Genomic DNA, 57,671 nt, shown 5'->3' on the forward strand with positions numbered 1-57,671 from the left:
ATCAAGTCCTGCTTTTGTCGCATGATACAAATAAACAGAGTTAAGCACCTCGCGCCCAGCATCCGGAAGCCCAAAGGAAATATTGCTGAGCCCCAAGATCGTTTTGGCTAGCGGGAATTTCTCTTTGATCATGCGAATGCCTTCTAGCGTTTCCACGGCTGAGCCGATATACTGCGGATCTCCTGATCCGACAGGGAACATGTTCGGATCAAAGATGATATCCTCGGCGTTCATTTTATATTTCTCGGTTAAAAGCTTATAAGAACGCTCAGCTACCTCCATCTTCGCTTCACGGGTTACTGCTTGACCGCGTTCATCGATGAGAATCATAACGACAGCTGCTCCATAACGGTGAATCAGCGGAAGGATTTGTTCGAACTTAGATTCGCCGTCCTCTAAGTTAATCGAGTTAATAATCGCTTTTCCTTGCGAATACTTCAGACCGAGCTCAATAATATGATCATAGGTCGAATCGAGCATTAATGGTGCCTTGATCTTCTTAACAACCTGCGGCAAAAACTGATGAACCGCATAGGCTTCGTCAATGTCCGTATCCTGCAAGTTGATATCGATCACATGCGCGCCGCCCTTAACCTGCGCTCTCGCAATTTCGGAAGCTTCATCAAACTTTTCTTCCTTCAGCAGTCGTTTAAACTTCCGTGATCCGGAAATATTCGTACGTTCTCCAATCATGATTGGACGGTTCTCTGGTTCAATGAAGACCGTCTCGATACCGGAAACCGCGTTCGGATGCGTACCCATTTTGGTACGCGGTGCATATTTGGCCATCGTCTCGCCCATCACGCGTATGTGGTCAGGCGTCGTTCCGCAGCAGCCGCCGGCGATGTTCAACCAGCCTTGCTCGGCAAACGCAGACATCTTTTTCGCAAGCGATTCGGGCGATTCATGGTAATGACCGTTCTCATCCGGCAAGCCCGCATTCGGATAACAGCTGATTGCGGAATTGGCAATCTCGCTCAACGTGCGCAGATGGTCACGCATAAATTCCGGCCCTGTCGCACAGTTAAGACCGATGGAAATCGGTTTTAGATGCTCCAAGGAAATATAAAAGGATTCAATGGTTTGGCCTGCAAGCGTCGTCCCCATCGGTTCAATCGTTCCGGATATCATAATCGGAAGCTCTTTGCCAAGCTTATCGAAAGCGTTGCGGATACCGATGCTGCCAGCTTTTACATTCAACGTATCTTGCGAAGTCTCAAGCAATAGCGCGTCCACGTCTGCTTCAATCAAAGCAAGCGCTTGCTCATAGTAGCTCTCTACAAGCTCATCAAAGGTGACTCCGCCGGTTACGGACAATGTTTTTGTCGTAGGCCCGAGTGCGCCTGCAACGTAACGAGGCTTCTCAGGAGTACTGTATTTGGCGCAAGCATCGCGCGCGAGCTTCGCAGCAGCCAAGTTGATCTCTCTTGCCTTCTCAGGTATGTCATAATCAGCCAACACAACACTTGTAGCTCCGAATGTATTAGTCTCTAATATGTCAGCGCCTGCTTCAAGATATTGCTCGTGAATTAGTTGTATAACGTCAGGACGAGTCAGCACGAGCATTTCATTGCAGCCGTCCAGCTCTGGTCCGCCAAAATCATCTTCATTCAATCCAGCCTGCTGGATCATCGTCCCCATCGCGCCGTCCAGAATGAGAATGCGCTCTTGAAGCATTTGTTGTAAGGTCGGTTTCGACAATTTATTACACCCTTCCCAAAATCATTAACACATAGTTTAGCAGAATACCTTCTGTGTGAAAAGGTAATCCATCGACAATCCAATTATTTTGTTTTATAATTAGTATATCATTTAATTTCTATAGGAAAAGAGGGAATGTTCATGGCTGAGATTAGAATTCGCAATACAGAGGAACGGATTCAGGGTGAAGAGGCTGTCCGTGCATTTCTAGATAAGCAAGAGGTGCTTTACGAGCACTGGAACCCGGAGAAGCTGGCAGAAGGGCTTCAACAGAAGTTTGTACTTTCCGATGAAGAAAAACAAGAAATTTTGACGACATATGACGAGGAAATCAAAGACCTTGCCGAGAGACGCGGTTACAAAACGTGGGATATCATCGCATTATCCGATGCTACTCCAAACCTCGACGAGTTGCTTAAAAAATTTGAAAACGTCCATACGCATACGGAAGATGAGGTTCGCGCCATTACTGCCGGACGGGGCATCTTTATCATTAAAGGTACGGATGACGTAGGATATTTTGACGTTGAGCTCGAAGCTGGCGATGTCATTTCCGTACCGGAATACAAGCCGCATTTCTTCACGCTGATGGATAACCGTCAGATCGTTGCCGTACGTCTCTTTATTGAAACGGAAGGCTGGATTGCGCATCCTTTCGCTGACGAGAAGTTCGCGTCTAGCGAAGCGTAAATGTAATTCAAAAATAATGCAAGCCCCTCTTAAGTCAGCAGCTGCTCACTTTGAGGGGCTTTTTTGTTCAGTTATTTAAACTTCGAGAAGCTGAAGCAGCTCTTCAAGATGCTTGATTTCATGCGATGGAATAATGTCATCATTGCGTACGGCAGCATGACGGTTAATCCAAACTGACGTCATTCCCACTGTATTGGCACCTAGAATGTCAGTCGTCAGCTTGTCGCCAACCATGATTCCATGATCGACTTCAATGTCGAGTCGCTCAAGCGCATGCTTAAATATGGCAGCAGCCGGCTTGCCCTGGCCAAATTCACCTGAAATTATAATATGATCGAAGTAAGGAAGTAGTTCCGGCACGCCTGCAAGCTTCTCCCGCTGTAGATCTGGAGAACCATTGGTTAGCAAAAGCAGTTTGTATTTTCCTTTGAGCTGCTCGAGCACACGGAATGTTTCTTCATAAACGATCGGACGCGCGCGACGTTCAGCCGGGAACTGTTCGGCAAGCTTCGCTCCGAGCTCCTCATTATCTATTCCAAGCGACTTAAGTCCTTGTGTCCAAGCAGCCTTTCGGTATCCGGGAGCAAGGCGTTCTAATTTGCGGAACTCTTCTTGTTCGCCTTCAAGGAAAGGAGCCCAAAGTCCTTCAAACGGATTGATCCCAATCATTTTCGTAAATGGAAAGGTTTCATAAGACTCATATAGACCTCTCGCTTCACGGCGTACCGCTTCTTCCAATTCAGCGGGATCAACTCCTGTTGCCTCAGCTGCTGCTTGGCAAGTTGCCTCGAATGCTTCCTTTACGCTTCGGTCATCCCAAAGCAACGTGTCATCCAAATCAAATAATACCGCTTGTTTAGCCATTGTTGTCCAAACTCTCCTGCCTTATTATTTTTCCTGAAAAGGAATATGGTTTGCTTCTGCAAAAACCTTTAGCTTCGCAGCAATTTCCTCCGTCGGGAAACGGTTCGTTAGTTTTGCGAAAACCCAGTTTCCGCCCTTTTGCTGCTCAACGATAACATAGCCTTTCTGCGCGCTAATCCCTTTTATTGCAGCTGCAGTAATTCGTTTGTCGCCTGTCATGCGGCGCGTTTGTACATAATCTTTGCCAATCGTTATGTAAGGACGTCTGAAGTAGAACAATGCTGCCAAGAGAATATAACAGCCAACCGTTATCCAAAACATCGTATCCGTTTTGAACTGGGTCGAGCTTTGCATGAGTATGACGTACATGCCGATAAACAAAATAAGCAATATCGGTGCAATGAAATTGCGACCAACGATTTTCTCCGATTTATCAGCATTAAAAACGATTTGACCATTACCTTGTTTTTTGCGTTTTTTGTTAACAACAGTCATGTTTTTGCGCACCTTGCGCTCCCAGGAACGTGACAAGCTCATTCTCCTCCTATTAAACTACCCTATTCGAACGGTCGACGGAATTTCTCGATAAATCGGTTCGGATAATCATCCGGCAGCGCGCTAGCGCTGTTCAATTGTTTCCAAATTTCCGTCGGCATTTCCCAGCCTAACGCACCTATATTATCTTCGAACTGTTCTAGCTTGCTTGCTCCGAATATCGGCGATGTAATTCCTTCTCGCTGGATCAGCCATCTTAAAGCAATCTGCGCCGGCGTTTTATCAAGTTCTTTTGCAGCCGTCACTACCGCATCAAGAATTGCGAAGTTCTGGTCGGAAGCGCGGTTAATCCAGGAGCTTTCCCCCACCTTAGTGGTCATGCGACCTTCCTTAGGCTCATCACGCGTGTAACGGCCGGTCAGAAAACCTCCGCCTAATGGTGCCCAAGGGATAATGCCTACTTTTTCCTCTAAGCAAAGCGACAGCATTTCACGGTCCATTTGCCGGCTAACCAGGCTATACTGCGGCTGAATGGATACGAAGCGCACATAACGGCTTGCATCGCTAAGAGCCAATGACTTCATGAGCTGCCATGCAAAAAAATTGGAGCACCCTATGTAGCGCACTTTACCCGAAGTAACAAGGTCATCGAGCGTGCGCAGCGTCTCTTCTATCGGCGTAGCATGATCCCATACATGTACTTGATATAAGTCAATGTAATCGGTTTGAAGACGCTTCAAGCTTGCCTCGACGCCATCCAAAATATGTTTGCGGGAGAGCCCCACTCCATTAATATTGCTGGAGGTCGTCATCCGAACCTTAGTTGCTAGAACAATATCGGAACGTCTTTGTTTAATGGCTTTGCCAACGATTTCTTCCGAACGGCCGCTAACGTATACGTTAGCCGTGTCAAGAAAGTTTCCGCCACGGTCAACGAATCGATCAATCATATCGATTGCATCCGCTTCGTTTGTTGTGTTACCGAACGTCATCGTTCCCAAGCATAGCTCAGAGACAGCAAGTCCGCTTTTTCCTAGTAGCTTATAATTCATCTAAGTGACCTCCCATGGGGTTTAAATGATAACTCGCTAATACGCTTAATGCTTGATATCGTCTTTGTCGTCGACAATCTCAATCGTTTCCAGCTGTTGACGGAAATTGTTCTTGAAGTTCGTTAAATACTGCTTGCGCAGCTCGTCTCTTTCAGTAATTTCGGCATCGGATAAACCTTCCGATTTATTTTTACGAGCTAGCTCGTTAATCCGTTCAATAATTTTTGAAAACTCCATTGCTTGCTCTACTCCTCTCATGATGGAAAAACCTCTACTCTATACTTTGACATTTTGTACGCTTAGTTGTCAAGGCGAGGCTTTAAGGAAGGACAACTTGATCGCCAGGCTTTAAGCCTTCCAGGACTTCAGTCTGCTCCGGGGTTTCCAATCCAATCTTGACCTCTTTCCGCTCATATTCGCCATTCCCGGAATCATACATAACGAAATACTTATCCTTCTCGCGAGCAATGGCGATGGATGGCACGACTGTCGCGTTCTCTTGTTTTTCTGTCTCAATTGCACCATTCAAGCTCAGGCCTGCAATCAAATATTCATTAGCCTCCAGTCCGATTACAACTTCGAATTGAGCAGCTTGGATCAAATTATTCTGGTCTGTGCCCGTCTTAGCGAATTTGGAAACGCTCTGAACCTTCCCTTCAATTAATAAGTCATTCTTCGCATTCACTCTGACGTTTACCGACATGCCTTCCTTGATGCGAAAAATATCCTGTTCCCCTACAAGTGCAATGAACTGCAGCTTATTCAAGTCAACGATCTTGCCAACATATTCATTTTGGCCAACCGTATGCGGTTTTTTGCTTGGATTATCGAACAAGAAAATCCCGTTTGCGGGCGAACGGTATGTCGAGCTGCTAAGCATTTCTTTTTTGCTTCGAAGTTCTTTCTCTTGAATTCCAATCGTAACTTCACGAAGCTCTTTGTTTAGCTTGGATACTTCTCTTTCTACTAAAGACTTTTTCCGTTCTAATTCCGATGCTTCCAGCGGCTTGATATCTTCGTCCGATTGAATGAGATATTCATTAAGCTGTGCTTCCAGCCTGGCTTTGTTCATTTCAGCTTCCATTTGCTCAATTTCGTCTTGTACCGTCGATTGATTTAATTTAAACAAAACGTCCCCAGCTTTGACCTGCTGCCCATCTTCTACATTCCACTCGGACACTTCTGAGCTGTAAGGTGCGTAAACGAAGGTCTCTTGCTCATATAGAGATTTTCCTTTTACTTCGACGGTTTTTGATATGGTTCCCTTGGTTGCTTTAAACACGATCGGTTCTGAATCGGTTTCAAGAATGACTGGCTGGGAAGGGTTTCCCAAACGAAACAACCCAAAACTTATAGCTAAGATTACAATTCCGAGAATGATCCATTTCATTTTGCTCTTCATCACAATACTCCTTCGAACTCATAGTTAATCTCGTTTAATCGCAGTCAGCGCATCTGTCCTTGACGCGCTAATTGCCGGATATATGCCAGATAAAATTCCCGTAGCCAGAGCGAACGCCATTCCGATCGGGACCGTTATTAGCGGGATAAAGATGATGACGCCATCCTGTTCATCGGATATATGATGAATAAGCCCATTAATACCCCAGACGATCCAATATGAAAACAATACGCCGAGCAGCCCGCCGAGCAATCCCAACAAAGCGGCTTCGACAATAAACATATTTCTAATTTGACTCAAGTTAGCCCCCAGTACCTTCATGATGCCAATTTGTCTTCTTCTCTGATAGGTCGACATTGTCATGGCTACAACAATTGAAATTGAAGCAATTATTAGGATGAAAACGCCGATACCTAAAGCAGCTGCCTTTATGATCTTGAATTCATTCGCCAGTCTTTCCTTCTGGAACAAATTCGTTTGTGTCGTTACTGACAATTTCTGAATCTGCTTCTCGACCTTCTCAAGCTTGGATTGATTATCGACCTTAACAATGATGGATTGATAGGTTTCTTGGTCATTCTCTGTTAGCTTCAACTCTTTTTTAAGCAGCGCTGCCGTTTGAAGTGAGACATATGCCTTCTTGTTATACATCAGTTGCGCGTCGCTGGAACCGCTAGGCTTTTTTAATACACCAATTACCCTAAGCGGTCTGCTGAAAACTGGCCCGGCAGGTGTTTCGTAGCGAAACTGAATTTGCTTCTGATACATGACGCTCGGAATCTTGCCTGTATTCTCATATTGTTGAATAACTGCTTCATTGTAAGGATCTGCATTTAACTGCTCTTGAAGCTTCTGCTTCGTTTCTTCCTCGATCAAGCCTAATGTAGCCCCGTAGTTCAGAACAATGGCATCCTCCATATTCGATGGTCCGCCTTGCATGAATTCGTTTCCGAAGGCTGTTAGCATTTCCAAATCCGTTCCGATCACTTCGGTTTGGTATTGTGAGCTCATTCCGTCCAAAGTGAACATTTCCAAATAATTGAGCTGCTGATAAGGTGAAGCAGCAGCTACATGCTGCATCTGTTTCATGATGATCAGCTTCTGTTCCGTCAATTTCCCTTGCATGATGGAATCAGTGGCGACTTCTGAAGCAACAACTCCTGTCTGTGGTCCGCTATTTGCTGTAACCGTAATTTCATCCATATTCAAATAACTATTCATTTGATTCTCTATGTATAGTTGAGCCGATTCGCCGATGCTCATCGCGACGATAATGGCTGCGCATCCGATTGAAATGCCGGCTGCGCACAACGCAGTGACTACCTTTCTGCGTTTCACCTGATCCCATGATAGCCTTGTTACATCGCTAATTCTCATGGAATCGTCCTCCTGCGAGCGTAGGCTTCCGTATTTGATCCTGCTCCGTTACCAAATATCCATCCCTAAGCGTTACGATTTTCTCTGTCCGCGCCGCTACCTCTTGCTCATGTGTAACCACAATAAATGTCGTATCCATCGATTTGTTCAGCTGTTGCAGAATCATAATAATTTCTTCCTCTGTTTTTGTATCCAAATTTCCCGTTGGTTCATCTGCAAATATGACGGAGGGCTCCGTAATTAGCGATCTTGCAATACTCACACGCTGTTGTTGACCCCCTGAGAGTTGCGACGTAAACATTTCTGCTTTTTCTGGTATGCCAACCTGTTCCAATAAGGCAAGTGCCTTTTTCTTCCTCACCGCAGGATGCACGGATTGAAATACGAGTGGAAGCTCGACATTCTCCCGCACCGTAAGATTCGCAATGAGCTCATAGGCTTGAAATATAAAACCGATATGACTGCGTCTGAATTCCGCTAGTTGATTCTCATTCATCTTTATGATGTTTTGACCAGCAATAAATATCTCGCCTTCAGTCGGCTTCATTAGCCCAGCCATTAAATTGAGCAGCGTAGATTTCCCTGATCCAGAGCTTCCTAATAAAGCGATCATTTCTCCCTTTTGAACCTGAAAGCTAATTTGATGCAAAACAGCTGTTGTTTCTATCCCGTTCGTAAACGAATGTGATAATTGCTCTACACGTAACAATGTCGTCTCTCCCTTCAGTCCCGATTAATAGACGACAAATTGTAAAAGAAACCCTGCACCTAACAAAAAAAACTTCCTAAACCAAACAGGTCATTAAGATCTGCTTGATCTAGAAAGCAATGGTGTTAAAAAGTATACATAGATAATACGAAAAAATGATCAGATAGACGGAATGATAAGTGTTTGTCCAGGATTAATTTCAGAAGTATTCAATTCATTACGATCTTTTATTCTATATATAATATATCTAATATCGTGTTTCGAATCAGAGAAGCGTTTAGCGATCGCCCATAAAGTATCGCCTGAATGAACAGTAACGACCTGTTCCGCGTTCGAGGCTGTTGCGGGAACTTTACCTGATGCATCCGTACCCATCATTAGAAAACTAGTAAATAGGAGAATGAAAAAAGCAAAACATACGATAGCCTTTATTGAATGACGTTTCACAAAACGGCCGATTCTATTCGGCACGGACTTATTCTCATGTTGCTCATGGATTGATTTATAAAAACTCGGATTCATTATCATTTCTCAGCACCCCAAACGTTTGTTCTGTTTTCAGATTACACGAACAAACGTTTGGTGTCAACAAAAAATGCGAACCTCTGTACTTGAGAACTTATGTTTGTACGAACTCCGGTTCTGTGTTATAATTTTTTGCAAACCTACTAATGGAGTGATTACTGTGTCGAAGATTTCTAACCGACAACATTCGATTTTAGAATTTATTAAGAATGAAGTTCGGGAGAAAGGCTATCCACCCTCCGTTCGAGAAATCGGCGAAGCTGTTGGATTGCTGTCGAGTTCAACTGTGCATGGCCATCTAGACCGCCTAGAGAAGAAAGGTTTAATTCGTCGTGACCCAACCAAACCTCGCGCAATCGAGATTCTCGATCAAGATGGCGTCGACGGCATTATTCCGTTATCCGTAGCGAAAGTGCCAATTGTCGGTAAAGTAACCGCTGGCGTCCCAATTACCGCAACTGAGAATATTGAAGAGTATTTCCCGCTTCCATCCCATTTCGTTGGGGACAGCAGTGTCTTTATCCTCAATGTAATGGGCGAGAGCATGATTGAAGCAGGCATTCACGACGGCGACTATGTTATCGTCCGTCAACAGCAGACGGCAAATAATGGTGAGATTGTAGTTGCCATGACTGAAGATGATGAAGCAACAGTCAAAACGTTCTATAAAGAAAAGAATCATATCCGCTTGCAGCCAGAGAACTCTACGATGCAGCCGATTTTACTTCAGAACGTAACGATACTGGGCAAAGTGATTGGACTTTTCCGCGACATCCATTAATACATGTTCGTTTTACATAAAGAAAAGGCTGGATCGAATGCTATCGCATTTTGATCCAGCCTTTTTTTTGAATATGGCACCTTATTTCCGGAAGCGAGCGTCGACCAGACCCGGAGCGTGAATGCGGTGTTTATATGATGCATCCGACTTCTTTGAGATACTTACACAATGCTATACTGTTTCGATATTTCACTTTAGTAATGTATATTTCAGTTAAGTGTTCTTTTAAACGTCTCTTATTTATTACCGAGCTGTTCCGCCAAACCGATAAGATGTCCTTCATTTCCTCGAATGTAGCAGAGTCGATACGAATTCTCGTACTGAACCACTTCGCCAACGAGCTGAGCACCATACTTAGTGAGTCTGGATACCATTTCGTCAATGTTTTCAACGGTGAACATGACACGTAGATAGCCGAGGGCATTTACAGGAGCAGTTCGGTGATCTGATATTGTAGGAGGAGTGAGAAATCGCGAAAGTTCAAGTCGGCTGTGGCCATCTGGGGTAACCATCATAGCAATCTCTACACTCTGTGAACCTAGCCCGGTTACGCGACCAGCCCATTCACCCTCGACGGTAGCTCGCCCTTCTAGCTTTAAGCCAATTTCCTCGAAAAAAGAGATGGAATCATCAAGGGATTCTACAACGATGCCAACATTGTCCATTCTTAGTAAATTGTTTTTTGCCATAGTTTAATCTCCTTATCTGTACATATTATTTTCCTAATCATCTTCATATTTATTCTATCAAAACTACCAATTACTTCCAAACGATTTAGATTTATCTCAATTCAAGGGTAAATCACCCCGATCAGTAATATCGCCATAATTATAGAACATTAGTTCGTATAAATCAAATAACAACGATAACGTTTCATGCAGCCTTGAAAATAATGACCTTCATTCCTATATGAACGTTTTAAGCAATACCTTTGTAAATCTGAAATAGGGCAAATATCCAATCACTGCGCTTTTACCCTGCATAAGATATGTTGTATTCAAAACGTAAGGAGGTGCATTGAAAAATGTCCGGTTACGTTGGTGGAGCATTTACGAATATAGGTACCATTTTGGTTCTCTTTATTTTATTGGTGATTATTGCTTGCAGCTGCATGAGCTTCGGCGGTTATTAATCAGATGTTCAATTTCATTTTCAATTTATAAATACAAAAAGACCCTTCCCTAGGGTCTTTTTTATCCTTATCAACAATTGAATGATTGAAAAATAAAATCCGTGCTTTATGGTTCATTCCCATTACAAGCAGAAGGATAAATTAAGATGGGCAAGTTTCGTGGATAGGCTTTGAAGCATAGGCTGAACGTAAAGCAATATATTGGAGGAATCAGTCATGGCATTAGGACCTCTTCAACCCCCTTTTTACCCATATCCGCCTTCTTATCCATACCCTTACCCCTATCCTTATCCGTATCCTTACCCTGAAGTGCTCCCTCTCCCCTTGCCATTCCCACAAGGCGGCTTCGGAGGGCCATGGTGGCACGGAGGATTCCCTGGAGGCGGCTTTCATGGCGGAGGGCCTGGCGGCTTTCACGGAGGCCCTCCCGGAGGCTTCCATGGCGGAGGATTTCATGGCGGGCACCGTCAACCGATCTGCATAAAGTAATTTTCTTTGTATTAAAGAATGACGCAGCAAAAGGTGAACGTTCCGGTCTCACGGATGTTCTCCTTTTGCTGCGTCTTTGTTGTTATATAAGGTCTGTTTTTAAACAGCGCTTTAACCAAAAAGCACTTCAGGATAAAAACGTTTTTCAATTTTGCCCAACCTATTACGTTCAAGAAGCGGATAGTCATACAAATACCCTTCGTAAATGGTCATTGCTTTTTCATGTACAAGAAAGTCGTTTGGAGTTACTAGTGTCGAAGGACGGTTCCATAGCTGAATACCGCTGCTGCGCAAGGATTCCGCTACGAATTGCGAACAGAAATAAGAATGTGAAGGATGTAAATCCGTTTCAATTAAAACGCCAATCAAGCCAATCAGATTATAGCGGTAGATATCCTTGTTTTTCTCGAATTCGCAAATAATCTTCTCTAGACTCGCTTTTTGTTGATCCGTCACTGCAATACGGAGAAGCTTGCACTGTGTTTCGGGAAAATGCCTAAATGTTCCCTGATAAACATCCTCTTTAACGAAACCTCCGTTTAAAGGATTCGTAGCTTGTTTCCTGCCGAAGCTATATACCCCTTCAAGCTTTTCGTCCATAACGAGCGAAGCATGATTATAAGGGGCTCTTGTGAAGCTTTTTATTACCCTCGTAAACAAAGTACCAGTGTTGGACAACAAAACATATACGCTATTTGATCGATCATTGTGCACAATTGATTCATCCATGCTGCTCATCTCCTGCTTTAAATGCTGATATATTCTTCATTTACCCGTAAGTAGTTAACTAGAATATAACAAGCTTGGAGACATGCGAATAGTACTAACTCTGTATGGTACTATAGCGTGTATTCTATTTATCTTAGTCTCTACGCTTAATATAATGGCGCTTTACTAATGATAATTAGAAATGATTTCAGCATGACCTTTTAATTATAAAAAATAAAAAAACCTTAACGCATAAGCGTTAAGGTTCCTTGCTATTAATATAGGGTCAAATACTGATCGCGTTCCCATTGGTGAACTTGGGTGCGGTACATATCCCATTCGATTTCTTTAAGCTCATAGAAATGTGCAAGCGCGTGATCGCCTAGCGCTTCACAGATAATATCGCTGCGCAGCATTTCATCCAAAGCTTCCTTTAGATCAAGCGGCAAGCTCGGAATGCCCGCATCCTGACGTTCTTCCTCTGTCATGATGTAGATATTGCGATCTGTAGGAGCTGGCAATGGCAATTTGTTCTGAATGCCGTCTAGACCTGCTTTTAACATAACAGCAAGTGCAAGGTATGGGTTAGCTGCCGGATCCGGGTTGCGAACCTCTACGCGCGTGCTAAGGCCCCGAGAAGCTGGAATACGGATCATAGGCGAACGGTTGCTTGCGGACCATGCTACGTAACAAGGTGCCTCGTAGCCTGGTACTAAACGTTTATAGGAATTGATTGTTGGATTCGTAATCGCAGCCATCGCACGAGCGTGAAGCAGAATGCCTGCCATGTACTGACGAGCGGTCGTGCTTAGGCCAAGCTTGTCCTTCTCGTCATAGAAATCGTTTGTATCGCCTTTGAACAACGATTGATGACAGTGCATGCCTGAGCCATTCACGCCAAACAGCGGTTTAGGCATAAAGGACGCATGCAAACCATGCTCGCGAGCAACGGTTTTGACAACGAGCTTGAAAGTCTGAATTTGGTCCGCAGCTTTAATCGCATCTGCATATTTGAAATCGATCTCATGCTGGCCAGGAGCAACCTCATGATGGGATGCTTCAATCTCAAAGCCCATTTCTTCAAGCGTCAATACGATTTCGCGACGGCAGTTTTCACCCATATCCATAGGCGCTAGATCGAAATATCCGCCTTGATCGTTAAGCTCCGTTGTAGGCTCACCGCGCTCATCTGTTTTGAACAAGAAAAATTCCGGCTCAGGACCGACGTTCATTGCCGTATAGCCAAGTCCTTCTGCTTCTTTCAAAGCACGCTTCAAAATGCCGCGCGGATCACCTGCGAAAGGCGTGCCGTCTGGCATATAAATGTCACAGATCAATCTGGCAACGCGGTCTTGGGTTACCCATGGGAACACTACCCATGTATCAAGATCAGGGTAAAGGTACATATCGGATTCTTCGATACGCACATATCCTTCAATGGAGGATCCGTCGAACATCATTTTATTATCCAATGCTTTTTCAAGCTGGCTAACCGGAATTTCCACGTTTTTGATTGTTCCGAGCAAATCCGTAAACTGCAAACGAATAAATCGAACATTTTGTTCCTGTGCTATACGTCTAATATCCTCTTTAGTGTAACTCACAGAATCATCTCCTTAGTTTGCGAATCAATGGTTATAAAAGTCCTACTAGCGCTTATTTAAGAAACGAGTCAATTGACCTTGAATGAGCGAAGCCTGACCCGGTCTTTTCTCGAGCAATTGCTGTTTAAGCAAACGATGCAGCTGCTGATCGGAGAGCTCGCGACGCTTTACTTCCGATTGCTCACTTACGATCGTCGCATCGTCCGATTCTTTGGAAACCGGATTCATAACCTGTTTGATGCCGGCGATATTAACGCCTTTTTCTATCAATGATTTAATTTCCAAAAGCCGTTCTACGTCATTAAACGAAAATAACCGTTGGTTTCCTGCTGTTCTCGCAGGGACGATCAATTCATGCTGCTCGTAATACCGGATTTGGCGGGCCGTTAAATCCGTCAGCTTCATTACGATGCCGATCGGAAATAGAGCCATATTTCTGCGAATATCGTCAGCCATGTCGCATCAACCTTCCAGTCGCTCATTTATAGATTCATTCTAACCTTTCCGACGCAAATGTGTCAAGTTATGTAAGGTTTAATCACAATTAAACCACTATCCACTAGTCGATATAATGCGGTTAGAACACCATATTTGGCGTGGGCATAGGTTAAACCACCTTGCATATAAGCAATGTAAGGTTCGCGGATAGGAGCGTCTGCCGAGAGCTCCAGGCTTCCTCCCTGAATGAACGTTCCTGCCGCCATGATGACAGCATTCTCATAGCCGGGCATATCCCAAGGCTCTGGAACGACATGCGAGTCGACAGCTGCAGCTTGCTGGATGCCTTGCACGAATGCGATTAGATGCTCGGCCTGTCCGAAGCGTACAGCTTGAATAAGGTCTGTACGCGGTTCGTTCCATCTCGGCTTCGTCTCAAAGCCAAGCTCTTCGAATAACGCTGCTGCGAGCACGCTGCCTTTGATCGCTTGTCCAACCAAATGAGGGGCCAAAAACAAGCCCTGAAACATCGGTCTGAGGGTCCCCAGCATGGCGCCAACCTCGCCACCAATGCCGGGAGCAGTCAATCGGTAGGACGCCGCTTCTACGGCAAATGCTTTCCCGGCTATATAGCCGCCGGTTTCAGCCAAACCGCCGCCCGGGTTTTTAATTAACGAACCTGCCATAAGATCAACGCCAACCTGGGTAGGCTCAAGCAGCTCGGTAAACTCCCCATAGCAATTATCGACAAAAACGACGAGCTCCGGCTTTATCGACTTCACTCTTCTAACGATCTCTTCAATCTCCGCAACCGTAAAGGACGCTCTCCAATCGTAACCGCGGGAGCGTTGAATGCCGATAACCTTAGTTTGCTCGGAAATCGACTTTTCAATTAGCTGCCAGTCAAGGCCTCCTCCCTCAAGAAGCGGTACCTCCGAATATTTCACGCCAAAATCCTGGAGTGAGCCCATTCCGTCATTAGGCTTTCCGATGACCTTATGAAGCGTATCATAGGGCCGTCCCGTAACATACAGGAGTTCGTCTCCAGGTCTTAGCACACCAAACAGGGCACAGCTGATCGTATGCGTACCCGACACAAAATGCGGCCTCACGATAGCGGCTTCCGCACCCATTACGTCAGCGTACACTAGATCAAGTATTTCACGTCCGCGGTCATTATACCCGTACCCGGTCGAGCCCGTGAAATGAAAATCACTTACCTTATGACGCTGGAACGCTTCGATGACCTTCCACTGGTTGCGTTCTGCAATCTTATCGATTCTGCGAAAAGCCTCTGCTGCAAGGATCTCTGACTGCTCAGCAACCTGCTCGAGATGCGCCCACAGCTTCTGATTCTCATGCTGCCTATTCATATCTATCTTCTCCTTAAAATTGCGAAGCAACTCGACTCCGTAAATGTATGTATTCCATTATTCAATATATTGCTTCAAACGATATCCATGCTGTTCATAATCCTGCTTGCTGACTTGCACGGTAAGTTTAAGAGAATCCTCGGTTACCTCTTGGTGAATCACCTCTCCGCTTCGATAAGCCAGTGCGATTAGGTCACCACGTTCAGCCGGAACATTGAATACGACAACATCACCGCTCAGCTTGTCTTGCACGGACTGCTTTAATAGCTCTAAATCACCGGTGTCATAGGCGCTAATCACAAGATTGTCACCGCCTGTGATAGGCAGGTCAGCCAACGATCCGTTATTCACGCACATATCCCTTTTGTTATAGACCATAATATACGGCTTATCAGAAGCACCAAGATCGCCTAATATTTTGTTTACGACAGCGATTTGTTCTTCGCGTACAGATGAGCTGCTATCGATGACGTGGAGTACCAGATCTGCCTCGCAGACCTCTTCTAGCGTTGCTCGGAAAGCAGCAATGAGATCCGTCGGCAAATTCTGAATAAAGCCTACCGTATCCGTCAAAATGATCTCTCTTCCATTCGGCAATTCGAGCGTTCTGGAGGTGGGGTCCAATGTTGCGAATAATTGGTTCTCTACGTAGACGTCAGCATTTGTCAGCTCGCGAAGCAGCGTCGATTTGCCCGCATTCGTATAGCCGACCAGAGCAACCTGAGTGACGCCGGCTTTCTTGCGCCGATCACGGTGCAGCTTCCGATGCCTTACGACTTCCTCAAGAACCGTCTTCAAATCGAAAATCCGATCGCGTATATGGCGACGATCCGTCTCAAGCTTCGTTTCGCCTGGCCCTCTGGTACCGATTCCCCCGCCTAAACGAGAGAGATTTTTGCTTTGCCCCGACAACCTTGGAAGCAAATAGCTAAGCTGGGCAAGCTCGACTTGTATAATGCCTTCCCGGGTTTTAGCGCGTCCTGCAAAAATATCCAGAATAAGCTGGGTTCGATCAACGATCTTCAAGTCCAGCGACTCTTCGAGGTTACGGACTTGAGCGCCCGACAGCTCTTGATCGAATATAGCTGTCGTTGCGCCCAATTCGTCGGCCAAAGCTTTGACCTCTTGGACTTTGCCTTTGCCTATGAACCATTTCGAGTCTACTGTTTCCTTGTTTTGCGTAATCGTTGCAAGCACCTCAACCCCTGCCGTCTCCGTAAGCTGTGCAAGCTCTTGCAGCGACATCTCTGGGTCTCCGCCTTTGCGTTTGTCTTTCGCGGTTACCAAGCTGATCAAAATAGCCTTTTCCATCATATCGGGATTCGTATCGAATGTTTTGTCGCTCATCATATGCTCCTTCTAATCGATCAGCCTGAAATCGGCTTCGTATCCCATTTTAAATCCTCCGGCCTAATCGTCATTAACTCCTGCTTCGCGGGTACGGAGTTCGCGTATTGCGATAGCAAACGGACTGCTTGAAACCGAATCGCTTTCTCGATCGAGTTTCTCACATATCTGGCATTGCTGAAAGAAAACATCGTGCTCAGCTTCTCTTGCATGAGATGCTGCCTTAATTTAAATATCGTTGGAGGCAGCAATACATAATCGCGCTCCTTGGCCATTAATTCGCTAATTTGGATCAATTGATCCACCGAATAATCCGGAAATTCGATTTGGATCGGAAACCGTGAAGGAAGCCCTGGATTAGTGAGCAAAAATTCATCGATCTCCGCCGGATAGCCTGCAAGAATGAGCACGAATTGGTTTTTATGGTCCTCCATCGATTTCACTAGCGTGTCAATTGCTTCCTTGCCGAAATCCTTTTCGCCACCGCGGGCTAGGCTGTACGCTTCATCAATAAACAGTACGCCGCCCATTGCTTTTCGCACGAGATCTCGGGTTTTCTGCGCCGTATGCCCGATATATTCGCCAACGAGATCAGCACGCTCAACCTCGATCATGTGGCCCTTCGAGAGAACACCCATCTTCTGAAACAGCTTTGCTACAATCCTTGCAATCGTTGTTTTTCCCGTGCCTGGATTTCCTTTGAAAATCATATGATACACGTGAGAGCCGCCAAACAATCCTGCTTCGGAACGCATTCGGCTAATGTAGAGCAGCGCATATATTTCATAAACCAGTGATTTCACATTTTCCATGCCGATCATCGGTTCTAGTTCTTTTTGAATGTCGGCATAATGGTCCTCGCTTGGCAGCGGTTTTACGGCAGGGAGCGGATCCGACTCCAAAACATGGGCTGATGCTCCTGTCTGGAAAGTTTCTTGGCTTCTTAGGACTACATTAATTTGACGGGAAGGTCTTGCGGAGCCATTGCCTGGTCCCGAAATGACGTGTCCACTCATCTGTCGCATCACCTATCCTTTGCTTCAAAAGCTGTCGCGGCCTGACCGCACTACAAGTTTATTCTACCTTGCAGCAGCATATTAGCAGATTTACGGCGATGAATCGGAAGGAACAAATCCTAACGCAAGTAGCAAAGAATCAAGCTTCCATTTGGTGAAAGCAAGTACTTCCCGCGACTCGTTAAAAACAGGATTGAGCACTTTGGATTTTGTTGCAGCCACCTGTAAAGGCGAGAAATCAAGCATTTTCGCAATTTCCCTTGCCCTTGCTGCATGATAATCATGCGTGATGACAAGCAGCGAATCCAGCCCATGCTGATCAGCGATATGTTGACTAAAAGCCAAATTCTCATACGTGCTCGTTGCTTTATTTTCTAGCAACAGCTTGTCAGCTGAAATACCATTTGCGACCAGATAGTCGCGCATCCCTTCCGCCTCTGTTTTGGTCGAGCCATTCCCATCGATTCCGCCAGTTAGAATGAGCTTGTCCACAATACCGGATTCAATTAACTCCTGCGCATAATCCAATCTTTCCTTCAGTGCAGGACTTGGCACGTCATTCCATAATGCTGCGCCGAGCACTATCCCTGCATCCGCTTCGATTAATGGCTTCTCGGTATCGTAGCCGTTAATCAACCATAATAAATAACCGCACCAAAATACGCCGGCACACACGGTCCAAGCAGCAATACGCAACAAGAGCAGCCACGGACGCCTTTTTCTTGATCGTTTGCGTGAGCTGCTCTTAACACTTGCTGCCGTTTTCATGATTCGCTTAATTCCCCGGTACGCTCAAGCAAGCTCTTGCGATGCTTCAAGCTGAGCGTGAAATACCGGAATCGGCCGTTGCGGATGCTCGAGAGGAGCTTCCCTGCTGTTTTGCGGGCCAACGCTACATCTTTGTTGTTGACATCGCCATGTCTCAGTGCATCCTCTAGCTCATCCTCATCCATCAAGAAAACTTCCCCGCTCGGAAGCACAACCACATCCAAATATAAATCATCAAACCAAGGCACCTGCTGGTCCGTTAAGCCTTGCGTCTTGCAAACATCGATGTACCACTGCACGACCCGGCCTTTATCATCGAACATCGTTGTGACAACAAAATGCTCGCCTCTAGGGAAATGCTGCATCCAAAGATATCCCCGGTCTGCCAAACAAAGTTTGCGGCCGTTATATTCCTTCCACAACGGCTCACGCAGTTCATGAATGCGGTAAAACGTCACGAGACCTTTGAACTCGTCGCCGTCAAGCGCTAAGCAGGAATAGCTCTTGCGCAAGATACGCCGCCAGTTGGCGCGGTCTGAAAATTTTCTCTTCATACGGAACGTACCTTTCCGTTCAATTGAGACTAGCGTGACGATAATGACCACGGCTGTTCTCGGTTTTGTTCTAACTGTGAATTCCTTGTAAAACGCGACAGCTGAATTTACCTATAAAAAAAGATTACCATATCTTAACGTCCATCTCCAGCCGACAAGCAAAATAAACCAAGCAGTCCGCCGCAAAATAAAAAGAATACCGCCTATATAGGCGGTATTCTTCACTATTGCTCAACGATTTCAATGGAAGCGATCAAGATATTCTCCGCTGGCAAGTTATTCTTGAGCGGTGTTTCCGCGATAGCCTTTACAACATCCATACCGCTCACTACCTTGCCAAATATCGAATAATTCGGTTCGCGGTTCAAATTGGCTGCTTCCGCCCCCGTACAGATGAAAAATTGACTGCCGCCCGAGTTAGGCTTGCTAGCATTCGCCATGGCGACCGTGCCTTCTTCATATTTCATATCTGTGCCGAGCTCATCCGGTATTGCATAACCGGGAGTTCCCGTACCGTTTCCTTTGGGATCCCCAGTTTGGACCATGAAGTCCTTAATGATGCGATGAAAAGCGAGCCCCTCATAAAAGCCTTCACGAGCTAAAAATACGAAGTTGTTCACCGTAACCGGCGCTTCGTCCGCATATAGCTTCACCGAGAATTCTCCCTTTGTTGTTTTGAACTTTGCCACGTACGATTTGTCGAGATCAATCTGCATGTCGGGCATTTTGTCCCAGCTCATCGTCTTGGCTGAAGCCTGCGCGCTGTTTCCGCCGCTTGCTCCGGTTCCGCTCTTCCCGCAGCCCGAAGCCATTACGACCACAGCTATCAGTGCGATTAGAGCTAGGAAACGCGACGTTCTCTTTTCCGTCATTGCTAACCACCCGTTCCTTGCGTATTGCCGCCAGTTTCAGAGTTACCAAATGCGTTTGTTCCATTATTTGTGCCTTCGCCCTGATCAGGTGTCTGCGTAGGCGTAAGCGTTGGCTCACCGGCTTCGCCACCTTCACCAGGATCCAACGTTTCTTCAGGCAAGCTGCCGTCCGTTGGCGTAGGTGTAGGTAATTCTTCCTCACCATCGGGCGGCAGCGTTATTTCGCCACCGTCAGGATCGACGGGGTCCGGCTCCATAGGTATTTCCGGTATCATTTCCGTTTCCGGAATTGCTACTTTAATTTTGGCTGATGGAGCACTTTCCGAATCATTCTCCGCATCATACGCTACCACATAATATTCGTATGTCATGCCCGGGAAGGCGCTCATATCATCTACTCCCGTAGACGTAAGAGAGTCTACGAAACGAATGAACTCGCTCTCCGAAGCTTCCTTGCGGTATACCTGATAGGTCACTTTCCCGTCTTGGTAAGGATCCCAGGAAAGCTGAACGCGCATTTCTTCCGGTATAAATACCGCATTGAAATTTGTAATGGCTGCCGGCGGCTTGTCTTCTTTAATCCCTTCCGGCTTTTTGAAGCTGGATTTGGCAATGTTTTTCATTGCTGGCTTCATAACTTTGGAGAACATGCTTGCAGCCTGGCTGCTGCCAGTCTTCAAATAATGGTCGATATCGACTTTATCGTATCCCATCCATACGGAAGCTGTCCACTCCGGCGTATAACCTACGAACCAGGCATCCTTTACGCCGTCACCTCTAAAACCTTTGATTCCGTGCTGTGTCGTGCCTGTCTTGCCTGCAAGTGAACGGCCAATAGCCGCTTTCACTCCCGTACCGCCCTTTTCGACGACAGTTTGCATCATTTCCGTCAGATAGTAAGCTGTTTCAGCGGACATTAGCTGCTTGGCAGCAGGAGCTTTATAGGCATATATCGTATTTGTCTTGCCTTCAATCTTACGAATCGAATGCGTATCGACAGATTTCCCCTCATTCGCGAAAACGCTGTACGCAGTCGCCATCTGCATCGGCGTTGCACCATTGGTTAATCCCCCAAGCGCCGCTGAAAGGTTTCGATCGTTTTCTGCATCAAGTTCTATGCCTAGCTTGCTCGAGAATGCGAAACCGCTCTTAAGACCGACTTGATTCAACATCCATACGGCTGCCAAGTTTCGCGAATCCTTGATCGCCTGCGTCATGGAAACCGGATTGGCACCCCATCTGTCAGTTGGGCAATAGTTTCCATAACATTTTTTGTCGTTGGCAAGCACTGTCCATGGAAAATATTTGCCCGATTCTAGCGCAGGCCCATAAGCGATTATCGGTTTGAATGCAGAGCCTGGCTGCCGCTTTACATCTACGCGGTTCAAGCCCTTCTTCACATAGTCGCGGCCTCCGGTAAGCGCCTGGATCTCTCCGTTTCGGTGATTGATGATAACCATCGCGCCTTCTACCTGGCGTTCATCCACGCTTTTCTCAAAATTGCCGTCGTCGTTGAACTGCGTATCCATCGCGTTCTGAGCCTCGACGTTAAGCGTAGTATAAATTCTGAAGCCGCCGATACGGAGCTCTTCCTCTGAAAGATTCATGGCTACGGTCGCTTCTTCCACAACGTAATCAACGAATGCCGGGTATTTGTCCGTTGTTCGTTCGATGTGGTTTTCGGGAATTTCGTAAACGACCGCTTTTGCTTCCTCCATCTCGGCTGCAGTGATGTAGCCCTGATCAAACATTAGCTTCAGCACCACCGCTCTCCGGCTCATCGAATCCTCCGGATGGGCTATTGGGTTATAGCGGTTTGGCGCTTTTGGCATCGCTGCAATCGTTGCGACCTGCCAAAGTTCCAACTTATCTACGTCCGTGTCGAAATAAAACTTAGCCGCTTCCTTGATGCCGTGAACCCTTTTCCCAAAAAATATTCGATTCAAATACATCGTAAGTATTTCGTCCTTCGTATACTGCTGTTCGAGTGCGACAGCAATCGAAGCTTCCGTCGCTTTGCGGAAAAACGTTTTATCCGCAGTCAGAAATACGTTCTTGGCAAGCTGCTGGGTGATTGTGCTCCCGCCCTCTACGGCACTGCGGGCGATAACGTCCTTCACGACAGCCCTTCCGATTGCAAAAAAGTCAATTCCAGAATGCTCTCTGAAGCGCTGATCTTCCGTTGCGATTATGGCATCAAACATTTGTTTCGGAATTTCAGAGAAATCCGCGATTTCACGGTTCTCGTTCGGATCGGACAATCTTGCGATTTCAATGTCGTTAGCGTCGTAAATGATGGATGCCTCGCCGAATACGAGCTTGTTGGCATTCTCCGTGAGTAGCCGTTCACCATTGAGAATAATAAGCAAATAGCCGATTATTCCGCATACAATTGCAATTACCGCTGTGAAAAACAAACCATAAAACCATTTGCGTCCCGAAATCCTTTTTTTCTTCTTTTGCTTCGGTGCAGTCTTTCTGTTCGGTCGTTCAGCCATTGCTGACTCCCCTCCTGTTGTTCCAATATCATCTATCTATCATTTCCACGAAACGAAAAGAGCAACCCAGCTTGGAGCGGGTTGCTCTTGCATGCCGCTATCTAGTTAAACGATACTCGTTATTAGAAAGTTTCATATCCGTTAAAGCTTATGATTCGGACGCGCCGTGATCCTGTTGCATCAATGAAACATTCCGTTGCGGGGTAAACGTCGAAATAGCGTGTTTATATACCATTTGCTGACGACCTTCGCTGTCAATGATAATCGTAAAATTATCGAACGCTTTAATAACGCCCCGAATTTGAAAGCCATTCATTAAAAAAACCGTAACCGGTATGTTGTCTTTGCGAAGCTGATTTAGGAACGTATCTTGAATATTGATCGATTTGTTCATTGGACGTTACCCCCGTCTTAAAAAGATTGATTAGAAGTATATTCAAGATTAACTTGAAACTTTCCTGCTATTATAGCATGAACGGTTTGCAAATTGTTGTGAAAATTTTCCCCCATGTCGATCCAATGAATGTCATTCATGTGTCGAAACCAGGAGAGCTGGCGCTTGGCAAACCTTCGCGTATCCCTCTTTAGTCGTTCTACTGCTGCTTCCAACGTGCAATTCCCGTGCAAATATTCCGCGATTTCCTTGTAGCCCAATCCCTGCATCGCAACAGCAGCAGGTGGCATATCTCTATCCAGTAGCAGCCTCACCTCTTCTACTAACCCTTGTTCCATCATCAAATCTACCCGTTGCTCTATTCTACGATACAACTCCGCACGGTCCATAGTCAAACCGATGATGCAAAGTTCGTATGGAGACACCTTGGATTGGCCCGCTTGCTGCTCCGAAAACGTCTGTCCCGTCATATGAAAAACCTCCAAGGCGCGTATAACGCGTCTAAGGTCGTTGGGGTGCAAACGTTCTGCCGCAGGCGGGTCGATCGCGGCGAGACGGGCATGAAGCATATCCACGCCATTGTCGGCAGCATAACGCTCCTGTTCTTGCCTGAAAGCTTCATCTGATCCGATGTCAGCGAACTGGAATTGATAGCAAACAGACTCCACATATAGACCCGTTCCGCCTACGATAAAAGGCAAATGGCCGCGTGCCGCAATCTGTTCGATCGCGGACGTTGCGCCTGCCTGGAAATCGGCTGCCGAATAAGGAACGTCCGGCTCCGAGATATCGATGAGATGATGCGGAATGCCTTCTCGCTCGTCTATAGGTATTTTGGCCGTACCGATATCCATCCCCCGATAAACCTGCATGGAATCACCGGATATGATTTCTGCGCCCCAAATTTTGGCAATATCCAGGCTCATTCGCGTCTTGCCCACAGCTGTAGGCCCAATAAGCACTAATAAAGGCTGCTTCGGCTTTGGAATTGTTCCTTGTAGGTCCAATTCTTTGTTAGAATCTATGATCAAAGCTTTATCACTCCATATGCAATTTTCGATGTATTCACATGTTTGCGCTCAAAGCCTAACCTTGCAAATTCCTCGCTGGCATGATGCTCCTTAAGAACTACCGTTTTCCGAGCCACTCGTTTGGCCTGATCGATGGCTTCGCTTGATAATGCGTTCATGTTGGCAATCGAACGCAGCGGCTCCATTGAGCTTGACTCATTGATCGGCTTGCGGAACATGGGATCGAAATAGACGATATCCACGCTGTTATCATCCATTCCCTTTAAGTATTCCAGATGATCCATGCAGGTCATTGCAATGCGTCTCATCGCTGCATCCACATCCGGAAGGCTCGTCTCATAACCAGCCAAGCCTTCTCTGACGAGCGCGCATAGAACAGGCTCGCTCTCTAGTGCGGTCACCCTGCCACTAGGTCCCGAGGCATACGAGAATACGAGCGAATCAGAAGCTAGCCCCGCCGTACAATCAATAATCCGATCCCCCGATTCACAGCCGGATAATTGAATGAGGGGATCTGTTTCCCCTCTGCGCATGCGCTTCACACGCACAAACGCCATGCTGGGATGGAAATAAAGCGGCGTGTCAGATTGACCTTCGTAATATCGTACTTCTTCCTCCGTTACAACAAGCAGTTTTTTGTCCCCGCTCAAGGAAAGCAGCTTCGCAACGGTCAAATTGCCGCGAGCCTTGAGCGGGGAAGCAAGCTCGACGGAGAGCCTGCCCGCTTGCTCAAGCGCTCGCTGGGAAGGCTTAGCCGTTGTGGTCACAATCACGACATCACCCGCTTGAACATTTTTTCCAATTGATAGGTTGATAAATGCACGATAATCGGACGACCATGCGGACAGGTGTAAGGCTGTTTGCAGTTGGCTAGCCGTGCAAGCAGCGTTTCGCCTTCTTCACGGTTCATCCGGTCATTTGCTTTAATAGAAGCTTTGCAGGAGCACATGATAGCCGCCTTTTCACGGAGCTTCGCAATGTTTATCGATTTGCGCTCTGCAATCAGTAGCTCGGCCATCTCCTCAAGCAGCGACTGCTCCTCGCCCTGCGGCATCCATTCCGGATAAGAGCGTACAAGAAACGTCTGCAGGCCGAATGGCTCAAGCTCCACTCCGGCTTGAGCGAACAAAGGAATGAGCTCCCTTAGCTGGGAAGCTTCACCCGCGGTGAATTCCAAGGTGAGAGGTACGAGCAGTTGCTGGCTCGCAGCCTCTGGATTGCCAAACTTTTGGTAATAATACTCATAGTTAATTCGCTCATGAGCAGCATGCTGATCGATCAAATACAGACCTTCTTCGGACTGTGCCACAATATAGGTGCCATGATGCTGGCCGATCCAATAGAGCTCTGGAAACGCTGGCTCTGATTCGTTCGGTGCATCATCATCTGATGGAAGCTGAGCGATCGGAGCATCCGCGTATGGGAATGCTGCAGTGGGTAACGGTGCTTCGTAACGATCAGCTGAAGCAGCTTCCGAAGAAGCGGGTTCCAACGTAATTCCATTGTTCGAAAGTCTTAGATCCGATGACGCAACCGCTGATTGCTCCCAAGCTCCGCCCGCTTCACGAACAACCAGTTGATCCAACTCAGCTGTGCTTGGCGGCGCGTAGAGCTTCTCGACGGCATTCCGCGGCACGTATTCCCTCTCCGTATTCTGCGCCTTATATGATGAACCAGCGCCTTTATTGATCTGGCTTCTAGGATTGGCTGGGTAAGACGGGTTAGATTGGTTAGGCTGAAAAGGCTTGAAGGCATCCGCAGCAGGCTCTGGCCGGTGAAAGGATATGGCATCCTGCACGAATAGCGGCTTGGAGCGTTCCGTTTTGGTTATGGATTCCGGTCCTGGGATATGCCGTTGACCGCGCAGGACGGCTTTTATCGCATCCTCAATCATGATACGGAGCTCAGGCTCCTTGCTGAAACGAACCTCCATTTTGGAAGGATGAACGTTGACGTCAAGCAAGCTCGGATGCATGCCCAGCTCAAGAATGACTAGCGGATAACGGTTAATAGGCAGAAGCGTATGGTACGCCTGCAGAAGCGCTTGATTAATCGTATGGCTGCGGATGTACCGACCATTGACGATCGCCGTGATACCGTTTCGGTTAGCTCTCGTAAGTTCAGGCTTGGAGATAAAGCCGCGAAGCTCGTAATCAGAAGTTTCCGCTTCGACGGGCAGCATCACTTTTGCCGTATTAGAGCCATATACAGCGGCAATCACTTGCAGCCGATCACCCGAACCAAGCGTTCGAAGCAGGACATTGCCATTATGCTTGAACGTGATCGCGATTCCGGGATGCGCGAGCGCAATCCGGTTCACATAATCAGAAATATGACCGAGTTCCGTCTGGATGGCCTTCATGTATTTAAGCCGCGCAGGCGTATTGTAAAATAAATCGCGAACCGTCATTTCGGTTCCTTGCTGCGCGTTGGCCGGTTCGTCAATCGTGACTTTTCCCCCTTCAATCACGATGCGGCGGGCCAGGCCCGTAGCGGTGTCGGAGGACGTGCATTGCAACCGCGAAACCGCGGCGATACTCGGAAGCGCCTCTCCGCGGAATCCCAGGCTTGCAATTCGAAAGAGGTCGCTGCTCGTAGAGATTTTGCTTGTCGCATGCCGTTGAAACGCGGTTACGATATCAGAAGCCTCGATTCCATAACCGTTGTCAATTACCTTTATGAGTGACAAGCCGCCCTCTTCAATCGAGATATCGATAGTCGTACTCCCTGCATCCACCGCATTCTCGATGAGCTCCTTCACGACCGACGCAGGCCGTTCGACAACCTCGCCGGCTGCGATTTGGTTGGCTAGCTGCTCGTCCAGCACTTTGATTTTTCCCATAGCGATCACAAACCTCCTTCCGTTTTGTTAATTGTTCAGTTTGCTTTTCATATCGTTCAGCCATTGCATGGCTTGCATCGGCGTGAGATTAAACAGATCCAGCTTTCGCAGCTGCTCTGCGAGCTGCTCAGCTTTCGGACTCGCTTTCTTCCTTACCGGCTCAGCCTCTTTCCCTGCGGCTGGCTCGTCAAAGATTGAAAGCTGTACGATTCCCTTCGGCTGTACCGCTTCCTTAACCACTTCTGCCGCGGGAGCGGACTGTGCATAAGCGAAGGCATCCATTGCTGGAACAGGCTTAGTAGATTCTAAGGCCAGCGTTTCATCCAGCAGCTCATACGCCCTGCCAATAATGGATTCAGGCAAGCCAGCGAGCTGAGCGCAATAAATACCGTAGCTGGTGCTTGCCGCTCCGGCAATCAGTTTTCTTAAGAAGGTTACATTATCGCCGCTTTCCTCGACCGCCATACGCGCATTAGCCAGAGAAGGCAACGATTCCTCCAGATGCGCAAGCTCATGGAAATGGGTAGAAACAAGCGCCTTGCAGCCGATATGATGGTGGACATATTCAATTACGGCTTGGGCGATTGCCATTCCTTCGCCGGTAGAGGTTCCGCGTCCAAGCTCATCGATAATGACGAGACTGTTAGCTGTCGCTTTGTCGGTCATAATTTGTATGTCTTTCATTTCAACCATAAAGGTGCTTTGCCCGCCAATTAGATCGTCGGCTGCACCGATACGCGTGAAAATACGGTCAATCAGAGGAATTTCCGCTGCTTTAGCCGGGACGAAGCAGCCAATCTGAGCCATGATGCAGATGAGAGCGACTTGGCGCATATAGGTGCTTTTGCCGGCCATGTTCGGACCCGTTATAAGCAGCATCCACTGCTCGTCCTTATGAAGCGCCGTTCCATTCGATATGAATGGAATGCCATCCATCATCGCTTCCACGACAGGATGCTTGCCGTCCTCGATATGAAGATTGTAGCCCTCGGTTACTTTGGGACGGGCAAAGCGGCGCTCCGCGCTCACCGTTGCCAGCGACTGATAAACATCAAGCTCGGCAATAATTGCAGCTGCTTTTTGAAGACGGTGCAAATGAAGTGACAGATGGTCGCGCAGCTCGATGAAACGCTCATATTCCAAATCTACCATTTTGTCTTCGGCTTCCAGAATCAGCTTTTCCTTTTCCTTAAGCTCTGGCGTAACGAACCGTTCCGCATTCGCGAGTGTTTGCTTACGTTCATATCTTCCTTCTGGAAGAGAAGACAAATTGCCTTTGGAAACTTCTAAATAATAGCCAAAAATACGGTTATAACCGATTTTCAGATTTTTGATTCCGGTAGCTTCCCGCTCTTGGCGTTCAAGCTCAGCCAGCCATTTCTTCCCATTGGTGCTCGCTTCTCGCAGTTGGTCCAAATAAGCATCGTACCCCGCGCGGATTAGCCCGCCTTCTTTTAACGTTACAGGAGGCTCGTCGACGAGCACCGTCTCAATGAGATCCGCTAGATCAGAGCAGTTGTCAGTCCCATCGACAAGCGCCTTCAGGACGTCCGAGCCCGATTGCTCGCAAAGCTCGGTTAGCTGGGGAATGCGCCGGAGCGAGCTGCGGAGCGCATTCAAATCCCTGCCGTTCGCGCTGCCGAACGCCACTCTGCCGACCAGTCTCTCCAAATCGTATATCGGCTGCAGCTCCGTACGAATATCGTCCCTTAGAATCAAGTTGAGATACAAGGTTTCTACCGCGTCCAGGCGCGCCTCCACTGCCGTACTGCTAAGCAGCGGCTTATCGATCCAGCGGCGCAGCAGCCTTGCTCCCATCGAGGTTTGCGTGCGGTCCAGCAGCCAGAGAAGCGATCCTTTCTTGCTGCGGTCGCGCACCGTCTCGGTCAACTCCAGGTTTCTTCTCGTATAGTGATCTAGAATCATAAACTGATTTGGCTCATAGCTCGATATGGCGCGCACATGTCCGAGCGAACGTTTTTGGGTTTCCTCCAAATAACCTGTCAGAACGCTTACCGCCTGCAGTCGCGCTCCTTTTACTTTGGCTATTTCAGCTTCGCCGAATTGCTCCAGAAGCTTGTCTGCTGCCATCGGCTCGCGTGCCGTTAGCAAAAGCTGTCTATTCCATACCGCCGCAGCTTGAATACGGGAGAGCAGCTCCTCGTCACCGACGAGCTCTGATGGCTGGTACACGTTAATCTCATCGATCAGCGCCTCCAGATGCTCCGGGAACGATGTCACATAAAACTCGCCAGTTGACAAATCGCATGCTGATAAACCCATTATGCCGCCAACGCGCACGATAGCAGCGATAAAATTGTTCGAATTGCCATCAAGTGCTTTTGTTTCCATGACAGTTCCGGGCGTAATGATCCGAACGATTTCACGGCGCACGACACCTTTGGCTGCCGCAGGATCCTCGACCTGTTCACAGATTGCGACTTTATAGCCCTTATCGACAAGGCGGCTTATATAGTTTTCTGCGGAATGGTAAGGCACGCCGCACATCGGTATCTTTGTCTCGCCTCCGCCCTCGCGGCCAGTCAGTGTAATTTCCAGCTCACGCGATGCGGCGATTGCATCATCAAAAAACATTTCGTAAAAATCACCTAAGCGAAAAAACAAAAAAGCATCCTTCGCTTCTTCTTTTATTGCTAAGTATTGTAAAATCATCGGCGTATATCCAGCCATTCCGATCCCCCTCAAAAACGTCAACAGATCTATAAAAATGCAAGTAAAGCGAATGAAACATTGCTGCCTATCCAGAAAACATCAGATATCCATTATAACAAGCGGAACAGATGTGCGCCATAAGCGAAGCAAATAAGGACTGAATCCCATGACTCAAGCGTAATTGACGATCTTCGCCCTTTGTGGCAAAAGCAGTCTTTTCACGGAGATATATCAGCACCTTTATATGTGACCACATATAATTTCTTATAAAGCAAGGCGCCGTCTTTGGAAGCGTGGCGTATCTCATTCCGAGAAATATAGATAAAGTAAAGCCTTACGATATACTTTCCTATATTTGAACAAAAAGGATTATCCGTGCAGCCCCGCAATGCGCGTTTGCATGGATAATCCAAATAATAGCCGAAAGGTTGTTAGTCAAGCTGATGCAAAAGGGACGGAGATCAATGGGGCATCCGCCATTTGACGCGCAGGTCCGCGCTCTCGTCCCATGTCATCCCGCGCCTAGCCGCGTCGAGCAGCGGCTCAATGTAGGAAGCATAGGCAGCATAGCTTGCGGTTGCCCCAAGCTGGCCCGCTGCCTGCTCCAAGCATCCGGCCAGCTCCGTGCGGTCGCCGCTATAATAGGCTTCTATATACCGCTCGTCTAGAGCAGGAATATACGTGAGATTGTGCCCTTCGCGCGCGCAGAGAAGCGCAAGCGCGAAAGCAGCCTTGGCAGCTGCCGGCGATACGAGCCAGCTAGGCAGCGTCCGGTATTCAAACCCGCCATGCGGCTGAAGGCGGAAGTCCCCGAGCATGCCATAGCGGGGACGGCGGGCCCGCCCGGCGGGGTCCTCAACCAGAGCGAGCGGGAACGCCGCGTAGCTGTCGAGCAGGCGGAGCAAGCGGCTTGTCAGCGGCACTCCGCTGATGTGTATGTGCCCGCCGAGCGCTAGCCCCGGCACGGGCATTGCTCCGGCGGCCCAGCGCAAGGCAGGGTCGCTGATGCGCTCCGCGGCGCGAAGCAGCAGGCGCCGCACGTTGGCGGCTAACGCGGCCGGGTTATCGGCCGGCTCGGGCCGCAGCTCGGCGACGGGATAAAGCAGCCGTCGCCCTACGAGCAAAGCGTCGGCCCCGGCTGCCCCGCCGACGCCAGCTCCAAAAAACCGTGACGCCGACGCGATTTTCCCTTCCGGCGTCACCAGCACAAACTCAGGATCAGCGCCAATAAGCAGCCGCTGATCCGCAGCCCCCGCTCCTGCCTCAGCATGCCATGCGGCGAATCGTCGCAGCGCGGCAGCCTCCTGCCTCGTATCCCTCAGCATCGGCCAAGCATCGCGGACGGCAGTTCGCCCGTCCCCGCCAAGACCTACCTCGGCCTCACCGATATCGAGTCCGAGCGCATACAGCGCCGCCACCGCGGTACGCACCACTCTCTTCAGCGCCGGATCGTCCGGCCAGGCTCCTTCGGCACCTTGGAGCAGAGGCTTTCCTTGCATCGCTTTTCCCGATGCATCGATACGCTGCAATTCCACAGGCTCGAGATGTACGATGCTCACGCGGTACAAACGCTCACTCTCGAGTGGCGAGCCTCCAGCCAATCCAGCACGTCGCCATACTCTCTCCTTCTCTCCATAAGCAAGCGACGATGCATGATACCCTCGGGCGTTTAGCACCCACGCACCTTTGAATCTGCTAACATCAACAGAGCGCCTCTCCGACCATGCGAGTACCGCATCGCCGGGCTTTACCTCTGTCCAAGACTGGGCGTGAAGCGGCAACCCATGTCGCTCGCCCGATAAATGTTTTTTTTCACGGTTCGCTTCTACCTTCTCAAGCCGGTCGTAGCTGCCTCGCCATACCCAAGTCGAAGCCATCACTTTTCCCGCCTTTAACGGTCTTTTATTTGGCTTTTGCGGAGCTTTAAATATTTCCAAAAAAAAGAGGGCTTTCGCCCTCGAATTTGCCGCTCCCGCAGCATATGATACCTTGACAGCAAAGCTTCCCGGCTTGCTTACAGCTCATCGTCCAGCAAATCAGGGTCCAAATCCTCATAATCATTATCGCCGAGGCTGAATTCCAAATCCTTGCCGTCCAGGTCGCCGCAACCGCCTGGAAGAACCGCTACACAAACTTTAGTCTCGGCGACTAATTCCACCGAAAACTCACGCTCTACGCGAATCACGACGCTCGAGCCGTTCGAAGAAATATTTGCTTCGATACAGTTCGGCTCCTGGATGACGTCAGCAGACACTTCCACAGTAGATGGACGGTGCTTTGGATCTACATAGGATAGATTGACATGCTCAACGTAATGCACGGATTCCTTAGCTACGTCTGTTTGCGAGTTTTTGCTGTACGAATACCAAATGTTGATATCGTAAGTACCAATTACCTCAATGCCGTCGCCCGAACGAACCGCTTCATATTGATGGTTGATTATCCATGCTCCGAGAATACTCGTCGGATTATGAGGCGGCGTTACGGTATGGGTTACAGTGGAAAACTTACGACCTTTGCCGCAGACAGCCTTCGTAATTATTTCTCTGTACTGGAGCTGCTTATCTGCAATAGTCATTGATTTAACCTCCTCCATACAATCATTCATTTAAAGTGTATGCAGGACATTCGTCTAGGGTGACTGTTTATTTTCTCGAAATATAAGATTATATAAGTTTTATACTTATTGGCATCCATATGGTTCGCAGCGAAACGTTGCTAGGCCGCCAGAGGTCGGAAATAGCCGATACACTGTGAAATATAGGAATACGTAAGTCTCCTACTTATATCGATGCTTATATTTCTCAGCAACACGCACCTGCACCGAAATGAACGCACACTCATTTACACTTGAAATACAAGAAATTATAGGATTCTTCCTATACCTTCACTTGTATTTCTTCGCGAAACGAAAGCTGTGCCTCCACTTGTCGTCACAGCCGTTTACGCTTGAAATGCAAGAGTCTATAGGGTTTTCCCTATGCCTTCGCTTGTATTTCTTCGCGAAACGAAAGCTATGCCTCCACTTGTCGTCACAGCCGTTTACGCTTGAAATGCAAGAGTCTATAGGGCTTTCCCTATGCCTTCGCTTGTATTTCTTCGCGAAACGAAAGCTGTGCCTCCACTTGTCATCACAGCCGTTTACGCTTGAAATGCAAGAGCTTATAGGGTTTTCCCTATGCCTTCGCTTGTATTTCTTCGCGAAACGAAAGCTGTGCCTCCACTTGTCGTCACAGCCGTTTACGCTTGCATCGCAACGAATTTTTCCCTTTACATTCTATGGCTGAAGTTCGGACAACATGACTTTTCTTTTTTTAAGCCGCTTCGCAATTCCCAAATAACGCTCCAGCTCCCGAAGCAGCATGAGCAGCGATGCCCGTATCTCGAATTCCTCCCGAGTTTTCGGAAGCTCCATCGCACGGAATAGCTGGGACAGCTCGCTTAAACGCTCCTCGACGGTACCTTGGTACACGTCCGATTTCACATCGCTTGAAAGCTGGTCGAGCAAATCCGCGATCATGACTGCCTGCGGAAATTTCTGATATACGAATGCCAGCTCCACAAGCATTTGCTGCACAGACTCCAGCTGCTGCCGCCTCATCTCGAAATAACTGGACCAGTAATGCTCTTGCCCCCAAAACCTGTTCTCCCGGTTGCGTACCGAACGCAGCGCACCTTCCTCAATCGCGCTAAATGCCTCCAGAATTTCTCCGCCGTTCCACACATGCGTTGGATTGCGAAGCGTAATGGCCATCTCTTGGAACATCACTCCGAAGCACTGCTCGATGGAAGACCGGTAATAGCTGAGCTGATGCTCATCCTTAGGCATGTAAATGATGTTAACAACCGTTGCCCAGCCAAGTCCCGCGAACAACAGCATAATTTCATTGCCGATAATATCCGTCGTCACTTCTCCATGATTGAACAAATGGAAAACGATAACCGAGCTTGTCACTATCCCATCCTTTAGCTGGAAACGTGATAGCACCGGAAACGTGATTAGAATAAAGATGGCCACAGCCCAAATATGAAAGCCGAGCAAGGAAAAGACGAGCGAAGCGAAAAAAAGACCTAACACGGAGGCCACAAACCGGACAAAGGCGCTTTTCAGCCCCTTCATCCGCGTTACTTCGACGCCGAGTATAGCAAGAATGCCCGCGCCGAGCGGCGGCTCCAACCCTAAATATACAGCGGTATAAATAGCTGCGATGGCGGCTAATGCCGTTTTAATTATACGAATGCCCATGAAATTACCTCGAATACAGTAGGATTTATGTCTACATCCTACCGTTCACGCCAGCCTGCCGTCAACTTTCTTTCAAGCGCCGCGACGAGTTGATACATAATCGTGGCAACTACGGCAATGACAATCAAGCTCGATAACACTAACGTGAAGTTAAACACTTGAAATCCATAAATGATCAAGTAGCCTAGTCCGAGCTTTGCAACGAGAAACTCTCCAACGATGACGCCTATCCACGCTAAGCCTACATTCACCTTCAGCGTAGAGATAATAACCGGAAAGGAACCCGGCAAGATGACCAGCTTGAATAACTGGAAACGCGACGCTCCAAAAAGCCTGACGACCTTAATGTACCCCGTGTCGATTTCTCGGAACCGGTTGTAAATATTCAATGTCGTAATAATGACTGTAACCGACAAGGTAATCGCAACGATCGATAGAAAACCCGGACCAAGGCCTACGATAAAGATCGGTCCAAGAGCTACCTTCGGCATGCTGTTAAGCACGACTAAATACGGATCGAATACGCGTGACAGAAACGGGAACCACCACAAAGCCGCAGCTATCGCCGTACCGAGCAATGTTCCAAGCACAAAGCCTACGATCGTCTCGGTTACGGTCATGCCAACATGCGGCCATATGGATCCGTCAGCCATCGTCTTCCAAAGCTGCATAAACATTTTGGAAGGATAACTGAACAGTAACGGATCTATCCAGTCATTGCGGCCTGCCGCTTCCCACAATCCGACAAAGATCAGCAGCAATACGGCTTGTGCCGTAAGCACGGCAGCGGTAACCTTACGCTTCTGCCGTTTGAACCGGTTATGAAGCTCGCTAAGCCAAAACCGCCTGCCTTCTTGGATGTCAAAGCTGTCGGGAATGACAGGCGATCCTCCCTCTTGCTTGCCCGTTTTATGATCATCGTCCACCTGCCGCACCCCCTTCATGTTCATCCCGATCCAGTTCCGTCCACAACCGTTCGAACAGTTCTTGAAACCCAGGGAGCTTGCGTGCGGCCATCGGAGCAGCGAGACGAATGTCATCCGGTATCGCAAGCTCGCTGCGAATATGGCCTGGATTTCGGCCAAGCACGATGACGCGATCGCTCATAGCCGCTGCTTCTGCCAGATCGTGAGTCACAAGCACCGCTGTTTTGCCTAATCGCTTAAGCGTCTGGTGGACGAGATCCTCAAGCTGGAGCTTGATGTGCAGATCTAGCGCCGAGAACGGTTCATCCAACAGGAGCACTTCGGGCTCGGTTGCAAGCGTTCTTGCGAGCGCGACTCGCTGCCGCATCCCGCCGGAGAGCTCCTGCGGATATTTGCGGCCAGCATCCGGCAAGCCAAGCTCTTCAAGCAATTCATCCACATATCGCAAGCCCTTTTCTGTTTTCCGATCGTTAATCTCAAGACCGATTGCCGCATTTTCTTTTATAGAACGCCATGGAAACAAATAATCTTGCTGCAGCATATAGCCTACCTTAGAAGATGGTCCGGAAACCTGTTCTCCGTTTAACCATACATGGCCTTTGGTAGGAGGAAACAAGCCCGCGAGCAAGCTCAGCACGGTAGTTTTGCCACAACCGCTCGGCCCGACCAAGCTTACGAACTCACCGCGCTCCACCTTGAGATTGATTTGCTCAACTGCAAGCGAGGCTCCTTTATCATTCACGTATACATGGGTCAGCTGCTGCAGCTCAAGCACCGGTTCCTGTTTCATGCTCAAGCCTCCCATTCCTGCAAATTCATCTACTTGGCTTCTTCTATTGATTTCTCGGCAAAGGTGGTATCAACTAACTCGCTGTGCTCGGTTCGTTTTTCGAGCTCGCCGGCGGATGTAATGACATCAAGCAAGTTGTTCCACTCTGCTTCATCGATCACCGGATCAACCGCGAAGGAGCCTTGTTTTTGATAACGGTCGATGGAGCTGATAAGAATATCTCGGTCCACATTTTCGAAATAAGGCAATACGACGTCCGTGATCGCTTCAGCTGTGTTGCTGTCCACCCATAGCTGCGCTTTATGAACGGCATTCGTGAACGCTTGCACCGTTTTTTCGTTTTTGTTGATATAGCTTTGTTTGGCCATAAATACCGTATAAGGAAGATGTCCGCTTTCAGCGCCAAACGATGCTACGACATGCCCTTTTCCTTCTTTCTCAAATATCGAAGCCGTTGGCTCGAATAATTGAACATAATCACCAGTGCCGGAAGCGAAGGCAGCCGGTATATTCGCGAAATCTACGTTCTGAATGAGCTCCAAATCGGCTTGGGGATCGATACCGAGCTTCTTCAACGCGAACTCGCCAGCCATCTGAGGCATGCCTCCCTTTCTTTGCCCCAAGAAGACAGAGCCTTTCAAGGCATTCCAATCGAAGGTTTCAACGGCTTCTCGCGCAACCAAGAAAGTACCGTCAGTCTGTGTCAGCTGTGCGAAATTGATAATGGGATCGTCCGTGCCCTGTTGATGCACGTAGATCGAGGTTTCTGATCCGACAAGCGCAACGTCAATGGCGTTCGACAGCAGCGCGGTCATCGTTTTATCGCCTCCAGGGGTTGTGGTTAGCTCCACGTCAAGTCCTTCTTCTTCAAAATACCCCTTCTCTATAGCCACATATTGCGGTGCATAGAACAAAGAACGGGTGACTTCTCCAATTCGCACCTTCACCTTGCCTGAATCCTTACTGCCACAGCCTGCCAACGTTGCCGTCATAACGAGTGCTACCGCAAGCAGCAGCGACATTACCTTACGTCTGTTCATCCGTGAGTCCCTCCTGCGCAATCGCGTTTAATAAATGTACTCCAGCCTATGCGACAAAGAAGGCAGCGGTGAATATGCACGCAAAAAGAAGGCCGTCCGGCATCGTCGTGACGATGGGACAGCCTTCTTTTCCTAATCGGTATCCGTACAGTTAACTCCTATAGCTTATAAATATCCGTATACTTGCGTGTCAAATAGGTCACCAAGTACTGCGGATCAAGCGGCTTGCCTGTCACGCTTTGGATAAGCTCAGAAGGCGTTCTTAGTTTCCCGTATTTATAGATGCGCTCGGTCAGCCAATCTTTGATCGGCAGCAGGTTGCCATTGCCGACGTTCGACCAGAAGCCATCCAGCTCACGCTCCATCGTATCGGCGATTTGGGCCGCATACATATTTCCTAGCGAGTACGATGGGAAGTAACCGAATGCGCCGCCTGACCAATGAACATCCTGAAGCACGCCTTCCGCATCGTTTGGCGGTGTTATGCCTAAGTACTCTTTGTACTTGTCATTCCAAATGGCTGGAAGATCCGCGGCTTTGGCTCCGCCGTTAAAGATGAGCTTCTCCATCTCGTACCGGATAATGATATGCAGGTTATAAGTAAGCTCATCCGCTTCGATGCGTATCAAGGAAGGCTGAACGACGTTGTTTCCTCTATAGAACTGATCCACGCTCACATCGAGCTGGCCGGGGAACCGTTTTTGCAGCTCGCCGAAATAGCGATCCCAAAATGGTCTGCTGCGACCGATAACATTTTCCCAGAAACGCGACTGCGACTCATGAATGCCCATCGAAGTTCCCGTGCACAGCGTCGTTCCAATGAGCTCTTCCATAATATTCTGTTCATATAAAGCGTGACCGCCCTCATGTATCGTGCCAAACAAGGCGCTCGTTACGTCATTTTCAAGATAACGCGTCGTAATCCGGACATCGCCGGGACTAAGTCCGGTAGCAAATGGATGGGCGCTTTCATCAAGGCGACCCGCTTCGAAGTTATAGCCCATTTGCTCCAATATGTATAAGCTGAACGCTTTTTGCGCCTCTTTATCGTAATTTTGTTTCAAGAAAGCCGTATCCGGCTGGTTCGGCGAATTAGCGATGGCCGCAGCTAAAGGTACAAGCTGCGAACGCAAGCCGCCAAAAACATGGTCCAGCTCTGCGACTGTCATGCCTGGCTCATATTGATCAAGCAGCGTATCATAACGAGTCGCTTTCGGCCCCCACAGATCAATGAACTGATTGGTATAGCTGATCACTTTCTCCAAATAGGGCTGGAAGCCCGCATAATCGTTGTTTTCTTTTGCTTCCTCCCACTTCGACTCGGACTGCGAAGCAAGCACCACATACTCCTGATAAAGCTTTGGCGGTATTTTGACACTGCGGTCGTATTCTTTGCGTGTCTCGGATACCAGCCGCTGCTCCATTTCCGTCAATCCAGCATATACCGACGTTTCTTCTAGCGTAGATATCCAGTCTCCCAACTCAGGGGATGTGGAAAGCTTGAATTGGTCCGCGGATAATGCCCCGATCACTTCTGACCGGTTATCCATTCCCTTGCGAGGAGCGCCTGTGCGCAGATCCCAATAAAGAACTCCGAGTGCTTCCTCATAGCTTTTTATTTTGCGAATGGTATCCTTAAAGCTTTGCAAGGCCTCGGTTGATTGATTTGTCATCTTCATTCCGCCTTTCCGATTTCTGTAACGGCTGTTTGTCATTGCTTGTTATTCATTGGAACTTCACTTGATCTTACGTATTGCAATCCTTATAATCATCTTAAACCTGCTCGTCATACAGCGCAATAGAGAGAAAGAGAGGAAACCATTATGCATATTATTTTCTCGAAAGCAGCAGTAGATCGGTTAACTCCCTATTTAACAGATCATAAATCTGAGCTTAAGCTTCTTCACGATACGGAAGGTTGCGGCTGCGTCGTAAGCGGCGTGCCTGCCCTTCAGTTGATTGCGGAACCCTCCGTTGACGATAAGCTGGCACAAGGCGAACCGTTTGCCTTTTATTATGAGCCACGGCATGAAGTTTATTACGAGCCTAAGATGCGCATTGATTATGATCCGGCACGAGATAGCTTTTCCCTAAAGAGCGACAGCCAAATTTATACAACTAATCTTCGCTTTCTAACAGAAGGAAGTGCAGCGTGAGCAAACTCGATGATATTCTAAACGATAACAAGCTATTCGTTGAAAGCCGGGAATATGAGAAATATTCAACAAGCAAATATCCGAATAAACGGATGGTTATCGTAACCTGCATGGATACCAGGCTTACTGAGATGCTTCCAAAAGCGATGAACCTCAAAAACGGCGACGCCAAAATCATTAAAAATGCAGGCGCAATCGTAACTCAGCCTTTCGGCAATATCATGCGCAGTATTTTAGTCGCATTATATGAGCTGCAGGCTGACGAGGTTTTCGTGATCGGACACAATAACTGCGGGATGACAGGACTCAATCCAGAGCTCATTATTCAGCATATGGAAGAGCGTGGCGTTTCAACCGATACCATCACGACTTTAAAGCATTCCGGTCTCAATCTAATGCGGTGGCTTACCGGATTCGACAATGTACGCGACAGTGTCATTAATAGCGTCAGCATCGTTCGGAATCACCCTCTTCTGCCAGCTAATATTCTCGTGCATGGGTTGATTATCGACTCAGAAACAGGCGAGCTCGAGTTAGTAGACGGAGCTTATCAGAAAGCCTAGCCAATCAAGCATAAACGGCTGAAGCCGTTCTCTAGCGGCTAAGCTTTTCGCGTAGAAATATAGAGAAAGTTGGCGAAATCATATGCTTTCCTATATTTTAAAAAGAGAGCGTAAAAGCATTTCATTACATGCCGTTACGCTCTCTTTTTTTTGCAAGAAAGGCTTGGTGCCTCGCAGCAATGACATCCGACCTATCCCTCATTGTGTGCCGATGGATGATCGACTCGTCCTGCATCGGGCTTGGCATTCCCCAAATGACTCCCCTATGCGCACAAGCTGCCATACATTCCGCCGCCAGCTCACCGTTGGTTAAGCTTAGATCAATATCTATATACGGTAGTTTAGTTCCCTTCGCCAAGTGGATCAGCTTCATGCTTAATTGCCGCTGAAGGCTTAACCGATCAATGCCCAGCTTGTCTAATGGAGCAATCGACAACTTTTGTTCGGCTTGCTTAAGCATCTTCTCCGCACCTCGAAAATTGCCTCTTCGTTCATGATATAGCCCTACCGCTAACTGTATCAGTCCGACCCAAGTCTGTTCCAGAGGATCACCCGGATGCTCCTTCCAATATTCTTCGAGCAGCTCATGGCATTCGAAGAAATCCCTTGTTCCATGAAACTCCACGAGATAATCAATGTAAGATTTAGGGAATGTATCCATACATGCCTCCTCTACCAACATGCAAAGTCTTCATGTCGATCTTTTTAAAAATATTAGCATATGTCGCTTATACTTTCATACATTTAAACCAATCCTAAGTGAAGAAATGAAACCTTCGTCTATTTTAGCCGTATTCTATTTCTATATCAATCGATATATCAACGTAAATCAGGAGGAGAACAGACAGATGAAAAAAGGATTTATGGTCATGCTGGCGTTCGCGCTATTCTTGACACTTGGCTTCGGTCAACACGCTGACGCAAAACCACGGGGCGGGGGCATTAAATCACCGAAACAAAGCGTTACGCAAAACCCGAAAAAATCGGAAAATGTCAACCAAACCAATCCCGGTACGAAAGCAGGCACAACGGCCGGTACGACTAAACCAGGATTTTTTGGCGGCGGCAGTTTAATGAAAGGCTTAATGATCGGTGGATTGGCAGGCTTGATGTTCGGAAGCTTGTTTGCCGGGATGGGCGCTTTCGGAAATATACTCGGTCTAATGATTAATTTGCTTGCGATATTCGCGATCATTATGCTCATACGTGTAGCATTTGTTTACTTGAAAAGCAAACGCACGCCGCCAGATCGTCGGAGACCTTACTAACGGTGCGCATCTATACGGATGAGATTATTAACGCCATCTGCCTGAACATGGCTGATCGCAGAGGTGTTAATCCCACAGACGTTGAGGTACAGCTATCCTGGGAAGAAGAATATGGATTTACGGCTGAAGTTTGGGTAAACGGGCGAAGCCAGTATATCATTGAAGCAAATATTCTCGAAGCAATCGAGCAATATATTTACAAGCAGTATCAAATACGCGTATTCCGCTCTGGCATCACATTGGATGCAGACGAGGAATTTTGGGCAGATATCGCAGTCGAATAGATCCAAGCATCCAGAAGCTTGTTTTGTCGAAAGATAAACGGCTGCTGGATGTTTTTTTGCGTTTTCCGCCAAAACAGGATGCCTCCTAATAATTGCTAGAGAAATAATCGCTAATTTCGAGAAACCTCCTTACTCTTCTTGCGTCTAAACACTTGACCCTGAGAGGAGTGAATATTGCTAGCTTATGAGAAAGATATGGTGCACGACGTTATTGCTGCTATTATTCAGTCAATATGTGACGCAAGCAGGATATGGCATTGCAGATGCTGCCGCTTCGCAGATGACAAAGTATCGCGTTTATCAGAATGACCAAGCTCTTCGTGAGTTTGCTGGAGAAGCACAGGCGATTTCATATGCAGGCAAATTCGGCTACAGCCATGTCGAGAAAATTGCTGACCGCACTTGGGTATGGGATAACTTCCCCCGCTATAAAGTGTATCAGGATGGACAATCCAATCCCAAATGGGAATTCGCTACCTATGCACTTGCTTTTTCGACAGCCAAGAAGCTGCGCAACGTACATATACGCGACTTAGCGAACATTGGCTGGACCTATCATTCTTATGCGAAGTTCCAATTATTTCAAGGCGATAACACAAAAGAAACTTGGTCCTTTGCCTCCCTTGAAGCCGCCAAGCAAGAAGCAAAAAAATGGGGAAATGCACATATTATCGATCTCGCATCGAACAAATGGGTATGGAGCAACCTTACAGCAGCTCAGATTAAAGCTCAGCGTGATGCCGTTGCTGTCTATCAGTTAACAATAGGCGGGAATCCTGTTCAAGACAAGCCGCTATACGCTTTTCTTTTTGATGCCATCACGGCTGCTGCTTCCATCGCAGGAAGTGAAATCTTGAATGCAAAAACAGGAAAAATCGTGCACTCTAACGTACCTGCTTATCAGATCGTACAAAATGGCCAAATCATCCAAGCTGCATTAAGCCTGGACGTGGCGGTTCAAACAGCTAAGAAAACACCTAATGCCGAAGTCATTTACAATGGTAAAGTATATTGGTCAGGCGTCCCGTATCTATCCGTATATCAAGGTGAGAAATCGTTAAAATCCTTTAACGCTCGAGAGAGCACGATGGCGTATGCCAAGGCCTTCTCGAATGCATCTATAAGAACGAGCGACGGCCGCAAAATTTGGAGCAACGCTAAAAAGCTCGCCTATATGGGCTGGAACGGCAGTGCAGCTAGCGCAACCGTATTAAACCATGCTGCAAACACACAAGGCTTATCGATCGATTCGCCAACTTGGTTCGAGCTTGCCTCCGCTGACGGAACTTTGACGGATACTTCTGATTTGTCAGTGGCGAACGCCTTGAAGGCGCAAGGAATGAAAGTGATGCCCCTCGTTCATAATCAGTTCAACAAAAAAATGACAACCTCTTTCCTCCTGAATAAAGCGGCCCAGCAAAAATTCATTGCCAATCTTACGTCTAGGCTGGTTGAGCTGGGGGCAGCTGGGCTGAATCTTGATTTCGAGGAGGTTGCTGGCAGCGACCGCACGGCATATACAAGCTTCGTTACTGCACTCTCAAAAGCTGTTCATGCCAAAAACATGCAAATCTCCATCGATTTGCCTCGCGGAAGCTTGAGCTGGAATCACGCTACGGCGTATGACCACGCTGCGCTGTCCACCGTTGTCGATACTATCATCATTATGGCATATGACGAGCATTGGAGCGGGAGCACAACGCCCGGTTCCGTCGCAGGGCTTACATGGGCTGAAGAAGGCATAAAGCAATTTCTAAGCTATGGCATCCCCCGCAGCAAGCTTATGCTGGGCATACCGTTTTATGTGAGGGAATGGAAGCTGGATAGCCAAAATAAACTTGTCGGAAACCGCGCTGTTGTGATGAAAGAGCTGCCCGAGCTGATTGCTGACACGAATGCGCAAGGCGTATTCGATTCGGAATCAGGCCAAATGAAATATAAATATGCAAAAGATGGATTTACGTATCTGTTCTGGGCAGAAACCGAATCCACCGTCAAGGCAAGAATTGATATGGCGAAGCGTTATGACCTAGCCGGTGTCGCCGCTTGGCGCTTAGGCTATGAAAGCTCAGAGCTATGGACGATGATGCTGCGAAATAAATAGCGGAAAAAAGCCGCTAATCCAGCTAAGGATTAGCGGCTTTTCAGTTTTCTTTATCCTCTTTCTTCTTCCACGAAGGATCTCCAAGCTGATGCAGCTTCTTGTTGATCAAGTGAATCGACAAAGGAATGCAAACCGTTAGCAGCGCACAGAAAAAGCTTAATCCCGACGGGATCGTTCCTATGGAAAGATCGATGCTACTTACCTCCTTCGTTTCTTTTTTCTGTTTTATTGACAGAGCCTACGCGTCTGATTTTCACGGTCGAATCCACCGTAATCTCACTTTTCGAGAAATAATTGATCCCGGTATCCCAATTCTGCTTAACCATTTCCCATGTATTCGGTTTGTTTTGCTTCACATAGGCTCCTAACCCTAATACGTCTTTTTTGTATTCATCTTGTGTTTTCAAAATCGTTGTTTGCACAATCCGTCCGATCTCCTTCTCTGTTTTGGTCTGAATATCATAGATAGGCTCTTCCTTCATAAAATCTATCCGTTCAAACGCTTCAGATACTCGTCCTTCAATCGCGATATGAATATGGAAACGCAAATGACGAATATCGTCAGTGTTGACCGTAATTTTTCTTTCGATTCGTTCGATTTCAAATACGACCAAACTATCGCCTACTTTAACCTCCACTGCTCCGCCATTCTGTTTTGGCTTTAGGAAATTGAGCCCCTGCGTCTCGGTCTCGTCTAAAAACCCAACCATATTATTTTTATTGGCATCCATGACCGCCGCTCCAATAAACGACACATTCTTGTTGAATGCCGTCACTTTCTCAAGATCGAAGCTTTCATTTTTCAGCAAATATTCATGGATATCTCCAATTCTCGTTTCACTTACCATGCTGATGCTTTGCTTATGCTTTGCGATAGATTGAATGAAAACTACCGGCGCTTTCTCACCCTCAGGCGTGATCTCGAATACCTTGCTCGCACTTCCCTTCGCAATCATAATCGAAACGTTTCTTCTGGCATCGTTATTGCGGAGGAAAAAGTCCAGCACATTGGCAAAGCCGTATTGCGTTTTAGCAACCTTCTCAGAAACAACGATTACTTTCAGATGCTCAAAAAATGGCAACCGGCTCGTTTGCGTCGACATTTTGGCAATAATCGCTTGCATGCTCTTCCCTTCAAAAGACACGTTAAAATAGGATTTCCCGGAGAGCGTGCCTCCTTGCTGTTCCATTTGCTTGAGTCCAGCGGGTATGACAACTTGAAAGGTAACCTTAAAAATCTGGTCGCCGCCTTTATGGTTCGTATCTGCTGCTTCTGGTCCCTCGTCAATGGCCACACCGATGACAAACCCTCTCTGCTCCAGCTCGATTCGGTCCCAGCAGCCAGACAAGAAAGCACACATTAAGACTATGCATAAGACGATTGCTATTTTTCTTTCCACCGTTCACACCCCGCGTAATTTGGCTATTAGCAATAATACGGTTGGAATCAGTAATGCGGTCAACATGCCGAGGAAACTTACCAATAAACCCAAATGAGAAAGCTGAACGATATTTCCCGGCACCATAGACAAAAGGAAGATAATCGGACTTAATAGATACAGCAATTTTTTCTTTTCAAGCCGAATCATGTAGCTGGTCGACTGAACCGTTATATCAAGCGCGATTGACGTTGTTGCAAAGATAGACACGACCCAGAAAATTAGAAACAAGGATTCTAGACGTTCAAAAAATTCGCCTGGAACGCTCACCTCGCGAGCCAGCTCCAGCGTAGGATAAATAATGTTTTGAGTAACCTCAAACGAAAAGATGGCGATTGTGAAAACATAGATCAATAAATAGGTAAGCATGGACACCATAACCGCAATCATGACAAGTTTCGGCGCTTTTTGAGGTTTTCTCATCAATGTCCCATAAAAAAGAATCGCCTCAAAGCCAAGAAACGAGAAAATCGTCTCCTTTGTGCCTTCCATTAACCCTTTCAGATCGGTATGAAAGAACGGTTTCAAATTCGATACGGTAAACAGATTGATACTGAGCAGTAAAAACATGCCCGTAACGATTAATACAAACGGCAGAAACAGCACCGCAAGTCTAATAATTCCTACCCGCGAGCCCGATACGGCATAAATAACAACGAGCAAGAAAGCTAAAGAAATGATTTCGAGCGGCGTGCGTTCGAATAAGAACTGTTTCGAGAGCTCCGCCATGGACCTAGTAATATAAGAAGTAAACGCCATGAAATAGAGCGCATAAACAAATGATACCGCATAAGCGACGGGCTTCGCCGTTAATGATGCCGTATAGTCGAAGAAGTTCTTCCCGTTCAGCTTAACGGCTAGCTTGGCACAAACCCATGCAAATAAAAGCGCAATCATGCCTCCGATTAAGATGGAAATCCATCCATCCGTCGAATTCGTAGCTTTGGCTATTGTACGGGGCAAAGTCAGTATGCCCACGCCAATGATTAATGCACCGATCGTAAATACGGTTTCCTTTTGGCCGATATTCTCGTCCCCATACTCCCAGTTATTCATGTTCATCCACTTTAAACTCCTTGCTATTTCATTCGCTTTTTATCTTTAGTCTGCAGCAATTCCGGCCTCTTTCTAAGAAAAGTAACTGGCGCACGTAGGATGAAATCCTTCCAATCAGATAAGAGCATCGGCGAGATTGGCGTGGAGTAAGGCACTCCGAAGCTTTTTAAGTTAACGATATGGATACATATCATCAAGAAAGCTAATATCACGCCGAACAAGCCGAAAAATGATGCGGCGACCATAACGAAAAAGCGAAGAATCCGTGTTAAAATACCAAACGAATAAGCAGGTAGAGTAAAAGACGCAATCGCGGTTACTGCAACAACGATTACCATTACGGGACTGACGATTCCCGCCGATACGGCAGCTTCGCCAATAACGAGGCCCCCTACAATGCCGATGGTTTGCCCGATGGGTTTAGGCAAGCGTACGCCCGCCTCCCTAAGTATCTCCAAAGTAGCCTCCATAAGAACCGCTTCTATGAAAACTGGAAAAGGAACGCCTTCCCGCGCCGCCGCGATCGAAAAGGCGATATTTGACGGGATCATGCCATGATGATATTCGGCCAGCGCGATATAAAATGCCGGAAGGAACGTCGCAATGAATGCTGAAATAATGCGAAGCAGCCTAACCATGCTGGATAGGAGCCACGGTTGATAATAGTCCTCGGGCGATTGAATAGCCATTGATATGGAGATTGGCATAATTAAATTGAACGGCGTTCCGTCTACCAATATGCCTACTCGGCCCTGTAGCAACGAGGAGGATAACCGGTCGGGCCGTTCCGTGTTCATAATTTGCGGAAATGGCGACAGAAAGCTATCGCTAATCCATTGTTCAATATAGCCTGAGCCCTCTGAATCATCCATATCAATGGAAAGCAGCCGTCTTTTCACTTCTACGACAAGCGCGGGATTAACAACACCGTCTATATAGGTAACGATAACTTCTTTTTTCGAACGTCTTCCGATCAAATAAGAATCCATACGCAAATGCGGATCACGAATTCGCCTTCGGATTAATGAGGTATTGGTACGGATATCCTCCGTAAACCCATCTTTGGGGCCTCGAATGAGCGACTCCGTTTGGGGTTCCTGAATCGGTCTTCTCATCCAGCCTTTGCTACCTATAACCAATGCACAATCGACATCATCAACGAATAGACAGGTGTCTCCGGATAAAATCGCAAAAACACATTGGTCAAAACCGTAAACCAATTGAATTTCCTGCAATGGCAAAGCTTCATCTTTAATGCGCTGTATAAAGGATTTGGCATCATGAGTCTCGATCGCTGAATCAGATTCCCTTTGGTAGGAGATTAGCGGCTTCATGAGATGCTCATGAATCAAATTTTTATCGATTAATCCGTCAATGCTTAACAGGATACAGCTTTTCCCTGAATCGCCTACCTCGACTTCCTTTGTTATTAAATCACCTGGAGACTGCAATATCCCATGTATGCTCGTAACGTTTGCTCTCATGCTGCTTGATAAGGATCCATGCTCGTCCAAGTTTTGATCTTTTTTCTCCTTATTCGATGAACTTCTTAGCATAAACCTTAGCCGTTTCATCCTGCACCACTTTCCAAAGCTGTTATTCACTAATTATTGCCTTAAGAGACGCTCTTCAATCACGGAGTGAAGACAGTAAAAAGGCTGCACGCCATTGCGTGCAGCCTTTTTATTAGGACAAGGATTTATGCTGAGACTCGGCTGCCGGAAATCGAAGAGTAACCTTCGTTCCTTTGCCCAGCTCGCTCTCAAAAGAGATTTTGCCATGAAGAGCTTCAATAATTCGTATGGTCACGAGAATGCCAAGTCCTGTTCCCGTATCCTTCGTCGTAAAGAAAGCTGTCCCTATCTGACTCAAGTCGTCCTTGGACATTCCTTTTCCCGTGTCAATGATTTCAATATAAATCTCATCATTTCGGTAATAGGCATTTACAGTCACTTCCCCCGTTTCCGGGATCGCTTCCACGCCATTTTTAATTAAGTTTAAAATAACCTGAGATAGCCGCGGCTTGTCCGTCCTAACATATAAATCGGTCTGGTTGCAGTTAAGATGGATTTGAACATTTTGAATTAATCCATAAGAATTCATAATTTCAAGCGTGCTGCCAAGAAAAGTAGGAACCTCGACCAGTTCGAGTTGGTCTGCTTGAGGCTTCGCCAGATTTAAATAATCCGTAATAATGTATTCTGCCCTGTCAAGCTCAGCAAGCGCGATTTTCAAATAATCTTTTTTCTTATCGTCCACCGATTCTTTTAGCAGCTGCAAAAAACCTTTTACAACCGTTAACGGATTCCGTACCTCGTGCGCGACGGATGCTGCGATTTGACTGACGATTTTGAGCTTCTCGCTTCGCTCCAGCTCTAACTTCAAATACGCCGTTTCAATGAGGTGCTCTTTGAGCAAAGAAGAAATTCCCATGCCAATTAACGTTGCTACCGTTAGAATGGTCATGATCCATAAGCTATGCGATTCCGTATGTAGATTATGAAACCGTGACTTCAAATAAATAATAAGGAGCACAAAAGAAACAACTGAGCTATTAGCTGCTAGAATCATGGATATAACGACTCTTTTGATCTTGTGATAATTAAGAAATGATTTTGCAAAAAAAATGGCAGGACCAACGCTAAGCAGAAAAGAAAATACTGCTAGATACATAGCATCTCCATTTACATAAAGCCGGTACAATATACCGACAGTCAGCGCCAGGAGTCCAGGCAAATATTTTCCGGATCCGTATAAAAAAGCAATGATTAAAGGAATGCATCTGAGATCACTTTGGAAGCCATCGATAACGAATACAGGGAATGCCATGCACAATACGGTTGATAATCCAAATAAGCAGCCGTTTATAATTTGATAAATGATATTGCTTCTAGCTATGCGGACCATAAAGAACTGTTGGATAAAGATCGGAAACAATATGATAATAAGGTGAATAAGCAATTGGTTTACCATATCTCTTAATATTTTCCCTCTCTTTTTACAATATTTGTATAGTTCTTAAGCACTATCAACTAACAAATATAATATCATAAAAAATAGAGAGAATTAATAGAAAATTTGACAGCAATGTATTTGTGTATGGTTAATTCTTTTTCAGCTTATGCAAAGCCAAGTATGCAATTGGAATAATGAATCCGAATATTATTGCATAAGAAAACCAGGTTTGAGATGCAAATGAACGGAAATATACGTTGTTGGGATATACGACAAGCGCAAGTACAACCGTAATCAAAGCTAACGGTGGCAGTAATGGACGGTAGGTTTGCATCCGAAGCAGCTGGGCCAGCCCCAATCCTGCCGCATAAAAACAAAGCACAAGCTTAAAGAAAATAGTCAGGAACCAGATTACAGCCATCATGACCTCGATTCGTTGAAGAAATTCTCCGACCTGAATTTTCTTTGCTAACGTATAGCTGGGAAAAGCATGTCTGGATGTGAAATCCCATCCAAGCACCAGTATGCATAGCAAAGTAATGATTGATAATACAAGCCCGCCGAGAATGCCTCCCCATAGGAAAGCTTTCCCCTTCTTATTTGTCTGTTTTACATAGGGCAATATCATTAAAAAGATTACAAGCTCTAAATAAGGTATGCCTACAATCGTAAGGCTTCCCTTTACAATTTTTTTGACGCTAGCCTCAAATATTGGAGATAGCCGATTCAATTCCACTTGAGGCATGATAAATACAATTAGGATGAACAGCAGCAGCAAGATCCACGGCAAAAAGATTTCAGCAGCACGCCCTATCACTTCAAGACCTAACCCTGCACCCATTACAACAATCACCATAAACAATATGAAAATCGCTTGAATTGGCGTTTCCGGCATCACAATCGTCGTCATAAAGTCGCCGATGTTGCGAAGCACTAATGCAGAGAGCAGCAAGAAAAAGGTGAAATAGAGAAAGGAAATCAACCCGCCAACAAACTTTCCCGCAATTTTATCACTGTATTGAACCAGATTTTGATTTGGAAACGATTTTGCGAGCGTATGATAAAGGATAAGCAGTAACATACCCAATAATACGCCAAGAAGTGCGGATATCCAGCTATCCTGCTTGGCAGTCAGAGCCATGGCAGACGGTACAATGAGAATCGCGCTTCCCAAGCTAAACAAAAAGACCAGTATGAATAGCTGTTGCCTGCTTATTTGTCCATTCTCCAGCATCGTAGTCTCCTTCCCGCTTCCCTATTGGAAGATATAGTTGATCACCATCGTTATTGGCTTGACCGCAATAGTAATTGCATCAAGCGGATTTGGGATTTTGATTCTCAAACTTTCCAAAGACGCCAAGACTAATGCTATGAATAGGAGCAGAAGGTAGATGGTCCGCTCCTTACGCAGTTTTTTTTTGTTCAAAGAAGGGAGCTGCAGCGCTGCCATAATACCGACAGCAACGATTACGATAATAATCCACATCTCAATCTCCTTTCATCTTTTGCAAAAACGATTCAACGACTGAACCAGTCTGCCGTATGCTCACCTCAACTTCAATATTCACCGGTAAATGAACGAAATGCTCGTCCCATTCCTTCTCCAGTGGATACCATGAATGCCGATATGAACGGTGAATCGCATTCCCAAAACCGAATATGTCTGATTTTAATTTTTTGGCTTTCGTGATTGAAGCGGCAGCCATTCGCAGTATTTCCTTGTTTGCTGCTAATTCTAACGCTTTTATGGTCTCAGGATTGCCTATATCTTCGGTTCCGCAAGCGACTTCGCCTACATTACCCTCAGCTTGGATTTTAACGTTCATATTCAATTTCCCATCATTAACCCGCGCTTTCACTTTTGTATTCTCTCTCAATAACTCAATGCTAATTTTGCCGCCTGAGGGACAACCGACGGTAACAATCGTGCTTTTGATTTGTCCCCGAATAAAATTATAGCCTTTGCTCTCGAACGGATTGAGCCAGCCAACCAAACGATCCTCATGGAAGACCGCCATGCCGTCATACTCTTGCGTTACTGGCGGATGAACAGAGTCCAGATTTTTTTGAGATTCACCAGTTTTAGGATTGCCGCTTACTCTAATGGCAGCTAATGCTGGATCCTTGCCTTTGCTCACCAGATCAAAAATGAGCTCGTGAAGATCGATTTTCGAAGTAACTCCCCAGCTGTTCTGAGCCGAATTTAAGGAGGAGTACAATTTATTGGAAGGAATTTTCTCCAGCGGAGTCAATACCTTTAGTATATCTTCAGCCTTCGTACCTTTAGCGATAATGATATAAAAATCGGTTCTAAGCTCATGATCTCTAGAGAGAATATCAAGAACCGGCGCAATGCCTTCTCGTGCGAGCTTCTCTCCAATGACAATGATGCGTATATGGGAGGAGTATATTTTACGCGGCGTTGTTTTCGTTAACTCCCTCATTGATTCAAATATCGTTGCACCGCCTGCCAATTGCTGAGTGATGACTGGCATTCGTTTGCCGCCTGATTTATTTGCAGCTATTTCACTAGCGTTAATTACTTGTACGGTTAGCTGATATTGATCATTCTTTTTATCAAATCCGAAGGCGGATGCTATGCTTAATTCATTAAGCTCCCTTCGATTCCAACAGCCAGTCAATATTAATAATTCGATCGCGACAAGCAGCAGCCATCCCGCTTTTGTCCGTTTGCTCATTCATCGTCGCCTCATTCCTGCTGCTTAGGATTCCGGTGGCCGCGGCTCCTTGCTCTCTGCGCGGCTCTCATTGTTTTGACTAACAAATCTAGGTCTGCGATGCTGCATCCATTGTGGAAGGCGGATCAGATTATCATTCTGGTCTTCCATAACGAGCGGTCCGAATGGCGACATATACGGTATGCCAAATGACCGTAGACTGCATAAATGCAGGACAAGCGCAATAATGCCGACAAGAATACCGAATAACCCAAAGGACGCGGCAAGCATCATTAGAATAAATCGAATCATCCGTACCGAAATGCCTAAATTGTAGGAAGGGATAACGAAGTTAGAGATTGCCGTAATTGACACAATAATGACCATCGTCGGACCAACTAGACCTGCCTCCACTGCTGCTTGCCCGATGACTAAAGCACCGACGATTGAGACAGCTTGGCCGACAGCTCTTGGCATCCGAACGCCTGCTTCTCTCAGAATCTCAAACGTCACTTCCATTAAGATCGCTTCGACAAACGCAGGAAACGGAATTCCTTCCCGTTGAGCGGCAAAATTAATCAAGAGTGGCGTTGGAATCATTTCTTGATGGAAGGTTGTGATTGCTATATAGATGGATGGCGCGAATAAGGCGATGAATAGCGATACAAAACGAAGGATGCGCAGCAAGGAGCTAATATCTGCACGTTGATAATAATCCTCGGCTGTTTGCAGAAACTGCGTGAACAAAGCAGGCGCAAGCAATACAAATGGCGTTCCGTCAACAAGGATGGCAACGCGGCCCTCTAGCAAGCCTGCAGCGACGACATCAGGACGCTCCGTATTATAAATCGTTGGAAAAGGCGAATAGGTCTCATCTTGTATGAACTCTTCGATATAACCGCTTTCCAAGATGGCGTCGGTATTTATTCGCGCTAACCTTATTCTTACCTCATTGACAACTTTTTCGTTCGCTATGCCTTTTATGAACATTATGGCAACGTCCGTTTTGGTGACCCTCCCAATCGGATTTGTCTCGAGCCACAAGTTGGGATCTTTGATTTTTCTACGCACGAGTGCCGTATTGATCCGTATTGATTCTGAGAAACCTTCCCGAGGGCCACGGATAACAGTCTGTGATTGCGGCTCTGTGACTCCACGTTCCGACCATTTTCGGACTCCGGCAGCTATGCCCTCCGCACTTCCATCGACTAACACAATCGCATCCCCTGAGAAAATAGCGATATGTATGCTGTCCATATTCGTAATTGTTATTATATCCCCTACTTTAAGAAGAGATGACTTCAGTTTTTGTACCAAATTGCCTGAAGTAGCATTGCGATAGATCCCTGTTTCTTTGCCATCAATCAGCAAAGAATCCATAATTATTGTTGAATCAGCCATACCGTCCAAATAGACGATTGCCGCATCAATCGAAGCATCGGCTGTATCGATTTGAAATTGTCTAATAATCAGATCGGAGCTATTCCCCGTGTTTTTTCGGATGATCTCCAACGTCTCTGCGAGCATGACCGGTTTGGACTGATTGGGGCCTTGCTGTTTTAGGAATGCCTGCTCTGTTGTCTTCGCTTTGTGATTAGCCTGATTTCGTTTGAATATAGAACGCATCGCTGTCCTCCCAAATTCCTGCTTATAACAGTGTGTCCAGGAATGAGCACCTCCATTACGGCAGAAATAAGAAGTGCTGTCTGGCTTTTCTCTAAGCTTGAATCGTCACTTATAAGACACTGATAGATTAGTAGCTCATGAGCCCGAAATGGTGCAACAATATCAGTCAGAACCCAATGAGATTGAATGGATAGCTACTATGAGCTAAACCAAAAGCTGATTGCCCTTCAACAAACAGAATCATTAACTTGGACATATGTAACTGGCGTTTTTATCGCTGGTGTGGGGGCAGCTTCCCGGCGGGCATTTCCTCGCTTGCGAGCTACCATCAAATGATACATATGCAAGAGCATCCTTATGAACAAGCTCACCAGTTTATTTACTGCAATCATTGCGAATTTGGAAACGAACAATGGGAGCATCTGTCCCGGATTAGATACTCCATCCATTTGGGCAACGCTTATAATAACAGCGTTGGGGCATTTGTTAATTTAACGGAATTCGTGAAGTTAACGGAAAAATCGCCTATCGAGGATAATTAGTGGATTCCCCTAACCTGATCCAAAAAAACGACCGTTCCCTCTACAAATCAAGGAAACGGTCAGTTTTAAACAAGAATCAAAATATCACACTCATGGTTCATTTACGTCATTTTGTTGGTTTGGAAATAATACAATGTCCATTATTCAAGCCGATTGCAGTAATTAATCATACCAACAACTTAACGGTAAATTGGTGCTCCAAAAGGAGAAGATCCGGCCCCGCCATCAACGCTGATCTCTGCGCCTTGGACATACGAAGATTCATCCGATGCTAGGAACAAAGCTACATTCGCGATCTCATTCGGTTCTCCCAACCGTTCTAGAGGAATAGTCCGCGTGAGTGCAGATTCCATTTTAGCCAAGCCTTCGGGCTCCCCCCAGATAGGTGTTCTAGTTGCTCCAGGCAGCAAGGTATTCACCCGTATACCCCGCGGTGACAATTCCGAAACCAATACTTTTGCCATACTAACGACCGCCCCTTTGCTTGCCGCATATGCGGACCATCCAGGGCTTCCTGCATTAGCAAGTACAGAACCATTTAAGATTACCGAGCCTCCAGATCTCAAATAAGGCAAAGCAGATTGCACTGTGAAAAACACTCCTGTCACGTTGACCTTCAGTACTTCCTCGAATAAAGAAAGTTCTGTTCCCCCTGCTGGAGTATGGCCAGATATTCCAGCATTAGCGAATACAATATCCAACCCGCCGAATGCTTCCACAGCAGCAATTGCAGCTTTTTTCATTTGTTCAGGATCTGTAGTATCCGCCTGAACGGCTATACTATCGTCGGGTCCTATTTCTTCAATTGCAGCGGTCAAAGTGGCTTGGTTTCGTCCAGTGATAACTACCTTTGCTCCTTGTTCCACGAACAGCTTTGCTGTTGCTAGCCCAATCCCGCTATTTCCTCCAGTAATTATTGCTACTTTCCCATTCAATTTTCCCATTTTAATAATCTCCTTTTGGTCTGTTTTTAGAATGATCGTTCTCGAATTATCAAAAAATTAATATGCTTTTGCCAACTTTGGAGCTGTAGCTAACCACCGCCTTGATTCTTCCATGTCACTGAAGTTGACCAGCTGATATGGAAGCTCACCTAATCCATTTAATGTTCGGTCCAAACTCATCTTGGCAATTGTGCTTTGAGGCAACACCATCGCAAAGTAACGAAGTCCATTTCCAAATGCTTGTTGAACAAAATGTTGAGCAATCCACGTCTGATCTTCTGGTTTTATTGCTGAACCTTTGCGAGCATCCATCAATAATGAATGACTTTTCATTTTTTTAATCCATTCAATTCCCTTCAACATAATTAATTGAAACTCTTCTCCGTATGCAAAACCTTTCCATTCAATCACGACAGCTTTAAGCCCTTCATCCCACGTAACTTCCCCATGTTTGGATTCGAATACTATCATCTATATCATGCTCCTTTGAGCTTATTTTAATTTGAGAACGATCATTCTCGAAATAACAAAATTTTTTCGACCTACTTATCTAATATTTTTTTAGAAACGTTAGCAATCCGATACAGCTTTTCTTTGTCGGTTGAAGACCTAGCAAGTACCCTTAGACCCAGAAGCATATTGTGTAAACTTTCGGCAAGCTCTTCTGCCTTTATGCTTGAAGTGAACTCACCTGATTGCTGCCCTTTATGAATTATATCTGCTAAAAGTTGCTCCGATTTAGTGAAACTCTCGTTTACTTTAGTCTCTACCTCATCATCCCGCGAGGCAAGTTCGACAGCCGTATTTACAAATAGGCAACCCGTAGGGCTGTCATCAACACCTTCGATCATGAAATCGAACATGAACCCAATTGCCTGTGTAGGGCTTGCTCCATGTAAACCTATATGAAGCTCAGCGTTGACCAGCTTGCTATAACGGTCAATCGCTGTCAGGTAAAGCTTATGTTTGTCGCCAAATGTGTCATATAAGCTTCTGCGATGAATTCCCATATGCTCGACAAGATCATTTATTGACGTTTTTTCGTAACCTTGTTCCCAAAACAGCTTCATGGCCTTTAACAAAACTACGTCATCGTCAAACTCTTTAGCCCTTGCCACTCTGTTTATCCCCTCCTCTCGAAATGATAATAACACATTGAGAACGATCGGTAAAGTATAATTTTTTACTGATCGTTCTTAAATGAAAGGCGGCTGTCCAAGCAACTAAAGAAGCACCTGCATTTAATATTGTATAAATCTCATACGTGAATAGTTTCGTTCAAAGCTATTACTTTATCCTGCTAGTGAATTACATTTCACTTTTCCTCTCCACGTATGAAGGATGAAAGGAGTAAATATGCATAAATGCGACTCATCATCAGGATGCTTCTCGGACAAAATTAAGGTACAAGATAAGGTTTGTACGAATTGGCAATTCTCCACTGCTGGAGCGCAAAACATTTATACGGATAATATCTCACCGACCATAATTGGAACAGGCTACGTAAAAGTAGATTCTGAGGTTGGGTCAGTACAAGTAGCCTTTTATAGGCAGGGTGTTAATGAACCATTCCATACACTGCTAATACCAGCAAAAGGTAGTGCTACTTTTACGATCTTCCGATTTAATACGATTACATTAATTACAACGGCTGCTGCTTACGGGGAGTTCTGCATAACCATTCGATACAGTTTCTAACTATTATTACCCTGTAGCAGAGTGGTTCATTGTCTCATAATGAACCACTTTGCTTATTCGTTCTCTTTACTGCATGCACATTTTTTAAAATAAAAACTTGCAGAGATTACATATTTCCCATCAATATATGTTTGTTCATTCCCTTTTGCGAATATTCGCACAGCGTGAACATTACGAGCAATAAATGTTGCTGTATTACCAGCAGGAACAATCATTTGATGCTCTTCAATTCCGTTTGTATCTATATATAGGAGATCTGTGCTTAATGGCGAAGTATATACACTTAATTGGACAATATTCGAAATTGCATCCATATCAGTCTCCCATATTTGAATACCATTTTGAATACCTTGGATGAGCAAATTGCCACAGCACTCTTTTTCAAGCATACAATTACCTAGATTCATACAATTATTGCGAATACAAGCATTTGGTCTTTTTTTATGGCATCTTTTTGGAGGACAAGGAAAAACCGGCATACCCTTTTTGGAACAACAGCGACGTTTTCGTTGTTTTTTTCTTGAATTACAACCAGTTTTTCCATGTTCCTCTTTTGATTCTTGATTGGCGGCTATATGAATGATCGTGGACGAGATACTTCTTCTTTTCTTAAACCTTCTGTTTTTTTCAGTCATTCTCTCATCCCCGTTTTCAAGGTTTCAATATGGTAAACTGACTTCATTTTGCGAAGCGACAGTTGGTCTGTTTATAGCTAGCGTTATTGAAAGGCATCATATTACACAACAGAACATTTTGAGCTAAGTTAATTCATGCACAGACCAAACCACACCATTACTCGCACCTGCTCCAATATTGAGATTAATCGTCAAACCATTTGCGTTATAAAACAATCCGATTACATCACCAGCGGTAAGTGTTACTTCGCCTGCAAGGGTTACTGCTCCGTTACCTAGTACCGCTCTAAGTGTTAATAATAAGACAATATTTACGTTTAAAATGGGTAGCAAGCCACTAACCAGGTTTGTGACAGTAGGTGAGGTTCTCTGAACCACGAAGAAAGGATTAACCCCTGCGCCAAGGACTGCAGAGATGGCTGCTGTCGTCACATAGTTTATTGTAGCAAGTATTGAATATCTGCCGGTTGCTGGGATTGTATAATTCCCAGTAACAGCATTAAAATTGGCATTCCCGAAATATGGTGATGCTACAGACCAGTTAGTCAACTGGGAACTAGCAGAAATAGACAAAGTAGATAAGAAAGCTGAAAATCCTTGTGCAGCAAAGTTAGGACCTGTTGCCCCTGTTGTTCCTGTTTGACCGGTTGCTCCGGTTATACCAGATGCACCTGTTGGTCCTGTTGTTCCTGTTTGACCCGTTGCTCCAGTTTCACCTGTCACTCCTGTTATTCCAGTTGTGCCAGTTGTGCCAGTTGCTCCTGCTACTCCTGTTACTCCAGTTACGCCAGTTGCTCCGGTTGCCCCCGTTACACCAATTGCGCCAGTTTCACCTGTTACTCCGGTTGTTCCAGTTATTCCTGTTACTCCAGTTTCGCCTGTTGTTCCTGTTGTTCCTGTTGCTCCCGTTACACCAATTGCGCCAGCATCACCTGTTGCTCCTGTTGCTCCGGTTGTTCCTGTTGTTCCTGTTGTTCCTGTTACGCCAGTTTCGCCAGTTACTCCAGTTGCTCCGGTTGCTCCGATTACCCCTGTTGCGCCAGTTTCGCCAGTGGCTCCTGTTGTCCCCGTTACACCAATTGCGCCAGTTTCGCCTGTTACGCCTGTTACGCCTGTTGTTCCAGTTGTACCAGCTGCTCCTGTTGCTCCTGTTGCTCCTGTTACTCCGGTTGTTCCTGTTGTTCCTGTTATTCCTGTCGGCCCGGTTACGCCTGTTGCTCCTGTTGTTCCTGTTGCTCCTGTTACTCCTGTTGTTCCTGTTGTTCCCGTTGTTCCTGTTATTCCTGTTACTCCAGTTACTCCAGTTGCTCCGATTGTCCCTGTTACACCAATTGCACCAGTTGGTCCTGTTGCGCCAGTTTCGCCAGTTACCCCGGTTTCTCCGAT

55 protein-coding genes (2 of these 55 only partly in view) are annotated in these 57,671 nt (G+C 46.5%); 9 read left to right on the plus strand and 46 right to left on the minus strand.

Features of this window, described 5'->3' with window-relative positions; translation table 11 throughout:
* Positions 1-1,701, minus strand: the start of a protein-coding gene (gene metH, locus AC0YN3_RS05040; protein ID WP_475773987.1) for a methionine synthase. 1,740 nt of this gene lie to the left of the window's left edge; only the first 1,701 of its 3,441 coding nucleotides appear in the window; its start codon is at positions 1,699-1,701; the stop codon falls past the left edge of the window.
* Positions 1,702-1,842: 141 nt separating this feature from the next.
* Between metH and AC0YN3_RS05045 the strand changes: the two genes are divergently transcribed.
* Positions 1,843-2,391, plus strand: coding sequence for a 1,2-dihydroxy-3-keto-5-methylthiopentene dioxygenase (locus AC0YN3_RS05045; protein ID WP_441942624.1), 549 nt, complete (start codon positions 1,843-1,845; stop codon positions 2,389-2,391).
* 75 nt (positions 2,392-2,466) lie between these two features.
* Here AC0YN3_RS05045 and AC0YN3_RS05050 read toward each other — a convergent pair whose 3' ends face one another.
* From AC0YN3_RS05050 to yneA, 8 genes are all read right to left on the minus strand, one after another.
* The gene (locus tag AC0YN3_RS05050; protein ID WP_475773988.1) at positions 2,467-3,255 is read right to left on the minus strand and encodes an HAD-IA family hydrolase; all 789 of its coding nucleotides are present in this window, start codon (positions 3,253-3,255) and stop codon (positions 2,467-2,469) included.
* A 24-nt stretch (positions 3,256-3,279) separates the two neighbouring features.
* The gene (locus tag AC0YN3_RS05055; protein WP_475773989.1) at positions 3,280-3,786 is read right to left on the minus strand and encodes a hypothetical protein; all 507 of its coding nucleotides are present in this window, start codon (positions 3,784-3,786) and stop codon (positions 3,280-3,282) included.
* Positions 3,787-3,812: 26 nt separating this feature from the next.
* Entirely contained in the window at positions 3,813-4,802 is a 990-nt protein-coding gene (locus tag AC0YN3_RS05060; RefSeq protein ID WP_475773990.1) for an aldo/keto reductase, read from the minus strand.
* Positions 4,803-4,847: 45 nt separating this feature from the next.
* Entirely contained in the window at positions 4,848-5,039 is a 192-nt protein-coding gene (locus AC0YN3_RS05065; RefSeq protein ID WP_183560840.1) for a DUF896 domain-containing protein, read from the minus strand.
* Positions 5,040-5,121: 82 nt separating this feature from the next.
* Positions 5,122-6,204 (minus strand): efflux RND transporter periplasmic adaptor subunit, encoded by a 1,083-nt coding sequence (locus tag AC0YN3_RS05070; RefSeq protein WP_475773991.1) that lies wholly within the window; start codon positions 6,202-6,204, stop codon positions 5,122-5,124.
* A gap of 24 nt (positions 6,205-6,228) precedes the next feature.
* The gene (locus tag AC0YN3_RS05075; protein WP_475773992.1) at positions 6,229-7,581 is read right to left on the minus strand and encodes an ABC transporter permease; all 1,353 of its coding nucleotides are present in this window, start codon (positions 7,579-7,581) and stop codon (positions 6,229-6,231) included.
* A complete protein-coding gene (locus AC0YN3_RS05080) occupies positions 7,571-8,290 on the minus strand; it encodes an ABC transporter ATP-binding protein (RefSeq protein WP_475773993.1) in 720 nt (239 codons plus the stop codon). The genes AC0YN3_RS05075 and AC0YN3_RS05080 overlap by 11 nt, the downstream gene beginning before the upstream one ends.
* A gap of 159 nt (positions 8,291-8,449) precedes the next feature.
* Positions 8,450-8,818, minus strand: a complete 369-nt coding sequence (gene yneA, locus AC0YN3_RS05085) for a cell division suppressor protein YneA (protein ID WP_475773994.1) — start codon at positions 8,816-8,818, stop codon at positions 8,450-8,452.
* 157 nt (positions 8,819-8,975) lie between these two features.
* Here yneA and lexA point away from each other — a divergent pair, with 157 nt between their 5' ends.
* Positions 8,976-9,596, plus strand: coding sequence for a transcriptional repressor LexA (lexA, locus tag AC0YN3_RS05090; RefSeq protein ID WP_475773995.1), 621 nt, complete (start codon positions 8,976-8,978; stop codon positions 9,594-9,596).
* 236 nt (positions 9,597-9,832) lie between these two features.
* Here the strand turns inward: lexA and AC0YN3_RS05095 are convergent, their stop codons facing one another.
* Positions 9,833-10,285, minus strand: coding sequence for a VOC family protein (locus AC0YN3_RS05095; RefSeq protein ID WP_475773996.1), 453 nt, complete (start codon positions 10,283-10,285; stop codon positions 9,833-9,835).
* Positions 10,286-10,944: 659 nt separating this feature from the next.
* On the opposite strand from AC0YN3_RS05095, the gene AC0YN3_RS05100 reads away from it, so the two are divergent.
* Positions 10,945-11,217, plus strand: a complete 273-nt coding sequence (locus AC0YN3_RS05100) for a hypothetical protein (RefSeq protein WP_475773997.1) — start codon at positions 10,945-10,947, stop codon at positions 11,215-11,217.
* 111 nt (positions 11,218-11,328) lie between these two features.
* On the opposite strand, the gene AC0YN3_RS05105 is transcribed toward AC0YN3_RS05100, so the two are convergent.
* The 22 genes from AC0YN3_RS05105 to AC0YN3_RS05210 form a co-directional block, all read right to left on the minus strand.
* Positions 11,329-11,946, minus strand: a complete 618-nt coding sequence (locus tag AC0YN3_RS05105) for a hypothetical protein (protein ID WP_475773998.1) — start codon at positions 11,944-11,946, stop codon at positions 11,329-11,331.
* A 254-nt stretch (positions 11,947-12,200) separates the two neighbouring features.
* The gene (gene glnA, locus AC0YN3_RS05110) at positions 12,201-13,529 is read right to left on the minus strand and encodes a type I glutamate--ammonia ligase (protein ID WP_183560858.1); all 1,329 of its coding nucleotides are present in this window, start codon (positions 13,527-13,529) and stop codon (positions 12,201-12,203) included.
* 45 nt (positions 13,530-13,574) lie between these two features.
* Entirely contained in the window at positions 13,575-13,985 is a 411-nt protein-coding gene (locus AC0YN3_RS05115) for a MerR family transcriptional regulator (protein WP_053376247.1), read from the minus strand.
* A 62-nt stretch (positions 13,986-14,047) separates the two neighbouring features.
* On the minus strand, positions 14,048-15,340 hold the full coding sequence (locus tag AC0YN3_RS05120; RefSeq protein WP_475773999.1) for a methionine gamma-lyase family protein: 1,293 nt from the start codon (positions 15,338-15,340) through the stop codon (positions 14,048-14,050).
* A 57-nt stretch (positions 15,341-15,397) separates the two neighbouring features.
* Positions 15,398-16,687 (minus strand): GTPase HflX, encoded by a 1,290-nt coding sequence (hflX, locus tag AC0YN3_RS05125; RefSeq protein WP_475774297.1) that lies wholly within the window; start codon positions 16,685-16,687, stop codon positions 15,398-15,400.
* 20 nt (positions 16,688-16,707) lie between these two features.
* Positions 16,708-17,703 carry an AAA family ATPase gene (locus tag AC0YN3_RS05130; RefSeq protein WP_475774000.1) on the minus strand — a complete coding sequence of 332 codons (996 nt, stop codon included), beginning with the start codon at positions 17,701-17,703 and terminating at the stop codon, positions 16,708-16,710.
* Positions 17,704-17,793: 90 nt separating this feature from the next.
* On the minus strand, positions 17,794-18,471 hold the full coding sequence (locus tag AC0YN3_RS05135; protein ID WP_475774001.1) for a YdcF family protein: 678 nt from the start codon (positions 18,469-18,471) through the stop codon (positions 17,794-17,796).
* Positions 18,468-19,025, minus strand: a complete 558-nt coding sequence (locus AC0YN3_RS05140; protein WP_183560868.1) for a ribonuclease FAU-1 family protein — start codon at positions 19,023-19,025, stop codon at positions 18,468-18,470. The genes AC0YN3_RS05135 and AC0YN3_RS05140 overlap by 4 nt, the downstream gene beginning before the upstream one ends.
* Before the next feature lie 224 nt (positions 19,026-19,249).
* Positions 19,250-19,897 (minus strand): peptidylprolyl isomerase, encoded by a 648-nt coding sequence (locus AC0YN3_RS05145; RefSeq protein WP_475774002.1) that lies wholly within the window; start codon positions 19,895-19,897, stop codon positions 19,250-19,252.
* 2 nt (positions 19,898-19,899) lie between these two features.
* Positions 19,900-22,395, minus strand: a complete 2,496-nt coding sequence (locus AC0YN3_RS05150) for a transglycosylase domain-containing protein (protein ID WP_475774003.1) — start codon at positions 22,393-22,395, stop codon at positions 19,900-19,902.
* A gap of 148 nt (positions 22,396-22,543) precedes the next feature.
* Positions 22,544-22,789, minus strand: coding sequence for an RNA chaperone Hfq (gene hfq, locus AC0YN3_RS05155; RefSeq protein ID WP_138751056.1), 246 nt, complete (start codon positions 22,787-22,789; stop codon positions 22,544-22,546).
* A gap of 17 nt (positions 22,790-22,806) precedes the next feature.
* The gene (miaA, locus tag AC0YN3_RS05160; protein ID WP_475774298.1) at positions 22,807-23,817 is read right to left on the minus strand and encodes a tRNA (adenosine(37)-N6)-dimethylallyltransferase MiaA; all 1,011 of its coding nucleotides are present in this window, start codon (positions 23,815-23,817) and stop codon (positions 22,807-22,809) included.
* The gene (locus AC0YN3_RS05165) at positions 23,817-24,593 is read right to left on the minus strand and encodes a class I SAM-dependent methyltransferase (protein ID WP_475774004.1); all 777 of its coding nucleotides are present in this window, start codon (positions 24,591-24,593) and stop codon (positions 23,817-23,819) included. Before AC0YN3_RS05165 ends, miaA begins: the two co-directional genes overlap by 1 nt.
* The gene (mutL, locus tag AC0YN3_RS05170) at positions 24,590-26,662 is read right to left on the minus strand and encodes a DNA mismatch repair endonuclease MutL (RefSeq protein WP_475774005.1); all 2,073 of its coding nucleotides are present in this window, start codon (positions 26,660-26,662) and stop codon (positions 24,590-24,592) included. The genes AC0YN3_RS05165 and mutL overlap by 4 nt, the downstream gene beginning before the upstream one ends.
* Before the next feature lie 27 nt (positions 26,663-26,689).
* Positions 26,690-29,353 (minus strand): DNA mismatch repair protein MutS, encoded by a 2,664-nt coding sequence (mutS, locus tag AC0YN3_RS05175; RefSeq protein WP_475774006.1) that lies wholly within the window; start codon positions 29,351-29,353, stop codon positions 26,690-26,692.
* 443 nt (positions 29,354-29,796) lie between these two features.
* Positions 29,797-31,212, minus strand: coding sequence for a putative amidoligase domain-containing protein (locus AC0YN3_RS05180; protein ID WP_475774007.1), 1,416 nt, complete (start codon positions 31,210-31,212; stop codon positions 29,797-29,799).
* A 137-nt stretch (positions 31,213-31,349) separates the two neighbouring features.
* Positions 31,350-31,913 (minus strand): outer spore coat protein CotE, encoded by a 564-nt coding sequence (locus AC0YN3_RS05185; protein WP_183560885.1) that lies wholly within the window; start codon positions 31,911-31,913, stop codon positions 31,350-31,352.
* 699 nt (positions 31,914-32,612) lie between these two features.
* Positions 32,613-33,581 (minus strand): aromatic acid exporter family protein, encoded by a 969-nt coding sequence (locus AC0YN3_RS05190; RefSeq protein WP_475774008.1) that lies wholly within the window; start codon positions 33,579-33,581, stop codon positions 32,613-32,615.
* A 38-nt stretch (positions 33,582-33,619) separates the two neighbouring features.
* The gene (locus AC0YN3_RS05195) at positions 33,620-34,441 is read right to left on the minus strand and encodes an ABC transporter permease (RefSeq protein ID WP_475774299.1); all 822 of its coding nucleotides are present in this window, start codon (positions 34,439-34,441) and stop codon (positions 33,620-33,622) included.
* A 55-nt stretch (positions 34,442-34,496) separates the two neighbouring features.
* On the minus strand, positions 34,497-35,297 hold the full coding sequence (locus AC0YN3_RS05200; protein ID WP_475774009.1) for an ABC transporter ATP-binding protein: 801 nt from the start codon (positions 35,295-35,297) through the stop codon (positions 34,497-34,499).
* 29 nt (positions 35,298-35,326) lie between these two features.
* Positions 35,327-36,337, minus strand: a complete 1,011-nt coding sequence (locus AC0YN3_RS05205) for an ABC transporter substrate-binding protein (RefSeq protein ID WP_475774010.1) — start codon at positions 36,335-36,337, stop codon at positions 35,327-35,329.
* A gap of 158 nt (positions 36,338-36,495) precedes the next feature.
* Complete coding sequence (locus tag AC0YN3_RS05210; RefSeq protein WP_475774011.1) at positions 36,496-38,010, minus strand: carboxypeptidase M32; 1,515 nt, start codon at positions 38,008-38,010, stop codon at positions 36,496-36,498.
* 150 nt (positions 38,011-38,160) lie between these two features.
* Between AC0YN3_RS05210 and AC0YN3_RS05215 the strand changes: the two genes are divergently transcribed.
* Entirely contained in the window at positions 38,161-38,493 is a 333-nt protein-coding gene (locus tag AC0YN3_RS05215; RefSeq protein WP_475774012.1) for an iron-sulfur cluster biosynthesis family protein, read from the plus strand.
* Positions 38,490-39,056, plus strand: coding sequence for a beta-class carbonic anhydrase (locus AC0YN3_RS05220; RefSeq protein ID WP_475774013.1), 567 nt, complete (start codon positions 38,490-38,492; stop codon positions 39,054-39,056). The genes AC0YN3_RS05215 and AC0YN3_RS05220 overlap by 4 nt, the downstream gene beginning before the upstream one ends.
* A gap of 124 nt (positions 39,057-39,180) precedes the next feature.
* On the opposite strand, the gene AC0YN3_RS05225 is transcribed toward AC0YN3_RS05220, so the two are convergent.
* Entirely contained in the window at positions 39,181-39,717 is a 537-nt protein-coding gene (locus AC0YN3_RS05225) for a DUF309 domain-containing protein (protein ID WP_475774014.1), read from the minus strand.
* A gap of 187 nt (positions 39,718-39,904) precedes the next feature.
* Between AC0YN3_RS05225 and AC0YN3_RS05230 the strand changes: the two genes are divergently transcribed.
* From AC0YN3_RS05230 to AC0YN3_RS05240, 3 genes are all read left to right on the plus strand, one after another.
* On the plus strand, positions 39,905-40,324 hold the full coding sequence (locus tag AC0YN3_RS05230; RefSeq protein ID WP_475774015.1) for a hypothetical protein: 420 nt from the start codon (positions 39,905-39,907) through the stop codon (positions 40,322-40,324).
* Positions 40,325-40,326: 2 nt separating this feature from the next.
* Positions 40,327-40,608, plus strand: a complete 282-nt coding sequence (locus AC0YN3_RS05235; RefSeq protein ID WP_183560950.1) for a YxcD family protein — start codon at positions 40,327-40,329, stop codon at positions 40,606-40,608.
* Between the two features lie 184 nt (positions 40,609-40,792).
* A complete protein-coding gene (locus AC0YN3_RS05240) occupies positions 40,793-42,712 on the plus strand; it encodes a glycosyl hydrolase family 18 protein (RefSeq protein ID WP_475774016.1) in 1,920 nt (639 codons plus the stop codon).
* 194 nt (positions 42,713-42,906) lie between these two features.
* On the opposite strand, the gene AC0YN3_RS05245 is transcribed toward AC0YN3_RS05240, so the two are convergent.
* The 11 genes from AC0YN3_RS05245 to AC0YN3_RS05295 all read right to left on the minus strand — a co-directional run bounded on the left by AC0YN3_RS05245 (position 42,907) and on the right by AC0YN3_RS05295 (position 55,070).
* Positions 42,907-44,112, minus strand: a complete 1,206-nt coding sequence (locus tag AC0YN3_RS05245; RefSeq protein ID WP_475774017.1) for a Ger(x)C family spore germination protein — start codon at positions 44,110-44,112, stop codon at positions 42,907-42,909.
* Positions 44,113-44,115: 3 nt separating this feature from the next.
* Positions 44,116-45,213, minus strand: coding sequence for a GerAB/ArcD/ProY family transporter (locus AC0YN3_RS05250; RefSeq protein WP_475774018.1), 1,098 nt, complete (start codon positions 45,211-45,213; stop codon positions 44,116-44,118).
* A gap of 17 nt (positions 45,214-45,230) precedes the next feature.
* A complete protein-coding gene (locus AC0YN3_RS05255) occupies positions 45,231-46,763 on the minus strand; it encodes a spore germination protein (RefSeq protein ID WP_475774300.1) in 1,533 nt (510 codons plus the stop codon).
* A 130-nt stretch (positions 46,764-46,893) separates the two neighbouring features.
* Positions 46,894-47,778, minus strand: coding sequence for an ATP-binding protein (locus AC0YN3_RS05260; RefSeq protein WP_475774019.1), 885 nt, complete (start codon positions 47,776-47,778; stop codon positions 46,894-46,896).
* Between the two features lie 532 nt (positions 47,779-48,310).
* The gene (locus AC0YN3_RS05265; protein ID WP_475774020.1) at positions 48,311-49,396 is read right to left on the minus strand and encodes a GerAB/ArcD/ProY family transporter; all 1,086 of its coding nucleotides are present in this window, start codon (positions 49,394-49,396) and stop codon (positions 48,311-48,313) included.
* Positions 49,397-49,417: 21 nt separating this feature from the next.
* On the minus strand, positions 49,418-49,648 hold the full coding sequence (locus AC0YN3_RS05270) for a hypothetical protein (RefSeq protein WP_475774021.1): 231 nt from the start codon (positions 49,646-49,648) through the stop codon (positions 49,418-49,420).
* A 1-nt stretch (position 49,649) separates the two neighbouring features.
* Complete coding sequence (locus AC0YN3_RS05275) at positions 49,650-50,861, minus strand: Ger(x)C family spore germination protein (protein ID WP_475774022.1); 1,212 nt, start codon at positions 50,859-50,861, stop codon at positions 49,650-49,652.
* A 24-nt stretch (positions 50,862-50,885) separates the two neighbouring features.
* Positions 50,886-52,466, minus strand: a complete 1,581-nt coding sequence (locus AC0YN3_RS05280) for a spore germination protein (RefSeq protein ID WP_475774023.1) — start codon at positions 52,464-52,466, stop codon at positions 50,886-50,888.
* A gap of 721 nt (positions 52,467-53,187) precedes the next feature.
* The gene (locus AC0YN3_RS05285; RefSeq protein ID WP_475774024.1) at positions 53,188-53,952 is read right to left on the minus strand and encodes an SDR family NAD(P)-dependent oxidoreductase; all 765 of its coding nucleotides are present in this window, start codon (positions 53,950-53,952) and stop codon (positions 53,188-53,190) included.
* A gap of 57 nt (positions 53,953-54,009) precedes the next feature.
* Complete coding sequence (locus AC0YN3_RS05290; RefSeq protein ID WP_475774025.1) at positions 54,010-54,423, minus strand: hypothetical protein; 414 nt, start codon at positions 54,421-54,423, stop codon at positions 54,010-54,012.
* Positions 54,424-54,494: 71 nt separating this feature from the next.
* On the minus strand, positions 54,495-55,070 hold the full coding sequence (locus AC0YN3_RS05295) for a TetR/AcrR family transcriptional regulator (RefSeq protein WP_475774026.1): 576 nt from the start codon (positions 55,068-55,070) through the stop codon (positions 54,495-54,497).
* 238 nt (positions 55,071-55,308) lie between these two features.
* Between AC0YN3_RS05295 and AC0YN3_RS05300 the strand changes: the two genes are divergently transcribed.
* A complete protein-coding gene (locus AC0YN3_RS05300; RefSeq protein WP_475774027.1) occupies positions 55,309-55,650 on the plus strand; it encodes a DUF3992 domain-containing protein in 342 nt (113 codons plus the stop codon).
* 53 nt (positions 55,651-55,703) lie between these two features.
* Here the strand turns inward: AC0YN3_RS05300 and AC0YN3_RS05305 are convergent, their stop codons facing one another.
* Positions 55,704-56,285 carry an S-Ena type endospore appendage gene (locus AC0YN3_RS05305; RefSeq protein WP_475774028.1) on the minus strand — a complete coding sequence of 194 codons (582 nt, stop codon included), beginning with the start codon at positions 56,283-56,285 and terminating at the stop codon, positions 55,704-55,706.
* A 123-nt stretch (positions 56,286-56,408) separates the two neighbouring features.
* Positions 56,409-57,671 carry the end of a beta strand repeat-containing protein gene (locus tag AC0YN3_RS05310; protein ID WP_475774029.1) on the minus strand. Its footprint extends 4,164 nt past the window's final position, so only the last 1,263 of its 5,427 coding nucleotides appear in the window; the start codon falls outside the window, past its right edge; its stop codon occupies positions 56,409-56,411.

The sequence above is a fragment of the Paenibacillus sp. J22R232 genome (assembly GCF_056269165.1).

What these genes read in the sequence shown, in the direction of transcription:
- AC0YN3_RS05045 (WP_441942624.1), top strand. Translation starts at nt 1,843, where the DNA reads ATGGCTGAGATTAGAATTCGCAATACAGAGGAACGGATTCAGGGTGAA.
- AC0YN3_RS05050 (WP_475773988.1), bottom strand. Translation starts at nt 3,255, where the DNA reads ATGGCTAAACAAGCGGTATTATTTGATTTGGATGACACGTTGCTTTGG.
- AC0YN3_RS05060 (WP_475773990.1), bottom strand. Translation starts at nt 4,802, where the DNA reads ATGAATTATAAGCTACTAGGAAAAAGCGGACTTGCTGTCTCTGAGCTA.
- AC0YN3_RS05065 (WP_183560840.1), bottom strand. Translation starts at nt 5,039, where the DNA reads ATGGAGTTTTCAAAAATTATTGAACGGATTAACGAGCTAGCTCGTAAA.
- AC0YN3_RS05070 (WP_475773991.1), bottom strand. Translation starts at nt 6,204, where the DNA reads ATGAAGAGCAAAATGAAATGGATCATTCTCGGAATTGTAATCTTAGCT.
- AC0YN3_RS05075 (WP_475773992.1), bottom strand. Translation starts at nt 7,581, where the DNA reads ATGAGAATTAGCGATGTAACAAGGCTATCATGGGATCAGGTGAAACGC.
- yneA (WP_475773994.1), bottom strand. Translation starts at nt 8,818, where the DNA reads ATGATAATGAATCCGAGTTTTTATAAATCAATCCATGAGCAACATGAG.
- AC0YN3_RS05095 (WP_475773996.1), bottom strand. Translation starts at nt 10,285, where the DNA reads ATGGCAAAAAACAATTTACTAAGAATGGACAATGTTGGCATCGTTGTA.
- AC0YN3_RS05100 (WP_475773997.1), top strand. Translation starts at nt 10,945, where the DNA reads ATGGCATTAGGACCTCTTCAACCCCCTTTTTACCCATATCCGCCTTCT.
- AC0YN3_RS05105 (WP_475773998.1), bottom strand. Translation starts at nt 11,946, where the DNA reads ATGGATGAATCAATTGTGCACAATGATCGATCAAATAGCGTATATGTT.
- AC0YN3_RS05115 (WP_053376247.1), bottom strand. Translation starts at nt 13,985, where the DNA reads ATGGCTGACGATATTCGCAGAAATATGGCTCTATTTCCGATCGGCATC.
- AC0YN3_RS05120 (WP_475773999.1), bottom strand. Translation starts at nt 15,340, where the DNA reads ATGAATAGGCAGCATGAGAATCAGAAGCTGTGGGCGCATCTCGAGCAG.
- hflX (WP_475774297.1), bottom strand. Translation starts at nt 16,687, where the DNA reads ATGAGCGACAAAACATTCGATACGAATCCCGATATGATGGAAAAGGCT.
- AC0YN3_RS05130 (WP_475774000.1), bottom strand. Translation starts at nt 17,703, where the DNA reads ATGAGTGGACACGTCATTTCGGGACCAGGCAATGGCTCCGCAAGACCT.
- AC0YN3_RS05135 (WP_475774001.1), bottom strand. Translation starts at nt 18,471, where the DNA reads ATGAAAACGGCAGCAAGTGTTAAGAGCAGCTCACGCAAACGATCAAGA.
- AC0YN3_RS05140 (WP_183560868.1), bottom strand. Translation starts at nt 19,025, where the DNA reads ATGAAGAGAAAATTTTCAGACCGCGCCAACTGGCGGCGTATCTTGCGC.
- AC0YN3_RS05145 (WP_475774002.1), bottom strand. Translation starts at nt 19,897, where the DNA reads ATGACGGAAAAGAGAACGTCGCGTTTCCTAGCTCTAATCGCACTGATA.
- AC0YN3_RS05150 (WP_475774003.1), bottom strand. Translation starts at nt 22,395, where the DNA reads ATGGCTGAACGACCGAACAGAAAGACTGCACCGAAGCAAAAGAAGAAA.
- hfq (WP_138751056.1), bottom strand. Translation starts at nt 22,789, where the DNA reads ATGAACAAATCGATCAATATTCAAGATACGTTCCTAAATCAGCTTCGC.
- mutL (WP_475774005.1), bottom strand. Translation starts at nt 26,662, where the DNA reads ATGGGAAAAATCAAAGTGCTGGACGAGCAGCTAGCCAACCAAATCGCA.
- mutS (WP_475774006.1), bottom strand. Translation starts at nt 29,353, where the DNA reads ATGGCTGGATATACGCCGATGATTTTACAATACTTAGCAATAAAAGAA.
- AC0YN3_RS05180 (WP_475774007.1), bottom strand. Translation starts at nt 31,212, where the DNA reads ATGGCTTCGACTTGGGTATGGCGAGGCAGCTACGACCGGCTTGAGAAG.
- AC0YN3_RS05185 (WP_183560885.1), bottom strand. Translation starts at nt 31,913, where the DNA reads ATGACTATTGCAGATAAGCAGCTCCAGTACAGAGAAATAATTACGAAG.
- AC0YN3_RS05190 (WP_475774008.1), bottom strand. Translation starts at nt 33,581, where the DNA reads ATGGGCATTCGTATAATTAAAACGGCATTAGCCGCCATCGCAGCTATT.
- AC0YN3_RS05200 (WP_475774009.1), bottom strand. Translation starts at nt 35,297, where the DNA reads ATGAAACAGGAACCGGTGCTTGAGCTGCAGCAGCTGACCCATGTATAC.
- AC0YN3_RS05205 (WP_475774010.1), bottom strand. Translation starts at nt 36,337, where the DNA reads ATGAACAGACGTAAGGTAATGTCGCTGCTGCTTGCGGTAGCACTCGTT.
- AC0YN3_RS05210 (WP_475774011.1), bottom strand. Translation starts at nt 38,010, where the DNA reads ATGACAAATCAATCAACCGAGGCCTTGCAAAGCTTTAAGGATACCATT.
- AC0YN3_RS05215 (WP_475774012.1), top strand. Translation starts at nt 38,161, where the DNA reads ATGCATATTATTTTCTCGAAAGCAGCAGTAGATCGGTTAACTCCCTAT.
- AC0YN3_RS05225 (WP_475774014.1), bottom strand. Translation starts at nt 39,717, where the DNA reads ATGGATACATTCCCTAAATCTTACATTGATTATCTCGTGGAGTTTCAT.
- AC0YN3_RS05230 (WP_475774015.1), top strand. Translation starts at nt 39,905, where the DNA reads ATGAAAAAAGGATTTATGGTCATGCTGGCGTTCGCGCTATTCTTGACA.
- AC0YN3_RS05240 (WP_475774016.1), top strand. Translation starts at nt 40,793, where the DNA reads ATGAGAAAGATATGGTGCACGACGTTATTGCTGCTATTATTCAGTCAA.
- AC0YN3_RS05250 (WP_475774018.1), bottom strand. Translation starts at nt 45,213, where the DNA reads ATGAACATGAATAACTGGGAGTATGGGGACGAGAATATCGGCCAAAAG.
- AC0YN3_RS05255 (WP_475774300.1), bottom strand. Translation starts at nt 46,763, where the DNA reads ATGCTAAGAAGTTCATCGAATAAGGAGAAAAAAGATCAAAACTTGGAC.
- AC0YN3_RS05260 (WP_475774019.1), bottom strand. Translation starts at nt 47,778, where the DNA reads ATGATTCTAGCAGCTAATAGCTCAGTTGTTTCTTTTGTGCTCCTTATT.
- AC0YN3_RS05265 (WP_475774020.1), bottom strand. Translation starts at nt 49,396, where the DNA reads ATGCTGGAGAATGGACAAATAAGCAGGCAACAGCTATTCATACTGGTC.
- AC0YN3_RS05270 (WP_475774021.1), bottom strand. Translation starts at nt 49,648, where the DNA reads ATGTGGATTATTATCGTAATCGTTGCTGTCGGTATTATGGCAGCGCTG.
- AC0YN3_RS05275 (WP_475774022.1), bottom strand. Translation starts at nt 50,861, where the DNA reads ATGAGCAAACGGACAAAAGCGGGATGGCTGCTGCTTGTCGCGATCGAA.
- AC0YN3_RS05280 (WP_475774023.1), bottom strand. Translation starts at nt 52,466, where the DNA reads ATGCGTTCTATATTCAAACGAAATCAGGCTAATCACAAAGCGAAGACA.
- AC0YN3_RS05285 (WP_475774024.1), bottom strand. Translation starts at nt 53,952, where the DNA reads ATGGGAAAATTGAATGGGAAAGTAGCAATAATTACTGGAGGAAATAGC.
- AC0YN3_RS05290 (WP_475774025.1), bottom strand. Translation starts at nt 54,423, where the DNA reads ATGATAGTATTCGAATCCAAACATGGGGAAGTTACGTGGGATGAAGGG.
- AC0YN3_RS05300 (WP_475774027.1), top strand. Translation starts at nt 55,309, where the DNA reads ATGCATAAATGCGACTCATCATCAGGATGCTTCTCGGACAAAATTAAG.
- AC0YN3_RS05305 (WP_475774028.1), bottom strand. Translation starts at nt 56,285, where the DNA reads ATGACTGAAAAAAACAGAAGGTTTAAGAAAAGAAGAAGTATCTCGTCC.